Below are 57,671 nucleotides of genomic sequence, written 5' to 3'. Positions count from 1 at the left end.
TATTTGTTTGATTTTTACGGCGATTTATTTGCTTTGGGTTATTATTCCTTATTCTCCTTTTGGTAAAGAAATGATTGAACAAGTAACATTAAAACCAAATGAAAAACCTCTTGATTTACTTGTTTATAATGTTTTGCAAGACAATACGAAATATCAAAATTTGGTTAAATTAGTTAAGATAAGAAATCCTGATATCGTTTTTTTATTAGAAACGAACAACGAATGGATGGAACAAATAAAAGAGGCTACAAACGATTTTGAGTACAAAATAGAAGTTCCGTTAGAGAACACTTATGGATTGTTGTTTTATTCTAAATTACCTATAAAATATCAAGAAATTAATTATTTAATCAGTTCAGAAATTCCCTCTATCATTGCTGACATCGAGTACAACAACCAAATTGTGCGTTTGTATGGTTTACATCCAACTCCGCCAGTTCCGCAAGAAAATGAAGAAAGTGCTGAACGCGATGCTGAGATTTTAATTATTGGAAAACAAGCGAAAGAATATGGAAAAGCGTGCATTGTTTTTGGAGATTTGAATGATGTTGCGTGGAGCAGAACAACACGTTTATTTTTGAAAACTTCGCAACTTTTAGATCCTCGTCGTGGTCGTGGAATGTTCAATACTTTTCATGCGCATCATTGGTTCTTACGTTGGCCTTTGGATCATTATTTTTTGAGTTCTCAATTTCGATTAATTGATATGATACGAGAACCAAATATTGGTTCGGATCATTTTCCTATCAGTATTCAAGTTGTTTTACGTAGTGATGATGATTCGGGAGAAATGAAATTGGACCGTGAAGAAAAGGCAGAAGTTGAGGAAAAAATAGAGGAAGGAATTGAAAAAGGAGACGCGAATTAGATTTTAGATTTTAGATTTTAGATTTTAGATTTTAGATTTTAGAAAGTTAAATTCTTATAAATATATAAACAAAAAAATCCAGTCTAATGACTGGATTTTTTTGTATTGTATTCTGATTAGTAATTCCACATATCAGCTTCTGACTGAATAATAGAATTTCTAATTTTATGATGTTCTTCTAATTGACCTTTCGCATCATTTGGAATGTAATCATCAATCATTTTCGTTCCATACATTGTTTGAGCTTTATAAATAACAGAACTAAATCTGCGTGCATTTAACATCTCATCGTATGTAATTGCCGAATTTGAATTACTTGGATTAAATACTGTTGCATTCACCAAAACATTACGAGCATCAGGATACCAAATCCAAAATAAATCTACGTAAGCTCCGTCAGCAAATTCTGTTCCTAACGATTGCGCATCAGGCCCCATAATTGCTAAACCTAACAAACGATATTTTAATTCTCCTAAACGACGGTCGATATACCAAAGACCTTTCGTTTTTACCATTTTGATATCGTCAGATTTAATTTTATAATTAAAAATAGCAGCTTCGTCAGGAGTTTCTCCAGCAGCTTTCATATCGTAGTAATACTGCTGTGTATCTTTCTTCTCATTACGAGCCATAATTTGCTCATAACTCATTTTAGTTTGAAAGTACTCATCATCGTAAACTTCTCTAATCTTTTTGCTACGAACTCCGTCAACCAATACATCGTATAATGATTTAGAATTTTGCACTAACTCATCACCAGATCTATAATAAGGTTGATTTAGACGCTCATTCAAATCAATTACTTCCCATACAACTTTCGACCATAAAACATCTTTATCTTCGATAAAACCATATTTCATAGGATCTTGAGCCGTACTTACTGTATCTCCAGCTTCATCAACTCTTGTTTTATTTTCGCGGTCTTTTCTTAACTGTTCTGGCGAAACAGCGTTAAGAACATTTTGCGCCATTGTAAGAGTTGAGAAAAAACTCATTAAACCAAACAAAAGATACTTCATATTTTAAATTTTTACTTTTTAAATTATTGTACTTGAATTGCGATAGATGATGCTTCTCCAGTTGCTCCTGAATTTGTACGATATTTAATATCGAAAACACCAATAATATCACCTTTTTTCGCTTTCGAAATAACTCCAGCTGCTCCTGACATTTTATTTCCAGAAACACGAGCCGTTGCCTGACCAGGAACTTTAACATTGAAAGATGTTACTTCACCTGAAATTGGGAATAAGAAATCTGGCCAATCTACACGAATTGTTTGCGCTGCAATTCCATTATCTGGAATAGCTGGACTTGTATTTCCTAAAATAACACCACGTGCTGGTGGAACTGGTTTGATACGGAATGTTTCACGAACTGATAATGTTTTACCAGAACTTGCTCTTGCAGATGCCGTAAACACCACTTCGTTTCCTCCTCCAGGCGTATAATTCCATTTGTTAGCTCCCGCTCCAGAAGGACTTCCAGAAGAAGCACTTAAACTAACAGGTCCGTTTGCACCGTTAATTGTTGCTGAAATTGGATTAGATACTCCACGATAAACTACACGTAAATTATCTGCAACAATAGAACCTCCTGTTGGATCTTTTTCAATAATCTCAGCAGCTTTTTTATCTAATGTTTGTGCAACAACTTGATAAGTTGAAGGTGCTATGGCTACCGTTTTCGTTTTTCCATTCGATACGTATGTAATGTTACCTGTTAATTGATGCATACCAACTGCAGATGTATTCAGCTTAATAGATGCTTTACCATCAACAACAGTAGCAGAACCAACACTTGTAGAAACAGAACCTTTGATTGAATTATCGTAAGCTCCTAAAACTACATTAAGAACAGCTTCATCTCCGACTTTAACAACACCTGGAGATAAGAATAAACCTTGGAAAGCATCCAATTCGATTTTTTCTTCTAATTTACCAGATAATAATGCTCTCACTAAGTTACCTTCTTCTGTACGAGCATCCATTTGCATTTTCGATAAATTCGTTAAAGAAGCAACCATTGGTTGATCATAGAATTTTTCTTGCATCCAACTTTGTTTCTTCGATTTTGGAGTTGTTCCAAAAAATTCGTTGATACGAGCTTCCGCATTTTTAGCATCAGGACTTTGTTTTGCAAAAGTCATTAAGAAATTTCTGAAACCATCAATTTTGTTTGTAAACTCTTGTGCTTTCTCATTTCCTTTGTCACCTCCTTTTCCTTTAAAGAATAAAGATACAACAGGCTCTGTATTAGACAATGCATTGTAATCTGTATCTTCTGATCCAGAAATAAAATCAGCACCAGCTAATTCTTTTTTCAATCCATCGATATAAGCAACAAAATCATTTGTTTGCTTTTTAACTTCTGCAGCCTCAGCTTGAGTTTTTGCATAAGTTGGATCATCCTTCGCTTTTAGATCAATTTGACCATAGAAGGTATCGTTATTTGTTTTCGTTAAAGTCGTTGTTGACTCTAAAGAAGTATTTATCGTTTCGAAAGATCTCAACACCTCACGATCCACGTTCAAAGCCATCATTGCAATGAACACGAGATACATCAGGTTGATCATCTTCTGACGTCCGGTTAGTCTACCACCTCCTGCCATAATAATTTATAGAATTAATGAATAATTAGTTTAATTTATCGTACAATGAATTAGTTATTTTTCATTGCAGAAAGCATACCTCCGTATACTTTGTTTAATGCATTAATGTTTGCAGAAAGCTCTTGCATTTCTTTCAAGAATTGCTCTGAACTACCTGAAGATTTTTGCATTTCTTCGATAAATTGTTTATTTAATTCTACTTGTTTTTGGCTATTAACAATTTGCTCAGCATAAACAGCGTTTAATTGGCTGATGTTAGTTGATGCTTTTGCAATTTCGTTGCTATATTGTTCTGTTGAAGCGACAGCAGATGTTGTTGTGTTTAATTCGTTAACAGCTGAACCAAATTTATCTAAAGAACCACGTAATCTTTCGAAAACTTCTTTATCTAATTTAGCATCTGCTAATACTTTGTCTAATTCTGCAGTTAAATTATTTCCTGCAGTTGCAACAGCAGCAGTTTTTCTTTGTACTGGTTCTCCATTTAATAATTCTGGATAAGCTTTTTCCCATTCATAGCTTCCTTGAGGTTTATCGAAAAATGCTGAATAAAAGAAGACGAATGCTTCAGCTACTAATCCGATTGTTAAGATTAAATTGGCTGATATTGGTCCTAAATTCGTGTGCGTAATTTTACATAATGCCCCGATAATTACTACTGCGGCAAAGAAATTATACAAAAAATTTGTAAGACGTTCTTGTTTTGAAGCTTGTACTGCCATAAGAGTGCTTTTTATTAAATTGTTTTATTAATTAGGTTATTTGGTTTTTCTAAAATTTACTTTTGATCCTTCTGGGAAAGATTGAACTGTACGGAATCCGATGAAACTTCTTGCAGAATCTTTGTGTTCCCAATCTCTTGCTGAAGTCATTAATAAATATCCAACATCTTTCCAAGATCCTCCTCTTACACTTCTATTTACTTCTCCAGACATTGTAATTGACGGATTAAGTGATGAAGACATTGTATAAGATGATCTGTTATACGGAGAACTTGTCCATTCAGCTACGTTACCAGCCATGTCATAAAGACCATATCCATTCGCACGGAATGTTTTTATAGGAGCCGTATACATGTAACCAGTTTTCTTGCCATCGTTGATTTCTAAATAATCTCCACGTTTTGGTTTGAAGTTCGCTAGATAACAACCTCTATCATCTGTTAAATAAGGACCTCCCCAAGGATAAGGTGCATTTTCTAAACCACCTTTCGCTGCGTATTCCCACTCAATTTCTGTTGGTAAACGGTAACTAATAACTTTTACTTGACTTCCTCTTTTCTTTTTATTATTCAATGCTGTGTTATGATATCTTGTGCGGAAATCACAAAAAGCTGTTGCTTGATTCCAGTTAACACCTACAACAGGATAATTTGCATAAGCTTTATGCCAAAAATAGTCTTGGTGCATTGGATCATTGTACGAATAGTTGAAATCTCTTACCCAAACTGTTGTATCAGGATAAATGTTTAAACTAAATTCTTTACGAAAATCTACACGGAAAGTACCACGTTTTTTTGCTGCAGCAGTTTGATCAACTGTCACATAAGAATAGTTTAATTTACGCGTGTCAATACGTCTTTCTCCATTCATACGCTCTTCTGGTGGATAATATAATCCTTCCATAACCTCTGCATAATCTACATCTGGATATTTGTATTTATCCCACTCCAAGCGCTGTTTCCAATTTAATTTCTTTGCATCTAATGATTGACCATCACGACCTGTATTACTATTTTTTAAATATTCGTCATATGGCGTTCCTTCTCCATCAGCAGATCCTGAAACGTAAGCATAAGCTCCAATTCCATCTCCGTCAGCCGAAGGATTCATTGGATCAAAACCTAAAGTTTCTGCCTTGTTTGCCAAAGCAGTACGAGCGATAGAATCTTTTACGTAATTTACAAAAATCTGATACTCAGAGTTTGTAATCTCTGTGTCATCCATAAAGAAACCTGTAACAGTAACCGTTTTTACTGGAGCATCATTTGTTTTTGTAAAATCGTAATCGGTTTGTCCTAAAACAAACGATCCACTCGGAATCGGAACCATTCCCTTTGGACGAACTGGCGTCCAAGCCGAAGATGTTTTCGAAACTATTTGTCCATCATTTCTATCACTACTCCCTCTGTTCTTCAGCATTTTACATGATGATAAAGAAAGAGATAGCAACAATGCACTTACCAAAATTCTATTCATTCTGTTATAGATTTATTTTTATACAGGTTTTATACTTTTAGTTCTCAATTAATAAGGCTACAAATTAAGGCAATTTATTAATTGATTTTTAAAATTGTTCTTTATTTTTTAATAAAATTTTTTGAAATATTTCCACCACCTATTTGGTATTTCACCATTAAGTGCTTGTTCATAATCTTTTTCTGAACATGAAATAATTTCAAATTTTCGCTCTCCATCAACGGTGTTATCAACTTCTATCCACAATTGATTGGTTAATATATTTCGGTAAAAAATATAATTGTATCCTTCTGTAGGAACAAAAATTTTCTCAAAATATTGTGTATCCTCAAAACTTTTTATCTCTGGACGGTGATTTTTTCCATCAATAAAATACCAAATCATCTGCGAAATTAATAGATGATCTAATTTTTTATAATTTTCGATATAATCACAAACGTAAAGTGAAGTCAATTTATTGCTGAAACCTAAATATCTTGTTAACGCACAAATTTCGCGTGAAGTAAATCCATTTGGCGTCATATTTTTTGAAGAAGAGAAATCCGAACCTTGTAAACTCGATAAATTAAGCAAAGCCGCATTTGCATCTCTCGAATAAGGTTCTATTTCTTTTACATTTTCAGAAATCACACCCAAACGAACAGCATCAAAATTTAACTGATCTAACAAATCTAATTTTTCTTGAGCAACAAAATACGTTTGAAAACCGATATTCGTATAATCCAATAAATTGAAAGGCTCATTCGAAATAATTTTTGTTAAATAATTATTTTCTGTTGTTTGTGCTTCATCTTTTCCTAATCGTAATTTATGATCGATTGTTAAGTAATAAACTTTATCAACAATTTCGTCATAAGCACGATATTGTTGATAACCTAAACTTGGGTTTCCACCCAAAATAACAACAACATATCCATCACGAATTAATCCGTTGGTAACTTCTCTAAAAACTTTTTCGGTTTCGGCTTTATCATCATAATAAACAACATCGCCAAAATCGTACAAATCTATCGACCAATTTCCCATTTGCAATTCGTACAATTGTGTACGAACAAGGCTAAAATCTACATCTTCGATCAAATCTTTTTGTTTCGAACGAGATTCTGTCACACCAATAATCGCAATTTTATCGTTCGATTTTTCATCGCTTTCGATAACATCTTCGCGAAATTTTATAGCTTGTCCTAACGCAAAAGAATTACAAGATTTAGCAAAATCTTGTAATTCTTCAGAAACGGGTTTTAAAAAGTCGTTGTACATTATTACTTTTTAGTCGTTGTTTTTTTAGTTGTCGTTTTCTTCGCAGTTGTCTTTTTTGCAGGCGCTTTTTTAGTCACTGCTTTCTTTTTAGGTTTCGCAGCTTCTATTAATTTTTCAACCTCAGCCAAAGTCAACGCTTCTGGATTCGTCTCTTTCGATAACTCAACTTTTATTTTTCCTTGAATCAAATTATAACGTCCCCAACGCGCTTTCTCTAATCGAATTTCCTGTTCTGACCATTCGCGAACAACACGTTCAGATTCTTTACGTTTTTTATCTTCAATCAATTCGATAATATCAGCTTGAGATAAATGATCAAAATCGTATTTTTTCGGAACATTAATAAACCATTCATTCCATTTGATAAATGGTCCAAAACGTCCTTTTCCTTTTGTTACATCATACCCTTCGTATTGTGCAATCGGCGCATCAGCTTTTAACTTTTCTTCAATTAATTCTACTGCACGATCAAATGATAAATCCATTGGATCTTCCTCTTTCGGAATCGAAATATATTTATCATCAAATTTCACATAAGGTCCAAAACGACCAATATTCACCTCAACTTCGTGCGCTTTATACTCGCCTAAAGTTTTTGGTAATTCGAACAATTTCATTGCCTCTTCTAAGGTAATATTATGAATAGATTGATGTTTTTGAAGACTTGCAAAACGAGGTTTTTCTTCATCTTCTGCTTCACCAATCTGAATCATTGGTCCGAAACGTCCAATACGTGCATGCACTTTTTTACCTGAAACAGGATCAATTCCTAACTCGCGTTCTCCAGTTGCACGATCTGCATTTTCTTGAACATCTTCTACAACATGATGAAATTTCGTGTAAAATTCATCAATCATTTTTGTCCAATTCAATTTACCTTCCGCAATTTCATCAAAACTATTTTCGACACGCGCCGTAAAATCATAATCCATCACATTCGTAAAATAATCAACCAAGAAATCATTTACCACGATTCCGATATCAGTTGGCATTAATTTGCGACGATCAGCTCCAAAAATTTCTTTTTGTTGAACTTTTTTGATTTGATTATCGATTAACGTTAAGGTATTATATTTTCGTTCTTCACCATCCAATTCACCAACTTCCACATAACCTCTATTTTGGATTGTAGAAATCGTTGGTGCATAAGTTGACGGACGACCAATTCCTAATTCTTCTAATTTTTTCACCAAAGATGCCTCTGTATAACGAGCCGCAGGACGAGAAAAACGTTCAGTACCATTTATTTCATCTGCTTTCAATTGCTCATTTACTTTTACACTTGGCAATAACACTTTATCATCATCTGCATCTTCGTCGTCAAACGATTCTTGATATACTTTTAAGAAACCATCAAACACAATTATTTCTCCTTTTGCTTGGAAAATAAAGTTGTTTTTGTTGTTATCAATATCAATAATAGTTCGTTCCAATTCTGCATTTGCCATTTGAGAAGCAACTGTACGTTTCCAAATTAATTCGTACAATTTTCGCATAGAATCGTCTGCATTTATTGAATGATTTTCGAAATGCGTTGGACGAATCGCTTCGTGCGCTTCTTGTGCAGATGAATTTTTGTTTTTATATTTTCTTATCTCAACATATTTGTTTCCGTAAGCAGATTCTATCTCAGCTTTTACTGCTGTTAATGCATCATCAGACAAATTCACACTATCTGTTCTCATATATGTGATATGTCCAGATTCGTATAATTGTTGTGCGACACGCATCGTTCTTGAAACTGAAAAACCTAATTTACGAGATGCTTCTTGTTGCAAAGTTGATGTTGTAAATGGTGCTGAAGGTGTACGCTTTGCTGGTTTCTTTTGTAAATCATTTACTTTAAAATCTGCTCCAACACATGTTTCTAAGAAATCTTCGGCTTCTTTTAACGTAGAAAATTCTTTTGTTAAAACTGCTTTTAATGTTCTTCCCTCATTTGTTTCGAAAATTGCAATGAATTTATATGACGAAACTGGAACAAAATTTTGAATTTCTTTTTCACGTTCAACAATTAATCGAACAGAAACTGATTGAACACGACCTGCAGATAAGCCTGGTTTGATTTTTTTCCATAAAATTGGCGACATTTCGAAACCAACTAATCTGTCCAAAACACGACGAGCTTGTTGTGCATCAACCAAATTCTCATCAATTTGACGTGGATTTTCTACCGCACGTTGAATCGCTTTTTTTGTAATTTCATTAAAAACAATACGTTTTGTATCTTTCTTTTCTAATCCAAGAACGTGATACAAATGCCAAGAAATTGCTTCTCCTTCGCGGTCCTCATCGGATGCTAACCAAATTGTTTGGGCTTTCGAAGACAATTTTTTCAGTTTACTTACAACCTCCTTTTTATCAGGTGTTACTTCGTATATTGGCTTATAATGATTCTCGATTTCGATTCCCATTCCTTTCTTTGGTAAATCGACCACGTGACCAAAACTTGATTCCACGATAAAATCATCACCTAAAAAACCTTGAATGGTTTTAGCTTTTGCTGGGGACTCAACAATAACGAGATTTTTAGACATATTGTTTTCTTAAAAAATTTCTGCAAAATTAATAACAAAAAAATGAAGCAGCCAAAAATGATTTTCAACTGCTCCGTATTTTATCTATTTCATGTAAGGATTATCCTTATAAATATCTGTTCCGATTTGGTCTATTTCTGATTGATCATCATCAAAGCCAATAACTTCTTTATATAAGCAATACAATGCAATATAAACTAATGGTATTGCAACAACCAATCCAACGACACAAGCTAAAAATCCCAGAACAATTACACAAAATGTTAATAATCCGAAGAAAAAAATACTTCCGAAATTTTTGAAAGAAACACTAATACTTGAAGTAATAGCTTCCCCTACTGTTGCCTTTGCAAACAAGACAAACGGAACTGATAATACAGTTGCCAGTTGAAAAACAAGCCCTGGAATAAAACATAAAACGAATCCTATACTTGCTACTATTTGAATTACTAAATAAGTCAAAAATATATTCATGAAATTACCATTAGAATAATGTTCAAAAATATCATTCATTCCTACTGTTTCACTTTTTTCAAATTTACGAGCCATTGTCACAATACTAAATAATATTGGAGCGGCCGCCGCATAAACTACAATACTCACTAAATTAGAGACGAAAAACAATGGTGCTGTAAAAGTTTCGATATAATAATCTTCTAAATCATTCATATCAGAAATAGCCACTGCAGCTGGAGCATAAATAAGTTGCGAAACAAAAGACATAATCAAAACAACTACACCATACAATAACAACGCTACAATAGAATAAGCTGCTATACTCGAAAATATTTCCCAAGCACGACTAAACAAAGCGCCAGTCTCAACTTTAAAACCTTGTTGTTTGATTTCTTCTACACGTTGTTTTACATAATTATCCATAGTTTACTTTTTTAGATTTCCTCAAATCTACAAAATGTTAATAAAATGCAAAAGAAAATTTTACTGCCAATATGTCACATAGATTTATTATTTTTGCACGATAAAATATCCATTTTAGAATGCATACAGAAGAAAAACATATAGATGAAGCAAGACAAGGAGAGGCTTTGATGACTGCTCCTACTCGTAATGCAACAAAGAAATTATTCTTAGAAAGTTACGGATGTCAAATGAATTTCTCGGATAGTGAAATTGTTGCATCTATTCTAAATAACGAAGGTTATCAAACCACTCAAAAAGTTGACGAAGCAGATTTAATTCTTTTAAACACTTGTTCTATTCGTGAAAAAGCTGAACAAACTGTTCGTAAACGTTTAGGAACTTTAAACGCAATCAAAAAACAAAATCCAAGTCTTAAAATTGGAGTTTTAGGTTGTATGGCGGAACGTTTGAAACATAAATTCTTAGAAGAAGAACATTTAGTAGATATCGTTGTTGGACCTGATGCTTACCGCGATTTACCAAACTTAATCAACGATGTAGAAGATGGTCGTGATGCGGTAAACGTACAATTATCAAAAGAAGAAACGTACGCAGAAATTTCTCCTGTTCGTTTAGGTGGAAATGGCGTTACAGCCTTTGTTACGATTACTCGTGGCTGTGATAACATGTGTACATTCTGTGTTGTTCCTTTTACGCGTGGTCGTGAGCGTTCTCGTGATCCTCACTCAATTTTGAATGAATGTAAAGAATTAGCAGAATCTGGTTACAAAGAAATTACACTTTTAGGTCAAAATGTCGATTCATATTTATGGTATGGTGGAGGACCAAAAAAAGATTTCAAAAATGCAACTGATATTCAGAAAGCGACTGCTGTAGATTTTGCTCAATTATTAGACATGGTTGCTACGCAGTTTCCTAACATTCGTTTACGTTTTTCAACTTCTAATCCACAAGATATGGAAGAAGGCGTATTGCAAATGATGGCGAAACACAAAAATATTTGTAAATACATTCACTTACCTGTTCAATCGGGTTCTACTACTGTCTTAGCACGTATGAATCGTCAACATACTCGTGAAGAATATTTCGAATTGATTGATAAAATTCGACGTATCGTTCCAGATTGTGCTTTATCTCACGATATGATTGCAGGTTTCTGTGGCGAAACAGAAGAAGAACATCAAGATACATTATCGTTAATGGAATATGTGAAATATGATTTCGGTTATATGTTCGCTTATTCTGAGCGTCCTGGAACACCAGCGCACAAAAAAATGCCTGATGATGTTTTACCAGAAGATAAAAAACGTCGTTTACAAGAAATCATCGAAATGCAACAAAAACATTCTGCAGAGCGTATGAATAGTTATGTTGGAAAAACTCATGAAGTTTTGATTGAAGGAAACTCTAAACGTGACGAAAATTTCTGGTACGGACGTAATACACAAAACGCGGTTTTAGTTTTCCCTAAAGTAGAAGGAACTAAAATAGGAGATTTTGTAAACGTAAAAGCAAATAGCTGTACAACGGCTACTTTGATTGGTGAAATGATTGAAGATTAATTTTTTCAACTTGTCATACTGAACTTGTTTCAGTATCATTTTTCAAATCAAAAAACTGATGAGATTGAAAATTTCAATTTCGAAAACCTAAAAAATTAAAAAATGGATTCTTTACAAACTATCAAACAACGTTTTGGAATCATTGGAAATAATGTAGCCTTGAATCGTGCTTTAGAAAAGGCGATTCAGGTTGCACCTACCGACATTTCTGTTCTTGTCATCGGAGAAAGTGGTGTTGGTAAAGAATTTATTCCGAAAATTATTCACAATCAATCTGCACGCAAACACAACAATTATATTGCAGTGAACTGTGGTGCGATTCCAGAAGGAACAATCGATTCTGAATTATTTGGACACGAAAAAGGTGCTTTTACAGGCGCTACACAAACACGTAAAGGTTATTTTGAAGTAGCAGATGGTGGAACTATTTTCTTAGATGAAGTTGGTGAATTGCCTTTAGCTACACAAGTGCGTTTATTGCGTATTTTAGAGTCGGGTGAATTTATGAAAGTTGGTTCTTCGGAACTTCAAAAAACAAATGTTCGTGTTGTTGCTGCAACGAATGTAAAATTGAAAGAAGCTGTTGAAAAAGGTAAATTTCGTGAAGATTTATATTATCGATTAAATACAGTTCAAATTGATATTCCTGCTTTGCGCGAGCGTAAGGAAGATATTAATTTATTATTCCGAAAATTTGCTTCAGATTTTGCAAATAAATACAGAATGCCGCATATTGAGCTTTCTCCAGAAGCCCAAAATTATATTGCGAATTATCCTTGGCCGGGAAATGTGCGTCAATTAAGAAATTTTGCTGAACAAGTTTCTGTTGTGGAAAAAGACCGTGTGATTTCGTTAGAAAAAATCATGGAATTATTACCCAATAATTCAACAATGTTGACGGTAACAAATAAATCGAAAGATGGAAGTTCTTCTGATTTTATGGAACGTGAATTATTGTTCAAAGTTTTATTGGACATGAAAAAAGATTTGAACGATTTACGTGCTTTAACATTAGATTTAATCAAACACAAAGATGTTAAAGATTTTAATGGCAATACACAAGAATTGATTCAGCGCGTTTATCAAGATCAAAACGAACCAGAAGAAGATTTTGTGCCAAGTCAATATAATTTGGTTCCAACGAAATCTGCTCCAATTACACCAAATTATCAACAATCGCAATACGATTATTCGAACGATGTATACGATGTAAGTCCAATCGAAGAACCAGAATCTCTTTCCTTACAAGATAACGAAAAGGAAATGATAAAATTGGCGTTAGAAAAACACAAAGGAAAACGTAAAATGGCGGCTGACGAATTGGGAATTTCTGAGCGAACATTGTACCGAAAAATCAAACAATATCATTTGTAATATGAACAAAATAAAACTATTCATCCTTAGTATTTTTGCTATTTTTAGTTTAACAGGATGTATAAAATATTCACTTTCGGGAGCTGCAATTCAACCAGATTGGAACACAATTTATGTGGCAACTTTCCCGAATTACGCACCTCAACAAAATCCTACTTTGAGTCAAGATTTAACGATTGCCATTCAAGATATTTTTAGAAGTAGAACGAAGTTAAAGTTAAATTCGAATGAAAATTCTGACTTAATTATCGAAGGTGAAATTACGGGATACGATGTTGTTCCAGAAGCAATTCAATCGAATGATATTGCAGCAAAAAACCGTTTGACAATTTATGTAAAAGTTCGATATATCAACAATAAAGACGAATCAAAAAGTTATGACAGAACATTTTCTGCTTTCCAATTATATGACGGAAATGCGATGTTAAGCGCTGTAGAATCGTCAATTGTTCCTTTAATTATTGATGATATTCGCGACCAAGTTTTTGCGTCTATTGCGATGGATTGGTAAAAAAATAACCTTATATTTGAGCAATGACCAGAATTGAATATTTAGTAGCACATCCGTACGAAGTCGAGAAATCGGACATTCCACTTCTTAAAAAAGAGGTAGAAAAATACCCGTATTTCTACACATTGCGCGCTTTGTTACTTTATGGTTTAAAAAAGGAAAATCATCCTTCTTTTGAGGATTATTTGAACAAAACGTCAATTCACAGCAGCAATCGTGTCGATTTGTATCATTACATCAATTCGGAAACAATTCAGAAAGAAATTCAAACAAAAACTGAAACTATTTCTCCTGAAATGGTAGAAGAAAAAGTGGAAGAATTAGTTGAAAACGAAATTATTTCTGAACCAATTTTAGAAAATTCTACTTCTGAAATCATCGAAAACAATAACGAAACAGTTGAAGTTATTGATGAAATCATTGAAGAAAAAGAAGAAGAATTAAACCAAGAAATTGAAGTTGTTTCTGAAACTAATTCAGAAGAAATCAATGAAGATATTGTAGACGAAATGATCGAAAATGATACAGAAGAATCTGAATTGAGAACAGATCATGTTGTTGATATTATTTCGGATGAAGAATTGAACGAAGTTGCTGAAATCACGAATAAAGTTGTGGTAGAAAATAATTCGAAAGAAGAAAATTTAACTTCTGAGAATGATATCGAAAATGCTGTTCAACAAACTTCTGGAATTGAAATTATTGAATCTGAACCTCAGCAGGTAATTGAAACAATTGAAGATAATCAGGAAGAAGAAATTATAGAAGGATTGTCTGAAAATGCGGAGGTAATTGAAGAATCTGAACCTGAAACGATTGAAGAAAAAGTAGAAATCATTGAAAATAATTCGGATGATTCGACGTTCTCTTTTTCGGATTGGTTGAAGAAAGTTCCTTCTCAATCAAAAACTCAACAAGAGATTGAGGAAGAGCAAGAAATTGCAGAAAGAGAAATAAAATATAAGTTGATTGATGACTTTTTGGAAAAAAATCCGAAAATCGTTCCGATGAAAAAAACGGATATTACACCAGTTAACACACCATCAAATTTCGTTCAGAATACGGAAGAATATTCGGATTTGATGACCGAAACTTTGGCTCAAATTTATATTGAGCAAAAAAAATATGATAAGGCAATTAAAGCTTATAAGATATTAATTTTGAAATATCCAGAAAAAAATAGTTTATTTGCAAATCGAATTAAAGAAATTGAAAATTTAAAAAACTCTAAATAATAAAATGGGACTATTTCAGTTTTTCATGATTATTATCATGATTTTATGTGTATTATTAGTACTAATCGTATTATCTCAAAACCCTAAAGGAGGAGGATTATCTTCTACTTTCGGAGGTGGCGGAGGAAGCCAAATGTTTGGAGTTCAAAGAACGAATAAATTCTTAGACAACACAACTTGGGGATTATTTATCGCTGTAATCGTATTGATTATTGGAGCAAGTGCTTCGCATGAAAATCCAAATGCGATAAAACCAATTAAGCCAAATGTTACGGCACCAGCTAATAATTTACCAACGCAACCTGCTGCAAACGGAGCAAGTCAAAATCAATTACCAGCTCAACCAGCGAAGTAATTTTGATAAGAAAATAAATCAAAAAACGCGAATCATCGAATGATTCTCGTTTTTTAATGCCTTATATTGAATATTTATTCATAATTTAGTCCTAAACACTGAATATGAAACACTATTACTTCTTTATACTATTAATATCTTTATTTTTTATCGGATGCGGTCAACAAAAAGTTTTAAAAACTATTTCTATGAATGAATTAAATATTTTTAGAACTGCATTTGATGGAAAAGGATGTAAAAATGAAGTAAAAGTTTTTACAAATATGAAAGATTTTGATGAATTTCAAACGTCATTAATTATTCCAGGACAACGAAATGCACCATTAGAAATAATTGACTTCTCAAATAAAAATATTGCAGTTATTTGTAAAGAAGATATTGATCGTTACGAAATCTCTGAATTAACTAGTTCTTCTAAAAAAAACATTTTAAAACTACATCAATATAAAGATGAAGCTGATAAATCTATCAACTTATTTTTTATAGAAATACCTAAAGAAATTAATTATTTAACACTAGAATATTGAAATTTATGAAAACAAAATTTATTATCTTATCTCTTCTGATGGGAGGAAGTTCGGTTTTTGCGCAAAGTAATCATTGGCAAGAATTGAAAAATAAAAATTTTCAACCTACTAATTTAGTTGAAAGATCAACTGTTCCTAAAGAATTTACATTATTTAAATTAGATGTTACAAGTTTACTTAATGACTTAAATTCTATTGCCAACAAAGGGAATAATAATGCTCAGTTAGTAAACATTCCGAATGAAAATGGAGAAATAACAAAATATCTTGTTGAAGAAGCATCTATTATGGCGCCTAAATTACAAGAGAAATATAACACGATTAAATCTTATGTAGGGAAATCTGTTGATGGAAAAGCTACAATCCGTTTTAGTTATTCTCCTTATCACGGTTTTAGTGCAATGATACAGAAAGGTCACGATATTTCTTATATTGATGCTTATACAGAAGATTTGTCAACTTACATTTCTTATAGTAGAAAAAATGTTGATGATAATATTAATTTTTCTTGTCATACAGATGATGTATATCAACAGAAATTAATCAATCAAATCACAAATGATATACCTACGAATAAAACTGCTATTGATGGTAAAATGAGAAAATACCGTTTAGCTTTAGCGACAACTATAGAGTACTCTAGATACCATGTAAATAGAGCTGGATTATCATCTGGTACCAATGAAGAAAAATTAGCAGCTGTTATTTCAGCTATAAATGTAGCTATGACTCGTGTAAATGGTGTTTATGAAAAAGAGTTTGGTGTAACAATGGAACTAGTGGAAAATAATGATAAAATTATTTTTATTACAACAGATGAATACACCAACAATAGTGGAAGTGCTATGCTAAAAGAAAATCAAATTGTTTTAGACAGAGAAATAGGTGTAGATAATTATGATATTGGCCATGTTTTTTCTACTGGTGGTGGTGGAGTAGCTTACTTACAAAGTCCTTGTAGCACAATTAAAGCAGGAGGTGTAACTGGATTAGGAGCACCTATAAATGACCCTTTCTATATCGATTATGTAGCTCATGAAATGGGACACCAATTTGGAGCACCACATACTTTTAACAATTCTTGTAGTGGAAATCGCTCAGGCGCTACAGCAGTTGAACCTGGTAGTGGAAGTACCATTATGGCTTATGCTGGTATTTGTCCTCCTAATGTACAAAATAATAGTGACCCTTATTTTTCTACTGTAAGTGTTAGTAATATATATAATTTTGTTACTTCTACAAATGGAAGTTGTTCAGTAAATACTGATTCAGGAAACAATGAACCTGTCATTGTTCTAGATAAATTGTCATATAACATTCCTCACTCAACCGCTTTTGTTTTGGAAGCAACAGCTAGTGATCCTGATGGAGACGCAATAACATACAACTGGGAACAAACAGATACACAAATAGCTACACAACCTCCTGTATCTACTAATAAAAATGGACCAACATTTCGATCTCTTAATCCAACTACAGTAGGATACAGATACTTCCCTAATTTACAATCAATTGTTGATGGTAAATTAACTTTAGAGACAAATCCAGCTCCTATGAACTGGGAAGTTATTCCAAGCGTTGCTCGTACGCTAAAATTCTCTCTTTTAGTTAGAGATAACAATCCTAAAGGAGGTCAAACTGATCGTAAAAATGTTGTACTTGTTACAAAAGATTTCGGTCCATTCAAAGTGACTTCGCAAGCAACAACTGATTATTGGACTCAAAATTATCCAGCATCAATTACTTGGGATGTTGCGGGAACGGATGCAAATGGAATTGATACACAAAACGTAAAAATTTTATTATCGGTTGATGGTGGAAAAACATTTGATTATGTTTTAGCTGAATCAGTTCCAAATAATGGAAAATATGATTTTACAGTTCCAACAAATGTTACCTTGACAAAAGAAGCGCGCATTATGATTAAAGCGATTGATAATGTTTTCTTAGCTGTAAATGCCGCAAATTTTGAAATTTCTGATAAATTAGCAACTTCTGAGATCAATTCGAAAGATTTAGGTACGATTTCTCCAAATCCTTCAAATGGAATAATCAATTTAGATTTTACAAAATCATTTACAACAGGTAAAATTACGGTGACAGATTTAGCAGGAAGAACAGTTTACTCAAACAAATTGAATTCTTCGAAATCTCAACAAGTTAATTTATCTAGTTTATCAAATGGTGTTTACATTGTTTCGATTGAAGCAGGTAACGAACAATTCACGAAAAAAGTGATTATCAAAAAATAATTATTCATAAAAATCACTTTAAATGCCAAGTTGTCATACAACTTGGCATTTTTGTTTTAAGGAGTGAAATTAACTTATCCATAATGGCAGAAATTGTGTGTTGGCACGTTTTTCGTTTATTTAAAACCATCAATTATTAAAATAAAAATACAAATATGTCACAATTAAACATTAAACCATTAGCAGATCGAGTGGTTATTGAGCCTGCTCCTGCAGAAACTAAAACAGCATCAGGAATTATTATCCCAGATTCAGCAAAAGAGAAACCTCAAGAAGGAATCGTTGTAGCAGTTGGTAATGGTAAAAAAGATGAACCAATAACTGTTGCAATTGGAGACAAAGTTCTTTACGGAAAATATTCAGGAACTGAATTAAAATTAGAAGGAAAAGATTACTTAATCATGCGTGAAGCTGATATTTTGGCAATCATCTAAATTTAGTTGTAATAAGTAAAATGTTTTAAGTACAAAGTAACTTATTTTTTAATTTTTAATCATATTCGACTTAAGACTTAAGACTTAAGAAAGTAAAACATAAACAAAATGGCAAAAGATATTAAATTCGATATTGAATCAAGAGACGCTTTAAAAAGAGGTGTTGATGCATTAGCAAATGCAGTTAAAGTAACATTAGGACCAAAAGGTCGTAACGTAGTTTTAGAAAAATCTTTCGGTGCTCCACATGTAACAAAAGACGGAGTTTCTGTAGCAAAAGAAATCGAATTGGAAGATCCAATCGAAAACTTAGGTGCTCAAATGGTAAAAGAAGTTGCTTCTAAAACAAACGACGTTGCAGGTGATGGTACTACAACTGCTACAGTTTTAGCTCAAGCTATCGTTCGCGAAGGTTTGAAAAACGTTGCTGCAGGTGCAAACCCAATGGACTTAAAACGTGGTATTGACAAAGCTGTTGCTGGAATTGTTGCTAACTTAAGAGAGCAATCTCAAGAAGTTGGTGATTCATCAGAAAAAATTAAACAAGTTGCATCTATCTCTGCAAATAACGATGATACTATTGGATCATTAATCGCAGAAGCTTTTTCTAAAGTTGGAAAAGAAGGAGTAATTACTGTTGAAGAAGCAAAAGGAACAGAAACTTACGTTGACGTTGTAGAGGGAATGCAATTCGATCGTGGATATCAATCTCCTTACTTCGTTACAAACGCAGATAAAATGATTGCTGAATTAGAGAATCCTTACATCTTATTATGTGAGAAAAAAATCTCTAACTTACAAGAAATCTTACCTTTATTAGAGCCAGTTGCTCAATCAGGACGTCCATTCTTAATTATTTCTGAAGAAGTTGAAGGTCAAGCTTTAGCTACTTTAGTAGTGAACCGTTTAAGAGGTTCTTTAAAAATTGCTGCTGTTAAAGCACCAGGATTTGGAGATCGTAGAAAAGCGATGTTACAAGATATCGCAATCTTAACAGGAGGTACAGTTATTTCTGAAGAGCAAGGAATTACGTTAGAAACTGCTACTTTAGAAATGTTAGGTACTGCTGAAAGAGTAGTTATTGACAAAGACAATACAACTATTGTTAATGGTGCTGGTGATGCAGAGCAAATCAAATCTCGTGTTAACCAAATTAAAGCGCAAGTAGAAACAACTACTTCTGACTATGACCGTGAAAAATTACAAGAGCGTTTAGCTAAATTAGCTGGAGGTGTTGCTGTATTATACGTTGGTGCTGCTTCAGAGGTTGAAATGAAAGAAATTAAAGACCGTGTTGATGATGCTTTACACGCAACTCGTGCTGCTGTAGAAGAAGGTATCGTTGCTGGTGGTGGTGTTGCTTTTGTCAGAGCTTTATCTAACTTAACAATTGATACTACAAATGCTGACGAAGCGACAGGTGTTAAAATTGTAACACGTGCAGTGGAAGAACCTTTACGCCAAATTGTTCATAACGCTGGTGGAGAAGGTTCTGTAGTTGTTGCAAAAGTAAAAGAAGGAAATGGTGATTTCGGATACAATGCGAAAACTGACGAATATGTAAACATGATCGAGGCTGGAGTTATTGATCCAACTAAAGTCGCTCGTGTTGCATTAGAAAACGCTGCTTCTGTTGCAGGTATGTTAATTACGACTGAAGCTGTTGTTACAGAAATTAAAAAAGATGAGCCTGCTATGCCACCAATGGGTGGAGGAATGCCAGGAATGATGTAATCATCAACTCATAAAAATATACAATAGAAAAAGCCATTCAGAACTCTGAATGGCTTTTTCATTAAGTCATAAATAATAAAAACTATATAATCGTCGATTTCCCCATCAATACATTTTCAAAATTAAAATATGAATGATGATCATGATCGCTCAATAATATCTTCGCAATATAATTTACCACAACAGACGTCGAATAATCGCTCGTTTCATCTAAATCTGAAGTTACAATCAAATTATTAATCGCATTTTCCACCGCATTTTCTATTGCTTTTGCCCCTTCTTCTAATCCCAAATAACGCAACATCATTGCGGCACTCAAAATAGAAGCCATAGGATTTGCAATTCCTTTACCTTTTGCCTGTGGATACGAACCATGAATAGGCTCGAACAATGCATTTTCTGTACCAATAGAAGCCGAAGGCAACAACCCTATACTTCCACCAATTACACTTCCTTCGTCCGAAATAATATCACCAAACATATTCTCTGTCAAAATCACATCAAATTGTTTTGGATTGATAATTAATTGCATCGCTGCATTATCAACAAACAAGAAATCTAATTCAACTTCTGGATATTTTTGGCTAATATCCATCGCAACTTTTCGCCATAAACGAGAGGTATCCAACACATTTGCCTTGTCTACCAACGTTACTTTTTTGCGACGCTTCATTGCTTCCTGAAAAGCTAAATGTGTAATTTGCTCAATGTCTTTTCTGTTGTACGAACACGTATCATACGCATGAGAACCATCTTGTGCTGTAAATTTTTCTCCGAAATAAATTCCATTAATCAATTCACGAAAAATAACCATATCTGTTCCTTCGATGTGCGAACGTTTCAATGGACTTTTCCCCAACAAAGATTCGTAAGCCTTGATTGGACGGATATTTGCAAATAAACCAAGTTCCTTTCTTAGCTTTAACAAACCTTGTTCGGGACGAACTTTAGCGTTCGGATTATTGTCATATTTTGGATCACCAATAGAACCAAACAAAACCGCATCTGCATCTTTACATAATTGCAATGTCGCATCAGGCAAAGGATTTCCCGTTTCGTCAATCGCAATTGCACCAATCAAAGCTTCCTCAAATTCGAAATTATATTTGAAAACTTGTTCTACAACTTTCAGAATTTTTATTGTTTCCGAAACGACTTCTGGTCCTATTCCATCGCCAGGAAGTACAGCAATTTTATGCATTTTCATCTTGTAAAGATTTATGATTTTGTTCGTAAGCTTCTATTTTGTCTTTCTGACTGATTAAGAAATCAATATCATCATACCCATTTAATAAACAGATTTTTTTATAAGAATCAACCTCAAAATTGATAGATTGACTTTGAATTCCCAAGGTTTGATTTTCCAAATCAACTTCAAATTCTGTTGAAGGGTTTTGATCGATTATCTCAAATATTTGATTTAAAATTTCATCTGAAACAACGATTGGTAAAATTCCGTTATTCAATGCATTTCCTTTGAAAATATCTGCAAAATAACTACTAATTACAACATCAAATCCGTAATCTTTTATTGCCCAAGCTGCGTGTTCACGGCTGCTTCCACAACCAAAATTTTTTCCGACAACTAATATTTTCCCTACATATTTTGAATCATTCAGTGGAAAATTCTCAATTTTTTCATTCTCTTGATTAAATCGCCAATCTCTGAATAAATTATCTCCAAAACCTTCTCTACTAATCGCTTTCAAAAAACGAGCTGGAATAATTTGATCGGTATCTATATTTTCTATTTTAATCGGAACAGCCGATGATTTTAGTTGATTGATTGAATCCATTTTGAGTAAATTTTAATTGATATCAACAATTTTTCCGTGAATTGCAGCAGCAGCAGCAATCAAAGGACTTGCTAATAATGTACGAGAATTTGGACCTTGACGTCCTTCAAAATTTCTATTCGAAGTCGAAACACAATATTTTCCTTCTGGAACTTTATCGTCGTTCATCGCCAAACAAGCCGAACAACCTGGTTCGCGCAATCTGAATCCAGAGGCTTCAAAAATTTTGTCCAAACCTTCTTCTATCGCTTGCTTTTCTACTTGTTTCGATCCCGGAACAATCCACGCAGTTACATTTTCATTGCGCTGTTTTCCTTTCACATAATTTGCTACTTCACGCAAATCTTCGATTCTTGCATTTGTACAACTTCCGATAAACACATAATCAATTGGATGATTGATGATTGATTGATTATCTTGGAATCCCATATATTTCAATGCTTTTTCAAACGATTCTTTTTCATTATCACTTAACGAATCTTTAGAAGGAATACTGTCTTTCACCGAAATTCCCATTCCTGGATTTGTCCCAAACGTAATCATTGGATAAATATCCGCCGCATCAAATTCAATTTCTTCATCAAAAATTGCATCAGAATCACTTGGTAACGTTTTCCAATACGCTACTTTTTGATCCCACTCTTCTCCTTTTGGTGCAAATGGTTTATCTTTTAAATAAGCAAAAGTCGTTTCGTCTGGTGCAATCATTCCGCCACGAGCACCCATTTCTATGGACATATTACAAACTGTCATTCGACCTTCCATCGACATATTCTCGAAAACATCTCCAGCATATTCACAGAAAAAACCTGTTCCTGCATTTGTTCCAACTTTAGAAATAATGTATAAAATCACATCTTTTGCTTGAACATTTGGATTCAATTTTCCATTGACTTTGATTCGCATCGATTTTGGTTTATTCATCAACAAACATTGACTTGCAAAAACCTGCGCAACTTGACTTGTTCCAATTCCGAAAGCAATTGCTCCAAAAGCACCATGCGTAGACGTGTGACTATCACCACAAACCATACTTATTCCCGGTTGCGTAACACCCAATTCTGGTGCAATAATGTGAACAATTCCTTGATACGGATGACCTAAGCCATAAAAGGTAATATTATTTTTTTCGCAATTAATTGCTAATTGCTCTAATTGTTGTTTTGATAATGGATCTCGAACTGGCTGATCTTGATTAATAGTTGGTACATTGTGATCCGCAGTTGCGACAATTTGATTTGGTCGAAAAATTGGAATATTTCTCGCTTCTAATTCTGCAAAAGCTTGTGGACTTGTTACTTCGTGAATTAAATGTTTATCAATATAAATCACTTGTGGTCCATTTTCTACTTGGCTGACAACATGGGCATCCCACACTTTATCGAATAATGTTCTCATGCGAATTTTCTCTGTGATGTTTGATTAAACTGATGCATTAATCCAAGTAAATCTTCACGAACAACTTCTTTCTTCAAATCTGCAATTTCTAAAAATTGTTCATATAAAATATCTAATTCATTTTTAGATGTATCAAAACCGATATCTTTTAGACGATAAGCTAACGCCGAACGCCCGCTACGAGCTGTCAAAATAATAGAGGATTCATTAACTCCAACATCTGCTGGATTGATAATTTCGTATGTTTCACGGTTTTTAATCACACCATCTTGATGAATTCCAGAACTGTGCGCAAAAGCATTCGATCCTACAATTGCTTTGTTTGGTTGAACCATCATTCCCATTGTTTCAGAAGTTAATTGACTTAATTCTGTTAACATTTGAGCATTGATATCTGTATAAAAATTCAATTCTTTGTGTTGTCTAAAAATCATCACGATTTCTTCCAAGGCCGTATTACCAGCACGCTCACCAATTCCATTAATTGTACATTCTATTTGGCGTGCTCCATTTATAGCTCCTGCAACTGCATTCGCTGTCGCTAAACCTAAATCGTTATGATTGTGGCAAGAAATAATCACATTATCAATTCCTTGAACATGATCTTTTAAATATTTAATTTTATTTCCATACTCAAAAGGCAAACAATAACCCGTTGTGTCTGGAATATTAAGAACCGTCGCACCAGCTTTTATCACTTCTTCACAAACTTGAGCAAGAAAAGCATTATCCGTTCTTCCTGCATCTTCAGCATAAAACTCAACATCATCTACAAATGTTTTTGCATATGCAACCGCTTCAACTGCACGTTCGATAATCGCTTCACGATTCGAATTAAATTTGTGAATAATATGAGAATCCGAAGTTCCAATTCCGGTATGAATTCTTGGTTTTACGGCATATTGTAAAGCTTTAGCTGCAGATTCTATATCTTTTTTGTTTGCACGAGTTAAACCACAAACTGTGGCATTTTTCACTAATTTTGAAATTGCATTTACGGCTTCGAAATCTCCAGGACTTGAAATTGGAAAACCAGCCTCGATAATATCAACGCCTAATTCGTCCAATCGAGCCGCAATTTCTAACTTCTGTTTTTTGTTTAACTTACACCCCGGCACTTGCTCTCCATCTCTCAGTGTCGTATCAAAAATTTGAATCTTCTCAGCACTCATTGCAATTAGTTTTGTTTGTTATTGTGATGTAAAATTAAAATTGTACTAACTTTAAATTTTCAAATTGAAAAGTGTTTTACAATTCTTAAAGCTAAAATATTTATCATAATCATTTTATTTTCAATACATTATATATAATTTAATTACAATGTCAAATCATAACAAAGACGCACTATTTAGTTTAATAAAGTCACTTAATCGTTCCGAAAAACGTCAATTCAAACTTTATGTAAATCGTCTGCAAATTAATGCAGATGCAAAATTTTTGTTATTATTTGAAGCATTGGATAAGTTGGAAGAATATGATGAAACGGCTATTTTGAAGAAAAAAATTACCACGAAACAACAATTATCAAATCTAAAAGCGCATTTGTACAAACAAATTTTGTTTAGCTTGAGAATGAATCCTTCGCAACAAAATTCGCGTATGCAAATACGTGAACAGTTTGATTTTGCTACGATTTTGTATCAAAAAGGCTTACACAAACAAAGTCTAAAAATGTTGGACAAAGCCAAAACTCAAGCCTTAGATTTTGACGAAAAAGCCATTGCTTATGATATTTTAGAACTCGAAAAAATTATCGAATCGCAATTTATTACACGAAGTATTTCTGGTCGTGCAGATCAATTGATTGAACAATCGGAAGAGTTAAGTTTACAGAATTTACAAGCGAGTAAATTATCTAATTTATCGCTGAAATTATATAGCATTTTGCTTGAAAATGGATATGCAAAAGATGAAGAAGAAATTAAGAAAATTCAGAATTTCTTTGATTCGGAAACAAAAAATATCGATTTCAAGAAATTAAAATTCAAAGAGAAATTGTGGTTTTATAAAGCAAATGTTTGGTTGTCGATGTTAACGCAAAACCTACATTCTGCCTATGAATTTTCTAAAAAATGGGTTGAGTTATTTTACGAGAAAAAAGAGCGAATTCTTAGTCACCCTGTTTGGTTTATCAAAGGAAATTCATATTTATTGAAAATTTTATATCTGAAAAAAAATTCGGAAGAATTCAAATTTTGGTTTGATAAATTGGAATCTGTTTACGAGATTTTGCCTCAAAATGATAATGTGGAAGCGCTTTGGTTTATCAATAAATTTAATAGTAAACTGAATTATTTTTTCATTAATCCAAAAGAAAATATTAGCCCTTTTTTAATTAAAGATATTTTGCGCGAAATAAAATTGCATCAACATAAAATCGATAACCACCATATTTTAGTGCTTTATCTAAAAATAGCTGCGTATTATTTTCTGAATAAAGATTGGGATAATTCCTTTGATTATTGTCAAAAAATTATCAATAGTGAATCTACAATTCAAGAAGATTTACATTTTTACACCTTGGTTTTGATTATGATGAATTTATATGATTCTGGCAACGATCAAGAATTGGATATGTATTCGTACAAAACGCATCAATTCTGTAAAAAGATGAAAAATAGTAACATTATTACACGAAAAATTAGTTTATTTTTTATTGAATTAAATGATTTGTATCCTCATGAAAAAGTTAAAGCTTTCAGAGAATTAGATGATTTCTTGAAAGATTCGGACAATGAAAATTTGTTGCGAAGAAATACCAATTACATTAATCTTAGACGTTGGATGGAGGATAAAATTTAGACTTAAATTATCTGCATAAAATAATTTTAAAAATTTAGTGTTTATCATATATTTACATCTAAATTAACACATAAACACTATGTACCAAGATTACAAAGTTGGCGAACATAAAGCGAACAAAGGATTGCGCTTTTTAAATTTTATTATAGATTATGTATCAATCATTTTATTGACGATGCTATTTTTCGGTTTTATAGCAATTGTTATTGTGATCATTAATCCAGAAAGCGACATTATTTATCAATTAGAAAATATAAATCCTTTGATTGATAGAGTTATCACAGCCTTTTTTTATGTTTTACTAATTTTTTTATCAGAGTTTTTAACCAAAGGACGTTCATTAGGTAAATTTATTACAGGAACAAAAGTTGTGATGATTGACGGTTCTACACCTACAACGAAAGATTATTTTACAAGAAGTATTTGTAGAATAATTCCATTTGATGTTCTTACTTTTTTAGGAGAAAATGGTTGGCACGATAAAATTTCAAAAACTACAGTTGTGAACAAAAAAGCTTTTGAAGCAGATTTATCACAAGCAGACAACATCGAAAGTATTGGAAAAACTGAGTTTGAATAATTTTCTATAAAATAAAATCTATTCAAATTATCTCAAAACAATAATTTATGTAAAAAATCATTGTTTTTTCTGCGTATTATTTCGCAAAAAAGGCTATTTATTAATACATTTGCAACGTAAATATATTTTTGAGAAATGGAAAAACAACCTCAAGAGGTAGTGTTAGTTGGTGCTGGTATCATGAGTGCTACTTTAAGCATACTTCTTAAAAAAATAAATCCGGCAATTAAGATTTCTGTTTTCGAAAAATTAGATAAGATTGGATTTGAAAGCTCTGATGCTTTCAATAATGCAGGTACTGGTCACTCTGCTTTTTGTGAATTGAATTATACACCAATGGACAAAAATGGAGTGGTTAACATTGATAAAGCAATTAATATTGCAAAACAATTTGAAACTTCGAAAGAGTTTTGGTCTTACTTAGTCGAAAATAATTACGTTTCTTCTCCAGAAAAATTCTTACGTCCTACTCCGCATATGTCTTTTGTTTGGGGCGATGACGATGTAAATTTCTTGAAAAAACGTTACGAAAAATTATCTCAGCATCCTTTATTTAAGGATATGGAATATTCGGATGATGTTTCTAAAATCAGAGAATGGGCTCCATTAATTGTTGACGGTAGAAAAGGTAATGAAAAAGTTGCGGCAACGCATATGAACTTGGGAACTGATGTGAATTTTGGTGAATTAACGCGTCAAATTTTCAAAGGTTTACAAGACAAAAAAGAAATCACGTTAGAAACTGAACACGAAGTAAAAGACTTAAATCGTCTTAGCAACGGAAAATGGGCAGTTAAAGTAAAAGATTTAAAATCTGGAAATAACAAAGCACTTAATGCTGATTTCGTATTTATTGGTGCAGGTGGAGGAGCAATTTTATTGTTACAAAAATCTGGAATTCCAGAATCGAAAAAATTTGGTGGCTTCCCAGTTGGTGGACAATGGTTAATTTGTCAAAACGAAGAAGTAATCAAAAAACATCATGCAAAAGTATATGGAAAAGCAAAAATTGGTGCACCACCAATGTCTGTTCCTCACTTAGATACACGTGTTATTGATGGAAAACAATCTCTATTATTTGGTCCATTTGCAACATTCTCAACAAAATTCTTAAAATACGGATCTAATTGCGATTTATTCAAATCTGTAAACTTAGGAAACGTAGGATTTTTGATGAATTGTGGATTAAACAATATCGATTTAACAAAATACTTGGTAGAACAAGTGATGTTGTCTAAAGAGAAAAAAGTAGAAGAATTACAAGAATATTTTCCTGAAGCTAAATTAGAAGATTGGTTCGAACAAACTGCAGGACAACGTGTTCAAGTAATCGAAAAACAAGATGGAAAAGGAGTTTTAAAATTTGGTACAGAAATCGTAACATCTCAAGATGGAACAATGTCTGCCTTATTAGGAGCTTCTCCAGGAGCATCTACATCTGTTAGTGCAATGTTGAACTTAATGAAACAATGTTTCCCAGACTTGATGAAAAACAACTGGAACGAAGCGATCAAAGAAATGATTCCTTCTTACGGAGAAGATTTAGCGCAAGCTGAATTAGTTGAAGCATCAAGAGCTCGTACAACTAAAGTGCTTAAAATTTTAGATTAAGATTTTCTTACATCATATAATTATAAATCCTGATTTTCATTTATCAGGATTTTTTTTTGCACGAAACTTAAGAGCATAAAAAAGGTTTGAGAATAAATTCTCAAACCTTTTAATTTTTTCTGAACATCTTAGTCTTTCTAGTCTTCGCTTTTGATAATTTCGTATTCAACTTGCATCACTCCTGTGTTAGTGTGACCAATTTCGCTGAATGCAGCTTGACTTAAGTCTAAAACTCTAGATTTAGCGTATGGACCTCTGTCGTTGATTTCTACAACCACAGATTTACCATTTCTGATATTCGTAACTTTTACTTTCGTACCAAATGGTAAAGACTTATGGGCAGCCGTTAGTTCGTGTTTGTCGTACGTTTCACCACTAGCTGTCTTGCGTCCGTGGAATTTGTCTCCATACCAAGAAACAACTCCTGTCGAGATTTTTCGAGCACTATTCTCGATAAGTTCTCCAACCAACTTTTCATCTTCAACTGATAATGTATCTTTTTTGATGGTATCATTATCAATATCGTTACTAAATCTTTTCTCAGAAGCTGGCATAATAATTGTGTCATTATTACCAGAATCCTTAAAAATTTTACCATCAGCATTTGCTATTGGAAAAATCATTAACATTGCTATAAACGCTGTAATGCTTTTCGTCATCCTTTAGATATTTCTGATTTACTTTGCAAATTTAAGGGTATAAACAGCTTCTTATTTAGAATTATTCTAATCGATTGATTTTTAATTCTAAAATCTCTTGTGCTTTGCGAATTTAGATGCCTACAGCGATTTGTTAATTTAATGTTAAAATAAACCTATAATCCCAATTTTTTTGGCAATTATTTGTTTAAATCGTATATCTTATTGATTATCAATAAATAATAATTTTGTATAATTTGAAGAAATTTATCAAATAAAGAAATAAAAAGGTAAAGTTTACAAAACTTTACCTTTTCTTAATTTTTAAAGATTTAAAAATCAATTATAAACTAGCTAAAATCTCTTTTACTTTAGCCGAAATTAATTTTCCTTCCGCTTTACCAGCTAATTTAGATGAAGCAGCTCCCATTACTTTTCCCATATCTTTTGGAGAAGTAGCGCTAACTTCTGCAACAATTTCTGTAATTGCAGCTGTTAATTCTTCGTCAGATAATTGAGCAGGTAAAAATTGTTGAATAACTTCTGCTTGCGCCAATTCTTTTTCAGCTAATTCTTTACGTTCGTTTGCTTCGAACTGTTCAGCAGCTTCTTTACGTTGTTTTACTAATTTTTGTAATAAAGCAATTTCTTGATCTTCTGATAATTCACCGTTAGCACCAGATGTTTTTGCTAATAATAATTCAGATTTTACAGCTCTTAAAGCTTCTAAAGCAACAGTATTTTTAGCTTTCATCGCTTCTTTTAACTGTGCCATTATTTGAGTTTCTAAATTCATTTGTTTTGCTTTTAGACTACAAATTTAAGACAAAAAAAGGCTCATCGCAAAAGCAATGAACCTTTTCTATAATAAGAATATTTTTTACGAGTGATCGTTTATTAATCTACGTTATCGTGTAGAAAATTGTTTGGACGAATTTGTGTTTCGTTGTTACGATTAGTTCCGACAGAAAAATCAGAAGATTGATTATCATTACGATCAGATAAATTCAATCCTTGACGTTTGTAAGCAGGAATTGCTTCGTATTCGTCTACTTGAGAATTCGTCATCGTATTGTTGAATTTAAAATTAAATTGTTTCAAACGATTTCTTCTCTCTTCAATCATACTATTCAATTCAGGATCATTTGATTGCTCAATTGGCTGACTAAATGGATCTATAGCAACTTGTACTTCTTCAGCTTGTGGAGCAGCAGAATGAGCTACATTAGATTGAATTGGCTCTACATTTCCATATCCTTCATTCTTTGGAGCTTGGTATCCAGCATAATTATTTTGAGGATAATTTGACTGTTCTGAAGCTACAGGATTAGAATATGAATTATATGTTTGATTATTATTTACATTATTCGTTGGTTCTTGCGGACGATTAAAATCAGATTTCAAACGTGGTTCGAAATCATCGTAAGAACGTCTTTCTTGTACTGGCTCATCTTCAATATCATCTAAAACATAACGCTTTGGAGAATTATTTTCTTCGAAAGATTCTTCTGGCGTATTGTGATAAGTTTGTTGTTGAAAACTTTGGTTAATATCTGCTTGACGATAATTATTTTGCGGAGCCTCTGGCGTTTGATTTTGTTGAGGCGTTTGTGGTGCTTGTTGAGAAGCATTAGAACGACCAAAATCTAACGTCATTGGTTTTACACGATTCACAAAAGGTTGTTCAACTGATAATGTTTTATTTATTGGTTGTTCTTCCTCTAATGTGTGTACAATTTTTTGTTCCTCTTTTCCTGTATAAGCTTGATCTTCTGTAGGAAAACCAGTTGCTACAACAGTTACAGAGATAGAATCTCCTAAATCTAAGTCTTCACCAATACCCATGATAATATTTGCACTATTACCAGCTTCTTGTTGAATGTAATCATTGATAATACCGATTTCATCCATTGTAATTTCGTTATTACCAGATAAAATCAATAACAATACATTACGCGCACCTGTAATTTTGTTGTTGTTTAACAATGGAGAATCTAAAGCAGAAGAAATTGCATCTTTCGCTTTGTTTTCACCAGAACCTTGTGCAGATCCCATAATTGCTGTACCAGAATTTTTAAGTACTGTACGCGCATCACGTAAATCGATGTTCATTGCATAGTGTTGTGTAATAACTTCTGCAATCCCTTTAGCCGCTGTTGTTAAAACCTCATCAGCTTTTGAGAAACCATTTTTGAAACCTAAGTTTCCATATAATTCACGCAATTTATCATTGTTAATAACAATCAATGAATCTACGTTTTGTCTTAATTTTTCGATACCTTTTTCGGCTTGTTCCAACCTCATTCTTCCTTCGAAAAAGAATGGCGCTGTAACAATCCCTACTGTTAAGATATCCATTTCTTTTGCAATACCAGCAATTACTGGCGCTGCTCCGGTTCCTGTACCACCACCCATTCCGGCAGTAATAAAGACCATTTTAGTTCCTTCGTCTAAAACAGCTTTTACATCATCCATACTTTCAATAGCAGATTGCTCTCCTACCTCAGGATTTGCTCCAGCTCCTAAACCTTCTGTTATTGCTTGTCCTAATTGAATTCTTGTTGGTACTGGACTATTTGCTAATGCTTGAGAGTCCGTATTACAAATTACAAATTCTACACCTGCAATCCCTTGTTCAAACATGTAGTTTACGGCATTACTACCTCCACCACCTACTCCGATTACTTTGATAGCTTGAGATCGGCTCTTTGGTAAGTTGAACACAATATCTCCTGTTAACATATCACTCATATTCTTCTTATTAAATTGGTTCGTAATTTATTCTAGTTTATTCTTATTATTCAGTTTCGTTGATCATTTGGATAAATTTATCCGTCCATTTCGAAAAGAAATTTTTCTTTTCTGGTTTAGATTTAGCTTCTTTCTTTTCTCCAATTTCTTGATCCAAGAATTCGTCCACTACTTCTTCTCTTTTTGGTTTTTGGATTACCGATTCCTCCTCTACTATAACTTCTGCTTTTGCAGTTTTTTTGTGCTGAGTTGGTTGAATTCCAATTTCTAATTCTTCTTGGTTATTTAAGTTATTAATTACTGGTTTTTCATAAATTTCGTGCTGATAATTCGCCGCTAATTCTTCTAAACCTTTCATTAATAATCCAACAGATGTTGCATATTCTGGTCCGCTAATTTCCTCAGCTTTTGCTCCGACAATATGTTCGTTAGAGTATCCAATTCTTACATCCATTCCTGTTACATATTCTGTAAGTTGACGAATGTGTTTCAATTTAGATCCACCTCCTGTTAAAACGATTCCTGCAATCAATTTTTTGTTTTGATCTTCGCAACCGTAGTTTTTCAATTCCAAATATACTTGTTCCAAAATTTCCTGCACACGTGCATGAATAATTTGTGACAATCTTTTTAATGATATTTCTTTTGCTTCGCGTCCTTTTAAACCAGGAATCGATACAATTTCAGTTTCTTTATTTTCTCCTGGCCAAGCAGAACCAAATTTTTCTTTTAAAGCTTCGGCTTGCTTTCCAATAATAGAACATCCAACTTTAATGTCTTCTGTAATCACATTTCCTCCAAACGGAATAACAGATGTGTGTCGAATAATATTATCCTTAAAAATTGCAATATCCGTTGTTCCACCACCTATATCAATCAATGCAACACCAGCTTCTTTTTCTTCTTCGCTAAGCGCAGCACTAGATGATGCAATTGGTTCTAAAGTAATACTTGCCAAACGTAAACCAGCAGCTTTTACACAACGTGCAATATTTCGGATCGATGAAACTTGTCCTACAACCACATGGAAATTAGCCTCTAAACGGCTTCCGTACATACCGATTGGTTCGCGGATTTCACCTTCGTTATCAACCTTAAATTCTTGAGGAAGAACATGGATAATTTCTTCTCCAGGTAACATGACCAATTTGTAAACTTGATTTGTTAATAACTTTAAATCATTATCATCAATCACGTCTTCTGAATTGGTACGAGTAATGTAATCGCTATGTTGTAAACTACGAATATGTTGTCCGGCAATACCAACAGTAACATCAGTAATTTTGACACCAGATGATCTTTCAGCCTTATCAATTGCTTCTTTTATCGAGTTGATGGTTTGAGTAATATTATTTACAACACCTCTGTGTACACCTAAGCTTTTTGCTTGTCCGTGTCCAAGAATTTCGATTTTTCCGTTCTCATTTTTTCGTCCGACAAGCGCTACAATCTTTGTAGTCCCTATGTCTAAGCCAACTGCAATCTTACTATTGTTCTCCATTTTTTATTCGTTTGGTTGCTACAACTTGGTTTACAAATTTCAAGCTCAATTTTTCATAATCTTCAGTTCCTATAAAATCAATGTATTGATTATAGAATAATTTTAGATTATGTAACTTCTGTTCAAAGTTGTTTAAAGTTCCTAATTCTATATAATAGTTTCCTGTGTTTACAATTAAATTAAAAGAACGTTGTCCCACTTTTTGAATTGCTATGATGTGATTTTTTAATAAATCGTCAGCTTTCAAAGCTTGAACAAACTTACTCAAATCTTCATACTCATTCGGTTTTACATCACCAGAAACTAAGATTACATCTGCTGAATTTAATTTAGATAAAGGCATTTTCCCGCCTTTTGTTGTCAAATAAAATTCATTTTTCAGCGTCTTTATTCTTGCTACTGCTGAGTTTGCTTTTATGTCAAGTCGTAAATGTCCGTTGATATCCTTACTTACTTGTACAGAATCCACAAAAGGACTCTCACTTACTTTTTGTTCGATTTCTTTTACATTCACCTCTCGTAGAGATTGTTTCAGAATGTCTTTTCCATCTTTGTTGATAATTTCTCTTATCGATTCATCATTAATAAAATAATTATCAACTGGCTGAACAAACGCCACGTCAATTTTTTTCACAGTACGCGAAGCATTCTTAATTACCGTAAAACTAATCAAACCGATTAGCAAGGCAACTCCAAAAATCACTTTTATGATTTTCAATTTACGCTTCACTTAACCACTCTTTTATTGGTTTAACAATTGTATCAATATTTCCTGCTCCAACAGTCAATAATACATCAAAATCTTGTTTTTTGATGTTTGCTAAACTATCTTCTAATGAAGATACTATTTTTTCATTTAAATTCACCTTTTCTAGCAACCAATTTGAAGTAATTCCTTCGATTGGTAACTCTCTGGCAGGATAAATGTCTAATAAAATCAAACTATCTAACTGCGATAAACTTTGTCCAAACTCTTCTGCGAAATCTCTTGTACGTGTAAATAAGTGAGGCTGAAATACTCCCAACACTTTTTTACCCGGATAAAGTTCACGAACTGAACGAATTGCTGCATTCAATTCTGTTGGATGATGTGCATAATCGTCGATGTAAATTTTTCCATTTGCTTCGAAACGATTAAAACGTCTTTTAACTCCAACAAAAGTTGATAAAGCTTCTTTAATTTTATCATGTGGAACACCCATGTAATCTGCAACAGCTAAAGCCGCAACCGCATTTTCCATATTGTGATGTCCTGGTAATAAAATTCCAACATCTGTCAATGAACCGTTTGGTGTTTTTACATCAAATACATAATGTCCATCAATAATTCTTACATTGTGTCCATCATAATCTGCGTCCAAATCTACTCCATACGTAAAAGCTCCTTCGAAAGGCAAACCTTTGTGAACAAATAATTTTTCTTCCACAATTGCCGCAAATTCTTGAAACGATTTTTTCACTTCATCACGCTCACCATAAATATCCAAATGATCTGCATCATCACTTGTGATAATCGCTAATTTTGGAGAAAGACGTAAGAAAGAACGGTCAAACTCATCGGCTTCTGCAACTGTATATTTAGATCCATTTAAGATGATATTCGAATCGTAATTTTCTGCAATACCACCTAAAAAAGCTGTACATTCTACATTCGCAACTTTTAGGATATGTCCTAAAATAGATGAAGTCGTTGTTTTTCCATGTGTTCCCGCAACACCAATATTGTATGTATGTTTGGTAATTTCACCTAACACTTCTGAACGCTTCATGACTTTAAAATCATTCACTAAAAAATAATTTAGTTCTGAATGATCTTTTGGTACTGCTGGCGTATAAATTACCAACGTATTTTTTGGATTAATTCCTGCTGGAATTAACTCGATGTTATCTTCAAAATGAATATCAATTCCTTCAGCAATCAATTCAGTTGTTAACTCGGTTTGTGTTTTGTCATAACCTACAACTTCTTTTCCGATTGACTTGAAGAAACGTTCCAAAGCACTCATTCCGATTCCTCCTGCACCGATGAAATAATAATATGTTTTATCTAAAATATTCATTATAATAAATTCAATAATATATCTACAATCTCTTTTGTCGCATTCGGTTTCCCTAATTGCTTAATGTTTTGAGATAATTTATTTTTTAATTCTTCATTGTTCGCCAAAGCAATTACTTCTTTGACTAAAATTTGTTTTGCATCTACATCTTTTACCATAATCGCTGCATCTTTCTCAACCAATGCTTGTGCATTTTTGGTTTGATGATCTTCTGCCGCTGTTGGCAATGGAAGCAAAATAGTTGCTTTTCCAACAATACACAATTCCGAAATTGCCATTGCTCCTGCACGAGAAACAATCATATCCGAAGCTGCATACGCATCTTTCATGTTATAAATAAATTCGGTTACATGAATCGTTGGATATTTATCGCCAACCAAATTTTTGATTTTTTGATAATCTAACTTTCCTGTTTGCCAAATCAATTGAACGCCACTTGCAACAAATTCGTCAAGGTTTTCTAACCAAGCGTTGTTCATTGCTCTTGATCCTTGCGAACCTCCAACAGATAAAATAGTTGGTTTTTCTGGATCTAATCCAAAAGCTGAAATTGCTTCTGCCTTTGATGGTAAATTTTGAAAAATTTCGGCACGAATAGGATTTCCTGTATAATGCACTTTTTCTTGTGGAAACTGTGAAATTCCTTCGTAAGCTGTACAAATTGCACTCGCTTTATTTTTCAAAATTTTGTTGGTAACTCCCGGAAACGAATTTTGTTCTTGTAATAAAATCGGAACATTTTTGCTTCCTGCTACCCACAACATTGGTCCACTTGCATAACCTCCTGTACCAACAGCTAAATCTGGCTGAAAATCTTTGTAGATTTTTTTTGCAAGACTTAAGCTTTTTATCAATTTAAAAGGGAACTTTAAATTCGCTTTCATGTTACTTCTATCAAATCCAGAAATTGGCAAACCTTTTATGTCATATCCAACTTTTGGCACTTTTTCCATTTCCATTCTTCCTTCTGCTCCAACGAACAAAATTTGTGCATCTGGCAAACGTCTTTTAATTTCGTCTGCAATTGCAATGGCTGGATAAATATGTCCACCTGTTCCTCCGCCGCTTATTAAAACTTTAGGCGATGTCTTCGATGTATTCTTCACTTAATACTTTTCTATCTTGTTCTAATTCTTCTTGCGATTTAATCTGAGTACTTACACTCAAAATTATTCCGAACGAAATACATGTCATCCAAATGGATGTTCCTCCGTAACTAATCATTGGTAATGGTTGCCCCGTTACTGGAATTAAATTAACCGCTACCGCCATGTTTACCATTGCTTGTATAATAATTGGTAAGCCCACTGCAAACACAAGTAGCGTACCAAAAACGGTATGAATCTTTGATGCGATGATACAAATCCGTATTAAAATCAGAAGGAAAATTCCAATTAATAGAATTGCACCAATTGCACCATATTCTTCTACAATAATAGCGAAGATAAAATCGGATGATGACTGAGGTAAAGTTTGTTTGAAAACACTTTTTCCTGGTCCAGCCATTTCATTCAATCCTCTTGCAATTGCAGCTTTTGCGTGTAAAACTTGATAACTTTCTAATCCAGAATCGTCATTAAATTTCTCGATACGTGACATCCATGTGTGCACACGAGAATTTGTTACTAAGTCTGGACGAGATAAAGCCATCCACACAAATCCGCCACCAAGTACTAAACCTACCCCGGCAATTGTAAATAAATATTTGAATGGAAATCCACCAATAATCAACAATATTCCACACATTCCAGCTAACATCAACGCTGTTGAACCATTAGAAGGAAAGATTAATCCTACAATTACAATAATTGGTAAGAATAATGGAACTGCTGTGTTTTTCCACGTATATTCTTTGTCTCTATTTTTTGTCAAATAACGAGCTATATAAATCAACAACGCTTGCGAAGCAATCATCGAGGGTTGAATACCAATTCCAGTTCCCGGAATCGTTAACCAACGTGCAGCATTTGCACCTCCAATGGTTTGTCCTTGTACGAGCGTTATTGCCAAAACTCCAGAAAGTATAACAACAGCTGTTAAAGCAAACAAACCAAACCAACGATAATCAATACGTTGTAATCCATAAATGATAAATAAACCAATTAATAAAATCACTGCGTGTTTACCTAAATGCCCAAAAATAGTACCCGATCCTACCGTATACACCAAGTTAGAACTTGCTGAATAAACAGGTAAAAACGAAAATAGTGCTAACAATAAAATGAAAGCCCAAAGCGGTTTATCGCCTTTAAAATATTTTTGTACGATGTTAGACATTGGTTGGTTGTGTTATTATAATTTGCGTACGTTTTCTTTAAATTGATCTCCACGATCTTCATAACCATTGAACAAATCGAAACTTGCACAAGCTGGTGACAGAAGAACCGTTTCTCCTTTTGTTGCTAATTTATATGATTGCTCTACACAATCTTTCATTGTATTTGTCTCAACAATTGTATCGATATATGGACTGAAAAAATCAACAATTTTTGCGTTATCAACACCCAAACAAACAATTGCTTTCACTTTCTTTTTCACGAAAGGTAAAACTTCGTTGTAATCGTTTCCTTTATCAGTTCCTCCAACAATCCAAACAACTGGCTTTGTCATACTTTCCAAAGCAAAATATGTTGCATTCACATTTGTTGCTTTAGAATCGTTGATAAAATCAATTCCTCCAATTGTCAAAACAGGCTCTAAACGATGTTCAACAGATTTGAAATCTGATAAACTCTTTTTTAAATCCTCATTATTGATATCAATAATTTTTGCAGCTACAGCCGCAGCCAATGAGTTAGAAACATTGTGTTTTCCAATTAATCCTAAATCATTCACTAACATTGTAAAATCACCATTCGAATCGTTCACACGGAACAATTCATTGTTTGCGTATGCTTCATTTGTTGCATCCATCATTGTGAACGGTTTGCGATGAGCGCGAATATCAATCTGTTCAATCATCTCCATTGTTTTTGGATCATCCAAATTGTAGATAAAATAATCGTTTTCATCTTGGTTTTCAGTAATTCTGAATTTAGCCTTTGCATACAAATCAAACTGATAATTGTATTGGTCTAAATGATCTGGTGTAATGTTCAGTAAAATTGCAACATACGGTTTGAAATCTGTTTTGATATCATCTAACTGAAAACTACTTACTTCTAACACATAATAATCGAAGTTGTCTTCTGCTACAGATTTTGCAAAACTTTTTCCGATGTTACCACCTAATCCTACATTTAATCCAGCTTGCTTTAGGATATGGAACATCAAACTTGTCGTTGTTGTTTTTCCATTAGATCCTGTAATCGCAATAATTTTTGCATCTGTGTAACGAGACGCAAATTCAATTTCAGAAATAATTGAAATTCCTTTTTCTTCTAATTTCTGAATTAGCGCTGCTTTTTTTGGAATACCTGGACTTTTCATTACTTCATCGGCATTCAGAATTAATTCTTCTGTGTGCTGACCTTCTTCATAAGCAATTCCGTGCTCCTCCAAAAGTTGTTTATACTTGTCTTTTATTTGTCCCATGTCCGAAAGAAAAACATCAAAATTTTCTTTCTTCGCAAGAATAGCTGTTCCTACGCCACTTTCTCCTCCTCCTAAAACGACTAATCTTTTCATTTTTTATCTAATCTTTAAGGTAATAATACTAATTACCGCTAAAATGATTCCGATGATAATTGCACGTACCACGATTTTACTTTCGTGATAACCTAACTTCTGAAAATGGTGATGTAGAGGAGACATCAAAAAGATTCTGCGACCTTCACCAAATTTCTTTTTCGTGTACTTGAAATAAGACACCTGTAACATTACTGATAAACTTTCTGCGAAAAATATTCCACACAAAATTGGTAATAATAATTCTTTACGAACGATAATTGCTAAAACAGCAATAATTCCTCCGATTGTTAAACTTCCTGTATCTCCCATGAACACTTGAGCTGGATAGGTATTATACCAAATAAATCCGATCAAACCTCCAAGGAAAGCTCCACAGAAAATCAAGACTTCTTCTGAACGCGGAATAAACATAATGTTCAAATAATCGGCGAACATTAAATTTCCGGAAACGAAAACAAACATCGAGATTGCCGCCATAATCACAGCCGAACTACCTGCTGCTAAACCGTCGATTCCATCTGTTAAATTTGCTCCATTCGATACTGCTGTAATGATAAAAATTACCGCAAAAATAAAAATCGCTGCAACTGCCCATGTTGGTCGATCTTGCGCATCCATCCAAAACAAAATATCAGAATAGTTGAATTCATTTCCTTTTACAAAAGGCATTGTCGTTTCTAATGTTTTTTCTTCTGGACCAAATTTTATTTGTCGGTTGTATTCTGTTTGTTCTATTCCTACAGCTGTTTTTACTCTATTTTCTTGATGTTTTACAGTAACTGTTGGACTGAAATAAAGCATTAATCCAACTACAACTCCAAGACCAACTTGTCCTAAAATTTTAAATTTACCTTGTAAACCTTCTTTGTTTTTTCTAAAAACTTTGATGTAATCGTCTAAAAAACCAATCACACCTAACCAAATTGTTGAAACCAACAAAATAATAATGTAAATATTATCTAATCTCGCAAAAAGTAAAGTCGGAATTAATGTCGCCAAAATGATGATTAAACCACCCATTGTTGGCGTTCCTGCTTTTTCGATTTGTCCTTTTAAACCTAAATCACGAACAATTTCGCCCATTTGTTCTTTACGTAAATAACTGATGATTCGTTTTCCGTAAAACAAACTGATGAACATTGCCAATAAAATTGCCATTCCCGCGCGGAAAGACGTGTATTGAAACATACGCGCTCCTGGAAAATGGATACCTTCTAAATAATCAAATAAATAGTATAACATTCTTTATTTGTTCAATATTTTACTCAATTCTGATGCAACTTCTACATCAGAAAAATGTGTTCTTACTCCGTTAATTTCTTGATACGTCTCGTGACCTTTTCCCGCAATCAAAATAATATCTTTTGGTTCGGACATTTTAAGTGCTGTTTTTATAGCTTCTTTTCGATCTGTAATCTTCAAGGTGCGATTATAAAATTGCGCTTTTACACCAACTTCCATCTCACGAAGAATTTCTTCTACATCTTCAGTTCTCGGATTATCTGATGTAAAAATAGCAAGATTAGATTTTTCGCTCGCGATATCGGCCATTTCTGGACGTTTTGTTTTATCACGATCTCCACCACAACCTACAACTGTTATTAGTTTTTCATTTTTGGTACGAATTCCTTCTATTGTATCCAAAACATTTTCTAATGCATCAGGCGTATGTGCATAATCTACGATTACGATAATTCCTGACTCCGTTTTGAATGTTTGAAAACGACCATCAACATTTCCTAGTGTGCTCAATGCTTTTAGAACTTCTAACTCATCTTGTCCTAAAATTGACGCTACACCAAAAACTAATAATAAATTATATGCATTGAATTGACCAATTAATGATGTCCAGAATTCTTTTCCGTTGAATTCTAATTGCATTCCATCAAATTGGTGTTCAATAATTTTCCCTTTAAAATCTGCATCAGTTTTTAGCGCATACAATTTTTTCGTAGCAACTGTATTCTGAAGCATTACTTTTCCGTTTTTATCATCTGCATTCGAAATTGCTGTAGACGTTTTTGGCAAATCGTCGAAGAATTTCTTTTTTGCTGCAAGATAATTTGCAAACGTTTTGTGATAATCTAAATGATCGTGTGTGATATTCGTAAATCCAGCCACTTCGAAATGCAAACCAGCAATTCTATTTTGATGAATTCCGTGCGAAGAAACTTCCATAAAAGCAAATTCGCATCCTCTATCTACCGCTTCACGAAACATTTTGTTCAATGTCAAAATATCTGGCGTTGTATGCGTAGACGGAATCACTTCACCATCAATCACAATTTTAATCGTCGAAATTAATGCACAAGCATAACCTAATTTTGTAAACAATTCGTACAACAAAGTTGTCGTTGTTGTTTTTCCATTCGTACCTGTAACTCCAACAAGTTTTAAATCTTTTGTTGGATTTCCATAAAAATTAGAAGCTAAAATTCCTAATGCAATCGTTGAATTTTCAACTTTCACATACGTTACTCCATCAATTAAATTTTCTGGCAAAACTTCGCAAACAATTGCTTTAGCACCTAAACCAATCGCTTTTTCTATATACTGATGACCGTCAACTGTAACTCCATTTACAGCGACAAAAACATCATCGTTTGATACTTTTCTTGAATCAAATTGAATATTATTGACTTCAACTTTTGTTGAACCAATCGTTTCTGAGATGGAAACTTTATATAATAAATCAACTAAATTTCTCATCCTTCCAACATTAAATAAATTGTCTCACCCTTCTTAAATCTTGTTCCCGCAGGAATGGATTGATTTGTTACTTTTCCAAACCCTGAATATTGTACATCTAATCCTAAATTTTCTAATACCGGAATTGCTTTAGACCCTGTATGACCAGTCACATTTGGTACTATATTTTTAGAATTACTAACATTAATATCATCTCCTTTTTTAAACTCTTTCACCGCGTTCTTTTTTACTAAATCGCGTGGCAAAGGTATGGGAGTTTTTGAATATACCCAATCGGCAATTTTCTTAAAAACCGGAGCTGTTACACTACCTCCATAAAACCCTTTGGCTGTATTTGGTTTGTGCACAACTACGATACAAGAATACTTTGGTTTTTCTGCTGGAAAATATCCTGCAAATGAAGCACGATATTGCATTCCTTTACCATCTCGCTTCCAATAATCAACACGAGCAGTACCAGTTTTACCAGCAATATCGTAATTACTATTACTAATAATACGTCCCGTTCCTTGTTCTACTGCACCACGAAGCATTTCTTGCATCTGTTTTACATTTTCCAAAGAAGTTAGTTGATCCACTAAAACAACAGGCTCGAAAACTTTATCAGGTTCACCTTTACGCGTGATTTTATCCATAAATAATGGCTTCAACATTTTACCATTATTTGCCACTGCGTTGTAGAAAGTCACAATTTGAATTGGAGTTAACTGTAAACCATACCCATAACCCATTACAGGCAACGTAATATTACTCCAAGATTTACTATCTGGACGATGCATAATTGGGCTTCCTTCTCCAAGAATATCTACTCCAAGAGGCGAAGTCATATGCCATTTATCCATTTTTTTGAAGAAAGCTTTCGGGTTTTCTCCGTAGTATTTATTAATAATTTTTGCTGTACCAATGTTAGACGATTTTTTCATCACGCCATCCACAGTCAATGTTCCGTATCCGTGTGTATCTGTAATCGTACGACCATAGAATTTATAACTTCCACCTCCCGTTTCTACTGTCGAATTTTTATTGATAAAACCATCATCCATTGCTGCAAGCAACGAAACTGTTTTGAAAGTAGATCCTGGTTCTGCAGCTTCACCAACCGCATAATTATAATCGTCGATATATGTTCCATCTTTTTTACGAGATAAATTCACAATTGCACGAACTTTTCCTGTCTGAACTTCCATTACAACGACACTTCCGTGTTGCGCTTCAAATTCAGAAAGTTGTTTGTACAAAGCATCGTAAGCAACCATTTGTAAATCGGCATCTATTGTTGTGTAAACTGATGAACCCGCTTGGGGCTCTTGCTCCCAACTTTTCATTGGTTTCCATTTTCCACGTCCCATAAATTGCTCCCAACGACGACCTTCAATACCGCTTAATAAGTCAGAATAAGCTCCTTCTAACCCAACTTTTCCGCGTTGATCATCGTAACCAATTGTACGAACACCAATGTCTTGAACAATTAATTCTCGTTTTGACTCAGTTTCATGAATAAATCCACCTTTGTTTTGACCTTTGTTGAAGATTGGAAATTTTTTGATGCGTTGATATTGCTCATAATCCAAATCTTTTACTAACATCATGTAGCGATTCTTCTTTTTACGTTCTGTCGAAAATTTGTCGTAAAAATAAGAAGGTGATTTTGTAAACATCTTACCTAAAGAATCGGCAAGATTGTGCATTTCTGTTTTAAATAATTCATCTTTGATCACCGTCAAATCCACATAAACATTGTGTTTTGTAACAGTTGTAGCCATTAATGCGCCATTAGAAGCATATAAATTACCACGCTCCGCCGTAACGGTATCTAATCTAAAATTATTCTTTTCAGCAAAACGCTCTAATTCAACCCCTTCTACAATATTAATTCGAAACATAAAAACAATAATAAAGATGGCCCAAATCGCTAGCGCGCCGGCAAATACCCATCCTTTGATGACAATATTGTTTTTATTTTTCGCTGACTTCGTCATAAACTTTGTCTACTATATAATAAGGTTGTTTATCTGGAATTTTCAAACCATACACTGCTGTACGCTCCAAAATTTCCGTTTCTAATTGCATACGCATCAAATCGCGATGCTTATCTGTATATTGAGATTTTAAATCTTCTACTTTATCTTGTAATTCAGCGATTCGAACCACTTTACGATCAACTAAATGCGAACTCGAAATACTCAAAAAAGCCAAACCTACCAGATACAACATGAACTTCCAGTTTTGTTCTGAGCCAGTTTTGATTAAAAACTCACCTCTCAACAAACCTGTAAAAGTTTTTTTCTCTGGTAATATTTTTTTCTTTTTTGCCATTCCTATTTATTAATCCTCATTACGAACCGCAATACGCATTTTCGCACTACGCGCTCTTGGATTTTCATTAATTTCTTCTTGCGTTGGCACAATCACCTTTGATTGTAAAGGTTTGAAAGGCGCCGACCAATTTCCAAAAACATCACGTTCAGGCTCTCCTTCAAACATTCCGTTTTTCATGTAGCGTTTTGTTAAGCGATCTTCTAACGAATGATACGAAATAATCACCAAGCGACCACCCGGTTTTATCACTTCTCCACATTGCGTCAACATCTCTTTCAATGCAGCCATTTCATCATTTGCTTCGATGCGTAATGCCTGAAACATTTGAGCGAAAAATTTATTTTCTTTCATTTTTGGAATGAATGAAAAAATCTGCTTCAATTCATCAATTGTATTGATTTGTTTATCCGCTCTTGCTTTCACAACTTCTCTCGCTAAACGATACGAACCTTGCAATTCTCCAAAATCATAAAAAACACGCGCAAGATCTTCTTCTTCGTATTCGTTAATAATTGTTTTGGCAGATAATTTTGCATTCTGATTCATTCGCATATCCAATTCTCCATCAAAGCGAGTTGAAAAACCACGTTCTGGCGTATCAAACTGATGAGAAGAAACTCCCAAATCACCCAAAACACCATCAACTTGCTTTATTCCACGAAATCTTAAATTATTTTTCAAGAATCTAAAATTTTGCTCAACTAACTCAAATCGATTATCATCAATTTTATTGCGAACCGCATCCACATCTTGATCAAATGAAAATAATTTTCCATTTTGATCCAAACGACTTAATATTTCACGTGAGTGACCTCCACCCCCGAACGTACAATCTACATATATACCTGATTCGTTAATAATTAACGCATCAACACTATCTTTTAATAATACTGGATTATGATATTCACTCATCTTCTCCTAAATTTCCCATTACAACTTCTGCCAAAGAAGCAAAATCTAAATCGTCTACATTAATCGACTCTTCATATTTGTCTTTATCCCAAATCTCGATCATGTTTACAGAAGAATTCAGAACAACTTCTTTATTAATTTCTGCAAATTTCACTAAATCTTTTGAAATCTGTAGCCTTCCATTTGCATCAACTTCGACAATTTTTAATCCAGCCGTAAAAATTCTAATAAAATCATTGTTTTTCTTCACAAATCGATTCAATTTATTCAAATCATTCATCACTTTTTCCCATTCTTTCATAGGGTGCAGTTCTAAACAATTTTGAAACACAGATCTTTTCAACACAAAGCCATCTTCCAAACATTCAGCAAGTTGTTTCTTCAAACCCGCTGGTATTGGGAGCCTACCCTTTGTATCTACCTTACACTCATATGTTCCAATTAATGAATTCATGATAGAATTTTTCCAAAAATAAATAAAATATTACCACAAATTACCATTTTTTACCACTTTTATTGAAATAGTTATCAACAATTTAAAATTTAGTATCAGATAGTTATGTTTTTTCTAACGCTAACCCCATGTATAAAATGAGAAATAATGTTTATATAGACCTTGTTTTGATAAGTGATTAATATGGATTGTTAAAGTTTTTCATATAAACCACGAAATAAAAAATATAATTAATTAAATTTGTCGACTTAATATCGAGTAAATGTTTTTTAGCTTAAAGAAAAAAGATAAGTTCTCTTACATAGAAGAAGGAGAAGGACAACCAATTGTTTTGCTTCATGGATTAATGGGTGAACTTAGCAATTTCAGCTCACTTACAAATTATTATGCACAAAGAGGATATAAGGTTTTCGCACCAGAATTGCCATTATATTCTTTATCTGTCATCAATACTAATATCAAAAATATTGCAAAACATGTTGCAAATTTTATTGAAGAAGTCGTTAAAGAACCAGCTATTTTAGTTGGAAATTCTTTAGGAGGACATATTGGTTTGATGGTTTGTCACAGACATCCAGAATATGTAAAAGCACTTTGTTTAACAGGAAGTTCTGGTTTGTACGAAAAATCTTTTGGAGAAACTTATCCAAAACGTGGTAATTACGAATATGTAGAACGTAAAACGCGCGAAGTTTTTTACGATCCTGCTATCGCTACAAAAGAAATTGTAGATGATGTTTTTGACACTGTAAATGACAGAAATAAAGCTATCAAAACTTTATATATCGCAAGAGACGCGATCAAATCTAACATGAAAGATGATTTAAAAGACATCAAAATGCCTGTTTGTTTGATTTGGGGAAAACAAGATAATGTAACTCCACCAGAAGTTGCAATAGAATTTGAAGAAGAATTACCAGACGCTTCTTTATTTTGGATTGATAAATGTGGGCACGCTCCAATGATGGAACACCCTGAATTATTCAACGAAATTTTATACAAATGGCTAATCGAAAAACAATTAGATCCAGCCACTAAAGCATAATTATGATTAAAAAAGCTGAATTCGTAAAAAGTTCGCAAAAATATACAGATTGTCCAGATCCTTTCAAACCAGAATACGCATTTATTGGGCGTTCTAATGTTGGAAAATCATCATTAATCAATATGTTAGCAGATAAAAAAGCATTAGCTAAAACTTCTGCAACTCCAGGTAAAACTCAATTGATTAATACATTCGAAATGGACGATACTTGGTATTTAGCCGATTTACCAGGTTATGGTTTTGCTAAAGCACCAAAAGGTGTTCGTGGTGGTTTCAATAAAATGATTTATGATTACATTGAGTTTCGTAAAAACTTGGTCAATGTTTTTTTATTGATTGATTCTCGACACACGCCTCAAAAAATAGATTTACAGTTTATGGAATGGTTAGGAAACAAACAAATTCCGTTTGCGATTGTGTTTACAAAATTAGACAAACTAACGAGTACACAAATGCAAAAAAACTTGAATCACTACAAAAACGAGTTATTAAAAACTTGGGAAGAATTACCAAAAATATTTACAAGTTCGGCTTCGAGTAAAATTGGTAAATTAGAAATCTTAGGCTACATTGATAGTTTGAACGAACATCTTGTAGACGAGTTTAAGAAAGAACAATACAAAAAAGAATATTAAAAAAGTCGGAACTATGTTCCGACTTTTTTGTTTATTACTCTCCTAATTCAGCAGATTTTGTTTTCAAATCATTGATACAAGGTTCTATTAATTTCATTAATCGTTCTTGTAATTCAGGTGTTGGATTATTCATTTGCATCATTTCTGTATATGTAAATTCATCCATCATTTTATCTGTCGAACAGTCACAATATTTTGTAATCAGCTCTTTTTTAGCCGCAGATATCCCTGGTGTTATTGCCGCTTGTTCACAAGCCGTCATTGCCTGAGCTTTTTGCTCTGTATTGTTTTTATCAGCTTTCGATTTACAGCTAATAATGGTTAATCCAAAGATTAATCCTAAAATAATTTTATCCATAGGTAATAGATTTTAATCTTGTTAAGATAATGATTATTAATTATTTCACAAAATTATTCACAGCTTCAACATAACCTGGTAAACCTTTTCCTGAAATAATTTTTAGACAACTTTCACCTGTTACACTATTTTTTCTGAAATCTTCGCGCGCATAAATATCCGAAATATGAACTTCTATCACTTTAGTCGTAATCGCTTTTATCGCATCTGCAATCGCATACGAATAATGCGTATACGCTCCAGCATTCAAGATAATTCCGTCATATTTAAAACCAATTTCGTGCAATTTATCAATAATATCTCCTTCGTGATTTGATTGAAAATAATGCAACGAAACTTCTGGAAATTGCTTTCTCAATTCGTGTTCAAAAAAATCTTCGAAAGTTTGTGTTCCATAAATCTCTGGTTCGCGAACGCCAAGTAAATTTAAATTAGGTCCGTTTATAATTTGTATTTGTTTCATTTTCTTTATTTTATAAATATAAATCTCTTTTTTAGATCGAAAAAGTTTAATTTTTTCTTTTTTTTAATCAATTTTTTACTTTTTATTAAGTTTTGGCATAAACCTTGTGTATATACAATTACCAACCTATTATCATATAAACCAATCTAAACCAAAAAAATCAACCAAACCTTAAAATCTCAGTTAACAAATGATTAACTGGGATTTTTAATTTTAGTACCCATACTTTCCTTTCCACTTTTGATTGAGCGATTGTTTATCCACTTGCTCTCGCTTATTATTTCCTGGCTCATAAAAAGTCGTTCCCGAAATTTCATCAGGTAAAAATTCTTGCTCAGCAAAATTTCCTGGAAAATCGTGCGAATATTTATATTCTTTTCCATAATCCAAATCTTTCATTAACTTAGTTGGTGCATTTCGTAAATGCAACGGAACAGGCAAATCACCCGTTTGCTTCACAACTTGTTGCGCTTTACCAATCGCTAAATAGGTTGCATTACTTTTTGGAGAATTCGCTAAATAAACCGCACATTGACTCAATAAAATACGAGATTCTGGATAACCAATCACCGAAACAGCTTGAAATGTATTATTCGCCAAAATCATCGCTGTTGGATTTGCATTTCCCACATCTTCGGAAGCTGAAATCAACATTCTTCGCGCAATAAATTTCAAATCTTCACCACCTTCAATCATTCGAGCTAACCAATAAACCGCTCCATTTGGATCTGAACCACGAATCGATTTGATAAAAGCTGAAATAATATCATAATGTTGTTCACCCGTTTTATCATAACGCGCTAAATTTTGCTGAATACGTTCATGCACAATTTCATCGTTGATGATGATTTTATCAGTTGGAGAAAAACTATTAATTACCAACTCCAAACCATTCAATAATTTTCTTGCATCACCTCCCGAATATCTTAATAATGCATTTGTTTCAACTAATTCAATATTTAATTTAGATAAAACTGTATCTTTTTTTATAGCTCGTTCGATTAAATCAACTAAATCTTCTTTTTCGAGATGTTTCAACACATAAACTTGTGCACGCGAAAGCAAAGCTGGTACAACTTCGAAACTTGGATTTTCGGTTGTTGCTCCAATCAACGTCACCAAACCAGTTTCTACCGCTCCCAACAAACTGTCTTGCTGCGATTTATTGAAACGATGAATTTCATCTATAAATAAAATTGGATTTTTCGTTCCCGAAAACAAATTTTGATTCTTTGCTTTTTCAATTACTTCACGTACTTCTTTCACACCAGAATTTATGGCGCTCAACGTATAAAATGGTCGATCAGTTAATTCGGAAATTAATTGTGCGAGTGTCGTTTTTCCTGTTCCTGGCGGTCCCCAAAAAATCATCGAAGCAATCATATCATGTTGCAACATCATTTTTATTGGTCCGTTTTCGCCCACCAAATGCTTTTGATTAATGTATTCTTCAAGCGTTTTTGGACGCATTCTTTCAGCTAAAGGCGCATTCATAAAATCTTGTTTAGATTTCAAAGTTAGGGAATGTTTTGTCAAAATGAATGATTTTTTGGGCGACATATTTTGGCATTTAGATTTATTTTCTTTGTGTTAGAATAAAAATTAAAATGATGAAGAAAGCGTTAGAATGTGCTTTAATTTTAACAAGAAAGCACCAACTTTTGGGTGATAAAATTGCTTTATCAACTGATTATTTGAAAAAGATTAAACTAAAAGATAAGCAATCAGAAATCAATAAACAAATGATTGAGTTTTTGGTCGAATTGCAAGAATTTGTCGAATTTATCAGAGTTAATCAAGAACTTAGATTGATGTATGTTGAATTGGTAAATTATTATTTCACGCAAATTCATCATCAAATTAATTTTTATGAAATTGAATTGGATCGTTTAGAATTTGAATCAAAATTCTCTATCAATATGATTAATCAATTTAATCAAAACGAAAAAAATAATGAAATAAATTCGGTTCAAGAAAAACTAAATTTATATTACACGATTATTAATTCGTAGAAAAACGTTTTCGGCATAATTTTTTATTGTAAATTCGACTTAATATTTAGAATTTGAAATGAAAAAATTAACTATGTTTTTTAGCTTAATGATTTTATCGTTAAGTTTTGCATTTGGTCAACAAACAGAAAAACCAAAAATTTATAGCGAAGAAGCAAATCCGAAAGTAGATATTGCGAATGCGGTGCAAAAAGCTTCTGCTGAAAAGAAACACGTTTTATTGCAAATTGGTGGAAATTGGTGCGCTTGGTGTATTATGTTTGATAAATTGACGAAAGAAAATCAAGAAGTAAAAGATTATATCGCGAATAATTATGAAGTGGTTCATGTAAATTATTCTCCAAAAAATAAAAACGAAGAAACGTTAGCTGCATTGAAACATCCAGAGCGTTTTGGGTTTCCTGTTTTTGTGATTTTAGATGAGAAAGGAAATTTAATTCATACACAAAATTCGGCTTATCTTGAAAGCAAAGAAGTGAAAGGACACGATCCGAAAGTTGTGTTAGAATTTTTACAAAACTGGTCTTACAAAGCATTAGATCCAGCGAGTTATACTAAAAAATAATCTGCGTTAAGCACGTATCGTATAGAGAATCAATCTGCAAAAGCATAAACTTTTTAGATTGATTCTTTTTTATTTCGGTTATTGATTAACTTTGCGAGATGAACAAAATTTTGGTTACACCATTTATTCTGTTGGTAAGATTTTATCAATTAGCAATTTCTCCTTGGTTGGGAAGCAATTGTAGATTTCAACCAACTTGCTCTTCTTACATGATAGAGGCGTTAAAAGAACATGGTTTGCTGAAAGGTTTGTGGCTCGGAACAAAAAGAATTGGTCGCTGTCATCCTTGGGGAGGACATGGATACGACCCTGTACCTAAAAAGAAAAATTAATGATTAACTTAATTTCGTTTATCGATTGGGATCCAAAACCTTATTTATTTGAAATAGCAGGATTCAAAGTACATATTTACAGTTTATGTTGGATAGTTGCCTTTGTCGTAGGCTGGTATTTGATGTCGAACATTTTCAAGAAAGAAAATCAGAAAAAAGAATTACTTGATCCGTTGTTTTTGTACACATTTATTGGCGCAATTGTAGGTGCAAGACTTGGAGAATATATTTTTTATGATCCAGCAGCGTTTATCGAACGACCAATCGAAGTTTTCTTACCTGTACAACATTCACCAGGACAAAGTGCTTTCTTTGGTCTATTACAAGATTACGAATTTGTAGGATTTAGTGGACTTGCAAGTCACGGAGCAGCATTGGGTGTCATTTTAACTTCCTATTTATTTAGTAGAAAATATTTGCATCGCAATGTATTGTGGTTATTAGACCGTATGGCTGTTGTTGTTCCTTTTGGTGGAGCTGCGGTTCGAATTGGAAACTTTTACAACTCAGAAATTGTAGGAAAGGCATCAGAATTGCCTTGGGCAGTAAAATTTCATCAACAAAGTTTAGGTTATGGAGAAGTAATTCCTCGCCATCCAGCTCAAATATATGAAGCGATAGGGTATGTTATCTTAGGAATTATCATGCTTTATATGTACAACAAAACAGATAAGACAAAATATTTGGGAGCTTTGTTAGGCATATTCTTATTTTTATTATTTTTAATACGATTTGTTGTTGAGTTCTATAAAGAAAATCAAGGAGAAGAAGCAGTTGCTCAAATGTTGAATATAGGATTAAACAATGGTCAAATCTTAAGTATTCCTTTTATGTTAATCGGTTTATACTTATTTATCTCTTCTAAAAATAGATTAGATATCAATCAACCTTAGAATTATTATAAACTTAGAAATAAATTATAGACTTATGGGATTTTTTAAAGAATTTAAAGAGTTTGCAGTAAAAGGTAACGTAGTAGATTTAGCTGTCGGTGTAGTTATCGGTGGTGCCTTTGGTAAAATTGTTACTTCTTTAGTTGAAGATATCATTACGCCAGCCATTTTAAATCCAGCCTTGAAAGCTATTGACGCTGAAAATTTAGCAGCATTAGTAATTCCAGGAACAGCCATTAAATATGGTAGCTTTTTAGCTGCTGCTATTTCTTTTACAGTTGTTGCATTTGCTTTATTCGTAATGATTAAAGGAATTAACAAGTTGAAAAAAGAAGCTCCTGCTGAAGAAGCTGCTCCTGCTGGACCAACACAAGAAGAATTATTGGCTGAAATTCGTGATTTGTTGAAAAACAAATAATTCGTTTTCATTCAAATGATAAAAAAAAAGGATCGCAATTGCGATCCTTTTTTTTTCGATTATTTTCAAACTACTAAGAAGCTGATTGCATTTGCATTTCTTCTCCACCTCCCATTTCTTCTCCATTTGAACGTTGTTGTTTACCACGTTGCTCTTTCTCATTTGTATTTTTGAAACGATACGTAAATGAAAGGTTAATTGAACGTTTCATCCAACGCATACTTTCGTAATTAGTGTAATCTGCTCCATAAGTAGTAGATTCTCTTTTTCTTGAGTTGAACACGTCACGAATATTTAAAGATAATGTAGCTTGTTTGTTGAATAAATCTTTTGATAAAGAAAAATCCATTGACAAATTATCTTCAATTTTTTGTTGAGCCGTTTTCATGCTTCCCATGTAATTTCCAGCAACCTGAATTTTGAAATCTGCAGGTAATATAAAGTTAGAAGACAAACGTCCACGAGAACTAAATCCGTCTCCAGAGAAATCTTGCGTATCTACTTTTGTACTTTCTACTCCTGTTACAGGATCTTTTACAACGTTTGTTTCTTCGTAGAAACCTGTTCTATTGTATCCAAATAAATTTACATTGAACATCAAACTCCACCATTTAGCTGGTTTGTAAGTCGCTGTTAAATCTAAACCATAACGATCTTCATCACCAATGTTGATTGGTTTTGTAATAAATACTTCATCTCCGTTATCGTTATAATTTTTACGTTGAAACTGATTAATCATATCAGTTGTTCTTTGGTAAAATAAACTTGGCGTTACCATCAACTTTCCTACAGTTGTGATATAAGCTAACTCGTATGAATTTGTATAAGTAGGATTAAGATCTGGATTACCATTTCTTACATTTCTATCATCTGTTGCAGAAAAGAAAGGCATTAACATGAATCCCATTGGACGACGAACACGACGAGAATAACTTAATTGTAATTCGTTTTTCTCAGTAAACTTATAATTCAACGTTAATGTTGGGAATAAATCTGTATATTTTTTTGAAATATTTTCTCCGCTTGTGTAGTTTTTGATTTTCATATTAGAACTCTCTAAACGTAAACCTGCGAAGTATTGAAATTTTTCTCCAATTGCATTTCCATATTGTGCATAAGCCGCTAATACATTTTGTTGATTATCTACATTTGCAAAAAATCTACTATCAGCTTCGTAATCTCCAGTGTCAGTTAAAAAGAAGGTTTTGTTATTAGTTTTCGTATCACTAAAATCTGCACGAGCGCCTAATTCAAATTTTCCTTTTTCACCAATTGGACGAACATAATCTGCTGTCAACACAACATTTTTCTGATCTTCTAAATTATCAGTAATACGATTTGTAATTTCATCTACATAGTTACCTGTAGTTTTGTCTAATACTTTTGTCAAACCATTAACAAAACCATCTTCGTCTTCTTTTTGAGATGAAAAACGTCCTGTGAATACAAATTCATGACCTTTTTTATCAAACTCGTGTTTGTAGTTGAAATCTAAATCAAAGTTATTTTCGATTTCTTTCTCATTCTGAAGATTGTATTCATTCTTCAAGAAAGTCATTGCATTATCAAAATAATTATAATCAACTAAAGCATTGTTATTTCCATTGTTATAACGATAACCTGCAGATAAACCTATTGTATTTTTATCATCTAAATAATATTCTCCACCCAAACGAATGTTATAATTTCTACGAATTCTATTATTATCACGATTAGTTGATCTATATTGCTTTACAACATCCGTTCCTTCATTATAACTTGTCATAAAAGCAGAACCTTCACCTTCTCTATCCATATAACGTGTACCTAAAGTAGTATAGATGTTATATTTTTTTGTTTTGTAGTTTAAGTTGACGTTTCCTCCAACCATTTTAGGAATACCTCCATTCAACGTTACAGAACCATTAAAACCTGTATTTGTTCCCTTTTTAAGGATGATATTAATAATTCCCGCAGAACCAGAAGCTTCATAACGTGCAGAAGGATTTGTCACCAATTCGATACGCTCAACATTTTCGGCTGGAATATTTTTTAAAGCTTCTGCTACATCAGAAACACCTAACATTCCCGAAGGTTTTCCATCAATCAAAAATTTTACATTATCATTCCCTCTTAATGAAACGTTTCCTTGTGCATCAACAGAAACCGATGGTACATTTGCTAAAGCATCAGATAGTGTTTGACCTTGCGACATTGGATCATTCGCCATATCATATACTTTCTTGTCCAATTCTACTTTATAAATAGGCTTTTCCGCTGTTACAACTGCAGCGCCCAATGAAACTGTTTGCGTCGTTTTTACAGTAAAAGTACCTAGATCTAATGCAGACTCTAAATTAACTTGTTTTTCTATTACATCGTATCCCAATGGCTCAATCACAATAACATATTGTCCAGCCTTTGCTTCTACTGTAAATTCTCCTTTTGCATCCGTTGCCGCTTCTGCCACAACTCCATCTTCCGAGCTTTCAAGCGATACTGTAGTGTATTCTACAGGTTTGTTTTCACTTGATAAGACTTTCCCTTTAATTTTTAAAAGCTCTTGCGCATTCAATCCTGCACAAACACAAATAAAAATCAAAGCAAATAAACTTCTTAACCTCATTTGTTTAATTTTTCGTTTTGTAGTTTTATAATTTTACAACTTGTTTGACAATCCTTTTTGGAAAAGGTTTAATCGATTTCAAAAATAATTTCAAAAAATATTGGTCGATAATTCGTCTCAAATGTTACATCTTTTAAAAGATTTCATCATAACCGAAAAATTTTAACATTTATCGTTTTAAACCTTTTTATTTTTTTAAAGTCTTAAGAGTAAATAAAACAAAAAAGTTGATAATTATGAGAACAGCATTTTATAAATATGTAGGATTAGGATTAATTGCTTTCACTTTAACAACTGCTTCAGCGCAAGACAGAAATGAAGGATCAAGAGAGCAGAAATTACAACAATTAAAAAAAGATTTGAACTTGACAGATGCTCAAGTCATCAAAATCAAACAAATTGAGGATAGCTACAAAGACGAAAAAATTGAATTGAAACGAAAAATGAAAGAAGTTCGTGAAAAAGAATTTAATGAAATCAATGCTGTTTTTACGCCAGAACAAAAAGCAACATTGAAAGAATTGCACGCCAAAAAACATCAAAATAAAAAAGGAGCTAATTAATAGCTCCTTTTTTATTTTAATAATTATTGTAACTTAATACGTTTATGCTTTTGTATAAAGCAACTGTATTACCATCACAATTCTAAGTTAGAAAAATAATTACATACATTCTACTGCCATTATGTTGCCTTTATCCTGCCTTTATGTTGGGAGTATCTAGCAAGTTTCAATAAAATCTAAAAAATCCCCCCGTTTTGTATATGTTATTCACATTTGATGAGCGTTAACAATTACCTCACCCTATGGGTGTACAAATCACCCTCCGAAATTATGGTTTAAGCTGTTACAAGCTCAATACCTGCTTTATCAGCTTTATATTTTATTTTATTTATGAGCTCATAATAGCTCCAGTTTCTTAAGACAAATCTTTCTTCTTTGGCTATTTCTATTTTTTCTTCTTGATCTAGAATAACTATCGTTCCTGCTTTTTTTTCAACGCAAAAATCAATTAACATTCTACTGTAAACATGTAGCCGATGATGAACATATTTACTCTCTGTATTTTGTAATTTTTTTGCTATTTTTAATTTTCTTGCTTTTCCTTTCCCTCCTTTGCAATAAGGCACTCCTTCTAGTATTCTTTTACGAGAAGCTTGTATCGCTAATCTTCTATATAAAAATTCTTCTTTGCTACCAATGGTAAGTTGAGATCTCCCTATTTTTACAACCAACGGATATTCCAACGACAAGGAAACTTCTGCAATAATATCGGGTTGTAATTGATTTTTTTCTTTTTCAATTTCTACAGTGAATACCCAAAATATTTTATTTTTTTCTAATTTAATATGCGATCTACAAATTCTAATTTCTTTACTTACTATTTGCTCCAATAGCTTATAATTATCAATATAATCTCTTCCAAGATACGTTTTAAAAGGTATTTTATAAAGTTTAAAATAAATGTATTTTTTATCTGTATCATACGAGAATTTACTTATCCTCGCTATATTAAAAGGAATTGCTATATCTCGTTTAAAAATTTTTAATGAAAGTTCACCTTTCCAATACCTGACACAATCCTTCTTGAAGGATAGGTATAACGTATTCATCAAACTAGACAATATATACATTGGAACTTCGTCCTTAAAACGTTTTGAGAGTACACGATAAATGGTAGTCGACCGTGAACATTTGAGTATACCATCTTCATCTTTGTTTTCGTCTACTAATTTATATTTGATTCCGTCAGAGAAATAAAAAAAATCTTTCACCATTTCTTGCACATACAAATGAGAAACAATCAAATTAGCCGCTATAAAACATCTATTTTGCCATTTATAAAGCGTACTCAAAACTTCTTTTCGTTCTTCTTGAGTCGGTAAATCAGTAATTAGCTGTATTTTACGTGTTAAAAAAACTGTAGAATTTTCCATATTTAGTTATTTAGGGGGGTAAACTTATTTTGTTGAGACAATTTATAAGCAACTACAAATTCATTGTGCACTTCTTTCTGAGAAAGTTCTAATGTCTGAGCAATGGTTGTAAACGATTGTTTCTTCTCGAATCGAAGTTTTAAAATCAACGATTGTTTTTCGGTCATTTGATTTTGTTCCTTTTCCTTAGAAACTATTTTCTTTTTAGACACTAATACATCATGACTATTTATAAGGTTCTTAAGATCCTCTATTGCACTTTTAATCTCCTTACTCGTTTCTGAAACTCTTTTTCCCATTGCATTGGCAATCGCTTTGTATCTGAATCCATATTTCAAGCAGAGTTCAATCAAATGTTTTCTTTCACCACTTAATAAGGGTAATATTTTTCTAATTTCTTCATAATGTTGGTCATGTATTACTTTATCCTTTATGTTTTCTGCAACCTCTAACGGATCGTATCCAGTCAAATAACTATCATAATTCTCGTAACTATCTAATGAATGCACCGACCTAAAAAATATATTTTTAGAACTCTTATAATGAGAATAACAACTGTGTTTCAATACAAGTCGCGTGAAATAAAAGATATGTTCAGGTCTTTCTATGTTATCTCGATATTCCCATAATCTAAGAAAAGCATCTTGTACCAAACATTCTACAACAAATTCATCCGTAATTATTTGTTTACCAATCCAAAAAAGTAGTCTTTTATGTCGTGAATAGATTTGCTCCAAAGCTTTTGGATCGCCTTTTTTCAATAATTCATATTCTTTTTCTAGCATAATAAAGGTGGTTTTAATTATGTTTTACGTGATGCGTATTACGTTATACGTTTTTTCATAGTTTTTTAATTCAACATTAGTTTTAAAAACAGATTTTGTCACTCTGATTTCTATGACAAAACC

Annotated in this window: 53 protein-coding genes (1 of these 53 running past the window's edge); 21 read left to right on the top strand and 32 right to left on the bottom strand. The window is 33.0% G+C overall.

The annotated features are described in order from the left end of the window. Window positions 1-868: the 3' portion of an endonuclease/exonuclease/phosphatase family protein gene (locus tag B3R94_RS11435; RefSeq protein ID WP_291100898.1), read on the top strand. The gene continues 185 nt to the left of window position 1, outside the view; only the last 868 of its 1,053 coding nucleotides appear in the window; the start codon falls outside the window, past its left edge; the stop codon is at window positions 866-868. 116 nt (window positions 869-984) lie between these two features. On the opposite strand, the gene gldN is transcribed toward B3R94_RS11435, so the two are convergent. The 7 genes from gldN to B3R94_RS11400 all read right to left on the bottom strand — a co-directional run bounded on the left by gldN (window position 985) and on the right by B3R94_RS11400 (window position 10,353). Beyond that, window positions 985-1,887, bottom strand: a complete 903-nt coding sequence (gene gldN / locus B3R94_RS11430; protein ID WP_257468103.1) for a gliding motility protein GldN — start codon at window positions 1,885-1,887, stop codon at window positions 985-987. Between the two features lie 23 nt (window positions 1,888-1,910). Then, window positions 1,911-3,479, bottom strand: coding sequence for a GldM family protein (locus B3R94_RS11425; RefSeq protein ID WP_219034384.1), 1,569 nt, complete (start codon window positions 3,477-3,479; stop codon window positions 1,911-1,913). Window positions 3,480-3,529: 50 nt separating this feature from the next. Further along, window positions 3,530-4,201 carry a gliding motility protein GldL gene (gene gldL, locus B3R94_RS11420; RefSeq protein ID WP_125349619.1) on the bottom strand — a complete coding sequence of 224 codons (672 nt, stop codon included), beginning with the start codon at window positions 4,199-4,201 and terminating at the stop codon, window positions 3,530-3,532. Window positions 4,202-4,237: 36 nt separating this feature from the next. Beyond that, window positions 4,238-5,677, bottom strand: coding sequence for a gliding motility lipoprotein GldK (gene gldK / locus B3R94_RS11415; protein ID WP_407933555.1), 1,440 nt, complete (start codon window positions 5,675-5,677; stop codon window positions 4,238-4,240). Between the two features lie 108 nt (window positions 5,678-5,785). Then, window positions 5,786-6,937, bottom strand: coding sequence for an arginase family protein (locus B3R94_RS11410; RefSeq protein ID WP_291100896.1), 1,152 nt, complete (start codon window positions 6,935-6,937; stop codon window positions 5,786-5,788). Between the two features lie 2 nt (window positions 6,938-6,939). Then, window positions 6,940-9,474 (bottom strand): type I DNA topoisomerase, encoded by a 2,535-nt coding sequence (topA, locus tag B3R94_RS11405; RefSeq protein WP_291100894.1) that lies wholly within the window; start codon window positions 9,472-9,474, stop codon window positions 6,940-6,942. An 84-nt stretch (window positions 9,475-9,558) separates the two neighbouring features. Then, window positions 9,559-10,353: a hypothetical protein gene (locus B3R94_RS11400; RefSeq protein ID WP_291100892.1), complete on the bottom strand. Its 795-nt coding sequence runs from the start codon at window positions 10,351-10,353 to the stop codon at window positions 9,559-9,561. Window positions 10,354-10,472: 119 nt separating this feature from the next. Between B3R94_RS11400 and miaB the strand changes: the two genes are divergently transcribed. The 9 genes from miaB to groL all read left to right on the top strand — a co-directional run bounded on the left by miaB (window position 10,473) and on the right by groL (window position 20,340). Then, a complete protein-coding gene (gene miaB, locus B3R94_RS11395; protein WP_291064629.1) occupies window positions 10,473-11,918 on the top strand; it encodes a tRNA (N6-isopentenyl adenosine(37)-C2)-methylthiotransferase MiaB in 1,446 nt (481 codons plus the stop codon). Window positions 11,919-12,020: 102 nt separating this feature from the next. Beyond that, window positions 12,021-13,292 carry a sigma-54 interaction domain-containing protein gene (locus B3R94_RS11390; protein WP_280051090.1) on the top strand — a complete coding sequence of 424 codons (1,272 nt, stop codon included), beginning with the start codon at window positions 12,021-12,023 and terminating at the stop codon, window positions 13,290-13,292. Between the two features lies 1 nt (window position 13,293). Beyond that, window positions 13,294-13,803 carry an LptE family protein gene (locus B3R94_RS11385; RefSeq protein ID WP_115001709.1) on the top strand — a complete coding sequence of 170 codons (510 nt, stop codon included), beginning with the start codon at window positions 13,294-13,296 and terminating at the stop codon, window positions 13,801-13,803. 23 nt (window positions 13,804-13,826) lie between these two features. Beyond that, on the top strand, window positions 13,827-15,038 hold the full coding sequence (locus B3R94_RS11380; protein WP_291100890.1) for a tetratricopeptide repeat protein: 1,212 nt from the start codon (window positions 13,827-13,829) through the stop codon (window positions 15,036-15,038). 4 nt (window positions 15,039-15,042) lie between these two features. Beyond that, window positions 15,043-15,393 carry a preprotein translocase subunit SecG gene (secG, locus tag B3R94_RS11375; protein ID WP_038332909.1) on the top strand — a complete coding sequence of 117 codons (351 nt, stop codon included), beginning with the start codon at window positions 15,043-15,045 and terminating at the stop codon, window positions 15,391-15,393. 188 nt (window positions 15,394-15,581) lie between these two features. Continuing rightward, the gene (locus B3R94_RS11370) at window positions 15,582-15,920 is read left to right on the top strand and encodes a hypothetical protein (RefSeq protein ID WP_115001712.1); all 339 of its coding nucleotides are present in this window, start codon (window positions 15,582-15,584) and stop codon (window positions 15,918-15,920) included. A 5-nt stretch (window positions 15,921-15,925) separates the two neighbouring features. Further along, the gene (locus B3R94_RS11365; protein ID WP_291100888.1) at window positions 15,926-18,172 is read left to right on the top strand and encodes a reprolysin-like metallopeptidase; all 2,247 of its coding nucleotides are present in this window, start codon (window positions 15,926-15,928) and stop codon (window positions 18,170-18,172) included. A 155-nt stretch (window positions 18,173-18,327) separates the two neighbouring features. After that, on the top strand, window positions 18,328-18,606 hold the full coding sequence (locus B3R94_RS11360) for a co-chaperone GroES (RefSeq protein ID WP_125349629.1): 279 nt from the start codon (window positions 18,328-18,330) through the stop codon (window positions 18,604-18,606). A 108-nt stretch (window positions 18,607-18,714) separates the two neighbouring features. Next, a complete protein-coding gene (gene groL / locus B3R94_RS11355; protein ID WP_115001715.1) occupies window positions 18,715-20,340 on the top strand; it encodes a chaperonin GroEL in 1,626 nt (541 codons plus the stop codon). Window positions 20,341-20,422: 82 nt separating this feature from the next. On the opposite strand, the gene leuB is transcribed toward groL, so the two are convergent. From leuB to B3R94_RS11335, 4 genes are read right to left on the bottom strand one after another with little or no spacing between them, the layout of a single operon-like run. Further along, the gene (gene leuB, locus B3R94_RS11350) at window positions 20,423-21,547 is read right to left on the bottom strand and encodes a 3-isopropylmalate dehydrogenase (protein WP_291100886.1); all 1,125 of its coding nucleotides are present in this window, start codon (window positions 21,545-21,547) and stop codon (window positions 20,423-20,425) included. Continuing rightward, on the bottom strand, window positions 21,534-22,136 hold the full coding sequence (gene leuD / locus B3R94_RS11345) for a 3-isopropylmalate dehydratase small subunit (RefSeq protein ID WP_019975022.1): 603 nt from the start codon (window positions 22,134-22,136) through the stop codon (window positions 21,534-21,536). Before leuD ends, leuB begins: the two co-directional genes overlap by 14 nt. A gap of 12 nt (window positions 22,137-22,148) precedes the next feature. Next, window positions 22,149-23,534 (bottom strand): 3-isopropylmalate dehydratase large subunit, encoded by a 1,386-nt coding sequence (leuC, locus tag B3R94_RS11340; RefSeq protein WP_291100884.1) that lies wholly within the window; start codon window positions 23,532-23,534, stop codon window positions 22,149-22,151. Next, entirely contained in the window at window positions 23,531-24,706 is a 1,176-nt protein-coding gene (locus B3R94_RS11335; RefSeq protein WP_221855341.1) for a 2-isopropylmalate synthase, read from the bottom strand. The genes leuC and B3R94_RS11335 overlap by 4 nt, the downstream gene beginning before the upstream one ends. 148 nt (window positions 24,707-24,854) lie before the next feature. Between B3R94_RS11335 and B3R94_RS11330 the strand changes: the two genes are divergently transcribed. The 3 genes from B3R94_RS11330 (at window position 24,855) to mqo (ending at window position 28,527) form a co-directional block, all read left to right on the top strand. Then, window positions 24,855-26,336: a hypothetical protein gene (locus tag B3R94_RS11330; RefSeq protein ID WP_291100882.1), complete on the top strand. Its 1,482-nt coding sequence runs from the start codon at window positions 24,855-24,857 to the stop codon at window positions 26,334-26,336. 79 nt (window positions 26,337-26,415) lie between these two features. After that, entirely contained in the window at window positions 26,416-26,916 is a 501-nt protein-coding gene (locus B3R94_RS11325) for an RDD family protein (protein ID WP_125349635.1), read from the top strand. A 135-nt stretch (window positions 26,917-27,051) separates the two neighbouring features. After that, window positions 27,052-28,527: a malate dehydrogenase (quinone) gene (gene mqo, locus B3R94_RS11320; protein ID WP_291100880.1), complete on the top strand. Its 1,476-nt coding sequence runs from the start codon at window positions 27,052-27,054 to the stop codon at window positions 28,525-28,527. A gap of 137 nt (window positions 28,528-28,664) precedes the next feature. Here the strand turns inward: mqo and B3R94_RS11315 are convergent, their stop codons facing one another. The 15 genes from B3R94_RS11315 to mraZ all read right to left on the bottom strand — a co-directional run bounded on the left by B3R94_RS11315 (window position 28,665) and on the right by mraZ (window position 45,501). Further along, the gene (locus tag B3R94_RS11315; RefSeq protein ID WP_038332856.1) at window positions 28,665-29,186 is read right to left on the bottom strand and encodes a septal ring lytic transglycosylase RlpA family protein; all 522 of its coding nucleotides are present in this window, start codon (window positions 29,184-29,186) and stop codon (window positions 28,665-28,667) included. A 322-nt stretch (window positions 29,187-29,508) separates the two neighbouring features. After that, a complete protein-coding gene (locus B3R94_RS11310) occupies window positions 29,509-29,961 on the bottom strand; it encodes a GatB/YqeY domain-containing protein (protein ID WP_291100877.1) in 453 nt (150 codons plus the stop codon). A gap of 101 nt (window positions 29,962-30,062) precedes the next feature. Then, window positions 30,063-31,907, bottom strand: coding sequence for a cell division protein FtsZ (gene ftsZ / locus B3R94_RS11305; protein ID WP_286511589.1), 1,845 nt, complete (start codon window positions 31,905-31,907; stop codon window positions 30,063-30,065). A 55-nt stretch (window positions 31,908-31,962) separates the two neighbouring features. Beyond that, entirely contained in the window at window positions 31,963-33,417 is a 1,455-nt protein-coding gene (ftsA, locus tag B3R94_RS11300) for a cell division protein FtsA (protein ID WP_291100875.1), read from the bottom strand. After that, a complete protein-coding gene (locus B3R94_RS11295; RefSeq protein ID WP_236688178.1) occupies window positions 33,404-34,135 on the bottom strand; it encodes a cell division protein FtsQ/DivIB in 732 nt (243 codons plus the stop codon). The genes ftsA and B3R94_RS11295 overlap by 14 nt, the downstream gene beginning before the upstream one ends. A 1-nt stretch (window position 34,136) precedes the next feature. After that, window positions 34,137-35,477 carry a UDP-N-acetylmuramate--L-alanine ligase gene (gene murC / locus B3R94_RS11290; protein WP_221855345.1) on the bottom strand — a complete coding sequence of 447 codons (1,341 nt, stop codon included), beginning with the start codon at window positions 35,475-35,477 and terminating at the stop codon, window positions 34,137-34,139. Next, window positions 35,477-36,583: an undecaprenyldiphospho-muramoylpentapeptide beta-N-acetylglucosaminyltransferase gene (gene murG / locus B3R94_RS11285; protein ID WP_219034377.1), complete on the bottom strand. Its 1,107-nt coding sequence runs from the start codon at window positions 36,581-36,583 to the stop codon at window positions 35,477-35,479. The genes murC and murG overlap by 1 nt, the downstream gene beginning before the upstream one ends. Next, entirely contained in the window at window positions 36,555-37,754 is a 1,200-nt protein-coding gene (locus B3R94_RS11280; protein WP_115001740.1) for an FtsW/RodA/SpoVE family cell cycle protein, read from the bottom strand. The genes murG and B3R94_RS11280 overlap by 29 nt, the downstream gene beginning before the upstream one ends. Before the next feature lie 15 nt (window positions 37,755-37,769). Beyond that, window positions 37,770-39,104 (bottom strand): UDP-N-acetylmuramoyl-L-alanine--D-glutamate ligase, encoded by a 1,335-nt coding sequence (murD, locus tag B3R94_RS11275; RefSeq protein WP_291100873.1) that lies wholly within the window; start codon window positions 39,102-39,104, stop codon window positions 37,770-37,772. Window positions 39,105-39,107: 3 nt separating this feature from the next. Then, a complete protein-coding gene (gene mraY / locus B3R94_RS11270) occupies window positions 39,108-40,349 on the bottom strand; it encodes a phospho-N-acetylmuramoyl-pentapeptide-transferase (protein ID WP_280049298.1) in 1,242 nt (413 codons plus the stop codon). A 3-nt stretch (window positions 40,350-40,352) separates the two neighbouring features. Beyond that, a complete protein-coding gene (locus tag B3R94_RS11265) occupies window positions 40,353-41,816 on the bottom strand; it encodes a UDP-N-acetylmuramoyl-L-alanyl-D-glutamate--2,6-diaminopimelate ligase (protein ID WP_291100871.1) in 1,464 nt (487 codons plus the stop codon). Then, window positions 41,813-43,795 carry a penicillin-binding protein gene (locus tag B3R94_RS11260; protein WP_038332822.1) on the bottom strand — a complete coding sequence of 661 codons (1,983 nt, stop codon included), beginning with the start codon at window positions 43,793-43,795 and terminating at the stop codon, window positions 41,813-41,815. The genes B3R94_RS11265 and B3R94_RS11260 overlap by 4 nt, the downstream gene beginning before the upstream one ends. Beyond that, window positions 43,773-44,132 (bottom strand): FtsL-like putative cell division protein, encoded by a 360-nt coding sequence (locus tag B3R94_RS11255; RefSeq protein WP_052217625.1) that lies wholly within the window; start codon window positions 44,130-44,132, stop codon window positions 43,773-43,775. The genes B3R94_RS11260 and B3R94_RS11255 overlap by 23 nt, the downstream gene beginning before the upstream one ends. A 9-nt stretch (window positions 44,133-44,141) precedes the next feature. Continuing rightward, entirely contained in the window at window positions 44,142-45,047 is a 906-nt protein-coding gene (gene rsmH, locus B3R94_RS11250) for a 16S rRNA (cytosine(1402)-N(4))-methyltransferase RsmH (RefSeq protein ID WP_125349647.1), read from the bottom strand. Continuing rightward, window positions 45,040-45,501, bottom strand: coding sequence for a division/cell wall cluster transcriptional repressor MraZ (mraZ, locus tag B3R94_RS11245; RefSeq protein ID WP_125349648.1), 462 nt, complete (start codon window positions 45,499-45,501; stop codon window positions 45,040-45,042). The genes rsmH and mraZ overlap by 8 nt, the downstream gene beginning before the upstream one ends. 262 nt (window positions 45,502-45,763) lie before the next feature. Here mraZ and B3R94_RS11240 point away from each other — a divergent pair, with 262 nt between their 5' ends. Continuing rightward, a complete protein-coding gene (locus B3R94_RS11240) occupies window positions 45,764-46,546 on the top strand; it encodes an alpha/beta fold hydrolase (protein ID WP_038332809.1) in 783 nt (260 codons plus the stop codon). A gap of 2 nt (window positions 46,547-46,548) precedes the next feature. Further along, window positions 46,549-47,181 carry a ribosome biogenesis GTP-binding protein YihA/YsxC gene (gene yihA, locus B3R94_RS11235; protein ID WP_084106860.1) on the top strand — a complete coding sequence of 211 codons (633 nt, stop codon included), beginning with the start codon at window positions 46,549-46,551 and terminating at the stop codon, window positions 47,179-47,181. 34 nt (window positions 47,182-47,215) lie between these two features. Here the strand turns inward: yihA and B3R94_RS11230 are convergent, their stop codons facing one another. The 3 genes from B3R94_RS11230 to B3R94_RS11220 all read right to left on the bottom strand — a co-directional run bounded on the left by B3R94_RS11230 (window position 47,216) and on the right by B3R94_RS11220 (window position 49,496). Beyond that, window positions 47,216-47,539 (bottom strand): hypothetical protein, encoded by a 324-nt coding sequence (locus B3R94_RS11230; protein WP_219034373.1) that lies wholly within the window; start codon window positions 47,537-47,539, stop codon window positions 47,216-47,218. Window positions 47,540-47,579: 40 nt separating this feature from the next. Then, window positions 47,580-48,002, bottom strand: coding sequence for a type II 3-dehydroquinate dehydratase (locus tag B3R94_RS11225; RefSeq protein ID WP_115001756.1), 423 nt, complete (start codon window positions 48,000-48,002; stop codon window positions 47,580-47,582). Between the two features lie 213 nt (window positions 48,003-48,215). After that, a complete protein-coding gene (locus B3R94_RS11220; protein ID WP_115001758.1) occupies window positions 48,216-49,496 on the bottom strand; it encodes a replication-associated recombination protein A in 1,281 nt (426 codons plus the stop codon). 113 nt (window positions 49,497-49,609) lie between these two features. Between B3R94_RS11220 and B3R94_RS11215 the strand changes: the two genes are divergently transcribed. From B3R94_RS11215 to mscL, 5 genes are all read left to right on the top strand, one after another. Beyond that, on the top strand, window positions 49,610-50,014 hold the full coding sequence (locus B3R94_RS11215; RefSeq protein WP_291100865.1) for a hypothetical protein: 405 nt from the start codon (window positions 49,610-49,612) through the stop codon (window positions 50,012-50,014). 58 nt (window positions 50,015-50,072) lie between these two features. Beyond that, a complete protein-coding gene (locus B3R94_RS11210) occupies window positions 50,073-50,579 on the top strand; it encodes a thioredoxin family protein (RefSeq protein WP_291047156.1) in 507 nt (168 codons plus the stop codon). A 98-nt stretch (window positions 50,580-50,677) separates the two neighbouring features. Next, the gene (gene yidD / locus B3R94_RS11205; protein WP_291047157.1) at window positions 50,678-50,911 is read left to right on the top strand and encodes a membrane protein insertion efficiency factor YidD; all 234 of its coding nucleotides are present in this window, start codon (window positions 50,678-50,680) and stop codon (window positions 50,909-50,911) included. Next, window positions 50,911-51,804: a prolipoprotein diacylglyceryl transferase gene (gene lgt, locus B3R94_RS11200; protein WP_291100861.1), complete on the top strand. Its 894-nt coding sequence runs from the start codon at window positions 50,911-50,913 to the stop codon at window positions 51,802-51,804. The genes yidD and lgt overlap by 1 nt, the downstream gene beginning before the upstream one ends. Window positions 51,805-51,838: 34 nt before the next feature. After that, window positions 51,839-52,222, top strand: a complete 384-nt coding sequence (gene mscL, locus B3R94_RS11195) for a large conductance mechanosensitive channel protein MscL (protein WP_291100859.1) — start codon at window positions 51,839-51,841, stop codon at window positions 52,220-52,222. A 73-nt stretch (window positions 52,223-52,295) separates the two neighbouring features. On the opposite strand, the gene B3R94_RS11190 is transcribed toward mscL, so the two are convergent. Beyond that, window positions 52,296-54,827 (bottom strand): outer membrane beta-barrel family protein, encoded by a 2,532-nt coding sequence (locus tag B3R94_RS11190; protein WP_291100856.1) that lies wholly within the window; start codon window positions 54,825-54,827, stop codon window positions 52,296-52,298. A gap of 236 nt (window positions 54,828-55,063) precedes the next feature. Here B3R94_RS11190 and B3R94_RS11185 point away from each other — a divergent pair, with 236 nt between their 5' ends. Next, entirely contained in the window at window positions 55,064-55,390 is a 327-nt protein-coding gene (locus tag B3R94_RS11185) for a Spy/CpxP family protein refolding chaperone (protein ID WP_180905162.1), read from the top strand. Window positions 55,391-55,665: 275 nt separating this feature from the next. Here B3R94_RS11185 and B3R94_RS11180 read toward each other — a convergent pair whose 3' ends face one another. Beyond that, window positions 55,666-56,763 carry a transposase gene (locus B3R94_RS11180; protein WP_180905163.1) on the bottom strand — a complete coding sequence of 366 codons (1,098 nt, stop codon included), beginning with the start codon at window positions 56,761-56,763 and terminating at the stop codon, window positions 55,666-55,668. A 2-nt stretch (window positions 56,764-56,765) separates the two neighbouring features. Beyond that, a complete protein-coding gene (locus B3R94_RS11175) occupies window positions 56,766-57,548 on the bottom strand; it encodes an RNA polymerase sigma factor (protein ID WP_180905164.1) in 783 nt (260 codons plus the stop codon). Window positions 57,549-57,671: the final 123 nt, after the last annotated feature.

The sequence above is a fragment of the Empedobacter sp. UBA7611 genome (assembly GCF_002484365.1).
In the GTDB taxonomy this organism is placed as follows: Bacteria; Bacteroidota; Bacteroidia; order Flavobacteriales; family Weeksellaceae; genus Empedobacter; species Empedobacter falsenii_B.
The sequence above is the reverse complement of the archived record's forward strand: the minus strand, read 5'-3'. Positions and strand labels throughout refer to the sequence as shown.

Bases quoted from the DNA above. Each gene is read 5' to 3' on its own strand.
- gldN (WP_257468103.1), bottom strand. From the start codon at position 1,887: ATGAAGTATCTTTTGTTTGGTTTAATGAGTTTTTTCTCAACTCTTACA.
- B3R94_RS11425 (WP_219034384.1), bottom strand. From the start codon at position 3,479: ATGGCAGGAGGTGGTAGACTAACCGGACGTCAGAAGATGATCAACCTG.
- gldL (WP_125349619.1), bottom strand. From the start codon at position 4,201: ATGGCAGTACAAGCTTCAAAACAAGAACGTCTTACAAATTTTTTGTAT.
- gldK (WP_407933555.1), bottom strand. From the start codon at position 5,677: ATGAATAGAATTTTGGTAAGTGCATTGTTGCTATCTCTTTCTTTATCA.
- B3R94_RS11410 (WP_291100896.1), bottom strand. From the start codon at position 6,937: ATGTACAACGACTTTTTAAAACCCGTTTCTGAAGAATTACAAGATTTT.
- topA (WP_291100894.1), bottom strand. From the start codon at position 9,474: ATGTCTAAAAATCTCGTTATTGTTGAGTCCCCAGCAAAAGCTAAAACC.
- B3R94_RS11400 (WP_291100892.1), bottom strand. From the start codon at position 10,353: ATGGATAATTATGTAAAACAACGTGTAGAAGAAATCAAACAACAAGGT.
- miaB (WP_291064629.1), top strand. From the start codon at position 10,473: ATGCATACAGAAGAAAAACATATAGATGAAGCAAGACAAGGAGAGGCT.
- B3R94_RS11390 (WP_280051090.1), top strand. From the start codon at position 12,021: ATGGATTCTTTACAAACTATCAAACAACGTTTTGGAATCATTGGAAAT.
- B3R94_RS11385 (WP_115001709.1), top strand. From the start codon at position 13,294: ATGAACAAAATAAAACTATTCATCCTTAGTATTTTTGCTATTTTTAGT.
- B3R94_RS11380 (WP_291100890.1), top strand. From the start codon at position 13,827: ATGACCAGAATTGAATATTTAGTAGCACATCCGTACGAAGTCGAGAAA.
- secG (WP_038332909.1), top strand. From the start codon at position 15,043: ATGGGACTATTTCAGTTTTTCATGATTATTATCATGATTTTATGTGTA.
- B3R94_RS11370 (WP_115001712.1), top strand. From the start codon at position 15,582: ATGAATGAATTAAATATTTTTAGAACTGCATTTGATGGAAAAGGATGT.
- B3R94_RS11365 (WP_291100888.1), top strand. From the start codon at position 15,926: ATGAAAACAAAATTTATTATCTTATCTCTTCTGATGGGAGGAAGTTCG.
- B3R94_RS11360 (WP_125349629.1), top strand. From the start codon at position 18,328: ATGTCACAATTAAACATTAAACCATTAGCAGATCGAGTGGTTATTGAG.
- groL (WP_115001715.1), top strand. From the start codon at position 18,715: ATGGCAAAAGATATTAAATTCGATATTGAATCAAGAGACGCTTTAAAA.
- leuB (WP_291100886.1), bottom strand. From the start codon at position 21,547: ATGAAAATGCATAAAATTGCTGTACTTCCTGGCGATGGAATAGGACCA.
- leuD (WP_019975022.1), bottom strand. From the start codon at position 22,136: ATGGATTCAATCAATCAACTAAAATCATCGGCTGTTCCGATTAAAATA.
- leuC (WP_291100884.1), bottom strand. From the start codon at position 23,534: ATGAGAACATTATTCGATAAAGTGTGGGATGCCCATGTTGTCAGCCAA.
- B3R94_RS11335 (WP_221855341.1), bottom strand. From the start codon at position 24,706: ATGAGTGCTGAGAAGATTCAAATTTTTGATACGACACTGAGAGATGGA.
- B3R94_RS11330 (WP_291100882.1), top strand. From the start codon at position 24,855: ATGTCAAATCATAACAAAGACGCACTATTTAGTTTAATAAAGTCACTT.
- B3R94_RS11325 (WP_125349635.1), top strand. From the start codon at position 26,416: ATGTACCAAGATTACAAAGTTGGCGAACATAAAGCGAACAAAGGATTG.
- mqo (WP_291100880.1), top strand. From the start codon at position 27,052: ATGGAAAAACAACCTCAAGAGGTAGTGTTAGTTGGTGCTGGTATCATG.
- B3R94_RS11315 (WP_038332856.1), bottom strand. From the start codon at position 29,186: ATGACGAAAAGCATTACAGCGTTTATAGCAATGTTAATGATTTTTCCA.
- B3R94_RS11310 (WP_291100877.1), bottom strand. From the start codon at position 29,961: ATGAATTTAGAAACTCAAATAATGGCACAGTTAAAAGAAGCGATGAAA.
- ftsZ (WP_286511589.1), bottom strand. From the start codon at position 31,907: ATGTTAACAGGAGATATTGTGTTCAACTTACCAAAGAGCCGATCTCAA.
- ftsA (WP_291100875.1), bottom strand. From the start codon at position 33,417: ATGGAGAACAATAGTAAGATTGCAGTTGGCTTAGACATAGGGACTACA.
- murC (WP_221855345.1), bottom strand. From the start codon at position 35,477: ATGAATATTTTAGATAAAACATATTATTATTTCATCGGTGCAGGAGGA.
- B3R94_RS11280 (WP_115001740.1), bottom strand. From the start codon at position 37,754: ATGTCTAACATCGTACAAAAATATTTTAAAGGCGATAAACCGCTTTGG.
- murD (WP_291100873.1), bottom strand. From the start codon at position 39,104: ATGAAAAGATTAGTCGTTTTAGGAGGAGGAGAAAGTGGCGTAGGAACA.
- mraY (WP_280049298.1), bottom strand. From the start codon at position 40,349: ATGTTATACTATTTATTTGATTATTTAGAAGGTATCCATTTTCCAGGA.
- B3R94_RS11265 (WP_291100871.1), bottom strand. From the start codon at position 41,816: ATGAGAAATTTAGTTGATTTATTATATAAAGTTTCCATCTCAGAAACG.
- B3R94_RS11260 (WP_038332822.1), bottom strand. From the start codon at position 43,795: ATGACGAAGTCAGCGAAAAATAAAAACAATATTGTCATCAAAGGATGG.
- B3R94_RS11255 (WP_052217625.1), bottom strand. From the start codon at position 44,132: ATGGCAAAAAAGAAAAAAATATTACCAGAGAAAAAAACTTTTACAGGT.
- rsmH (WP_125349647.1), bottom strand. From the start codon at position 45,047: ATGAGTGAATATCATAATCCAGTATTATTAAAAGATAGTGTTGATGCG.
- mraZ (WP_125349648.1), bottom strand. From the start codon at position 45,501: ATGAATTCATTAATTGGAACATATGAGTGTAAGGTAGATACAAAGGGT.
- B3R94_RS11240 (WP_038332809.1), top strand. From the start codon at position 45,764: ATGTTTTTTAGCTTAAAGAAAAAAGATAAGTTCTCTTACATAGAAGAA.
- yihA (WP_084106860.1), top strand. From the start codon at position 46,549: ATGATTAAAAAAGCTGAATTCGTAAAAAGTTCGCAAAAATATACAGAT.
- B3R94_RS11230 (WP_219034373.1), bottom strand. From the start codon at position 47,539: ATGGATAAAATTATTTTAGGATTAATCTTTGGATTAACCATTATTAGC.
- B3R94_RS11225 (WP_115001756.1), bottom strand. From the start codon at position 48,002: ATGAAACAAATACAAATTATAAACGGACCTAATTTAAATTTACTTGGC.
- B3R94_RS11220 (WP_115001758.1), bottom strand. From the start codon at position 49,496: ATGAATGCGCCTTTAGCTGAAAGAATGCGTCCAAAAACGCTTGAAGAA.
- B3R94_RS11215 (WP_291100865.1), top strand. From the start codon at position 49,610: ATGATGAAGAAAGCGTTAGAATGTGCTTTAATTTTAACAAGAAAGCAC.
- B3R94_RS11210 (WP_291047156.1), top strand. From the start codon at position 50,073: ATGAAAAAATTAACTATGTTTTTTAGCTTAATGATTTTATCGTTAAGT.
- yidD (WP_291047157.1), top strand. From the start codon at position 50,678: ATGAACAAAATTTTGGTTACACCATTTATTCTGTTGGTAAGATTTTAT.
- lgt (WP_291100861.1), top strand. From the start codon at position 50,911: ATGATTAACTTAATTTCGTTTATCGATTGGGATCCAAAACCTTATTTA.
- mscL (WP_291100859.1), top strand. From the start codon at position 51,839: ATGGGATTTTTTAAAGAATTTAAAGAGTTTGCAGTAAAAGGTAACGTA.
- B3R94_RS11190 (WP_291100856.1), bottom strand. From the start codon at position 54,827: ATGAGGTTAAGAAGTTTATTTGCTTTGATTTTTATTTGTGTTTGTGCA.
- B3R94_RS11185 (WP_180905162.1), top strand. From the start codon at position 55,064: ATGAGAACAGCATTTTATAAATATGTAGGATTAGGATTAATTGCTTTC.
- B3R94_RS11180 (WP_180905163.1), bottom strand. From the start codon at position 56,763: ATGGAAAATTCTACAGTTTTTTTAACACGTAAAATACAGCTAATTACT.
- B3R94_RS11175 (WP_180905164.1), bottom strand. From the start codon at position 57,548: ATGCTAGAAAAAGAATATGAATTATTGAAAAAAGGCGATCCAAAAGCT.